53 protein-coding genes and 1 pseudogene (2 of these 54 running past the window's edge) are annotated in these 56,064 nt (G+C 63.7%); 12 read left to right on the top strand and 42 right to left on the bottom strand.

Annotated features, from left to right (window positions below; genetic code table 11):
* Both ACDI39_RS26720 and ACDI39_RS26715 read right to left on the bottom strand, forming a co-directional pair.
* On the bottom strand, positions 1-341 hold the 5' portion of the coding sequence (locus tag ACDI39_RS26720) for a DUF4389 domain-containing protein (protein ID WP_225790402.1). Its footprint begins 7 nt before the window's first position; the window shows 341 of its 348 coding nt (coding positions 1-341); it begins with the start codon at positions 339-341; its stop codon lies off the left edge, out of view.
* A 13-nt stretch (positions 342-354) separates the two neighbouring features.
* Positions 355-1,380 (bottom strand): NAD(P)H-dependent glycerol-3-phosphate dehydrogenase, encoded by a 1,026-nt coding sequence (locus ACDI39_RS26715; RefSeq protein ID WP_225790401.1) that lies wholly within the window; start codon positions 1,378-1,380, stop codon positions 355-357.
* Positions 1,381-1,560: 180 nt separating this feature from the next.
* Between ACDI39_RS26715 and ACDI39_RS26710 the strand changes: the two genes are divergently transcribed.
* From ACDI39_RS26710 to fabB, 5 genes are all read left to right on the top strand, one after another.
* A complete protein-coding gene (locus ACDI39_RS26710; RefSeq protein WP_253091000.1) occupies positions 1,561-3,708 on the top strand; it encodes a TonB-dependent receptor plug domain-containing protein in 2,148 nt (715 codons plus the stop codon).
* Positions 3,708-4,598 carry an ABC transporter substrate-binding protein gene (locus tag ACDI39_RS26705; RefSeq protein WP_253091001.1) on the top strand — a complete coding sequence of 297 codons (891 nt, stop codon included), beginning with the start codon at positions 3,708-3,710 and terminating at the stop codon, positions 4,596-4,598. The genes ACDI39_RS26710 and ACDI39_RS26705 overlap by 1 nt, the downstream gene beginning before the upstream one ends.
* Positions 4,595-6,526, top strand: a complete 1,932-nt coding sequence (locus tag ACDI39_RS26700) for a response regulator (protein ID WP_253168393.1) — start codon at positions 4,595-4,597, stop codon at positions 6,524-6,526. Before ACDI39_RS26705 ends, ACDI39_RS26700 begins: the two co-directional genes overlap by 4 nt.
* A 207-nt stretch (positions 6,527-6,733) precedes the next feature.
* Positions 6,734-7,249: a 3-hydroxyacyl-[acyl-carrier-protein] dehydratase FabA gene (fabA, locus tag ACDI39_RS26695; protein ID WP_028690473.1), complete on the top strand. Its 516-nt coding sequence runs from the start codon at positions 6,734-6,736 to the stop codon at positions 7,247-7,249.
* Between the two features lie 11 nt (positions 7,250-7,260).
* Entirely contained in the window at positions 7,261-8,481 is a 1,221-nt protein-coding gene (gene fabB / locus ACDI39_RS26690) for a beta-ketoacyl-ACP synthase I (RefSeq protein WP_225790397.1), read from the top strand.
* A gap of 121 nt (positions 8,482-8,602) precedes the next feature.
* Here fabB and ACDI39_RS26685 read toward each other — a convergent pair whose 3' ends face one another.
* Positions 8,603-9,607: an amidohydrolase family protein gene (locus ACDI39_RS26685; RefSeq protein ID WP_253168394.1), complete on the bottom strand. Its 1,005-nt coding sequence runs from the start codon at positions 9,605-9,607 to the stop codon at positions 8,603-8,605.
* A 117-nt stretch (positions 9,608-9,724) separates the two neighbouring features.
* On the opposite strand from ACDI39_RS26685, the gene ACDI39_RS26680 reads away from it, so the two are divergent.
* On the top strand, positions 9,725-10,588 hold the full coding sequence (locus tag ACDI39_RS26680; RefSeq protein ID WP_253081564.1) for a pirin family protein: 864 nt from the start codon (positions 9,725-9,727) through the stop codon (positions 10,586-10,588).
* A gap of 33 nt (positions 10,589-10,621) precedes the next feature.
* Here ACDI39_RS26680 and ACDI39_RS26675 read toward each other — a convergent pair whose 3' ends face one another.
* The 4 genes from ACDI39_RS26675 to ACDI39_RS26660 all read right to left on the bottom strand — a co-directional run bounded on the left by ACDI39_RS26675 (position 10,622) and on the right by ACDI39_RS26660 (position 14,546).
* Entirely contained in the window at positions 10,622-11,347 is a 726-nt protein-coding gene (locus ACDI39_RS26675; protein ID WP_225790394.1) for a dienelactone hydrolase family protein, read from the bottom strand.
* A 264-nt stretch (positions 11,348-11,611) separates the two neighbouring features.
* Positions 11,612-13,519, bottom strand: coding sequence for a molecular chaperone HtpG (gene htpG / locus ACDI39_RS26670; protein ID WP_225790393.1), 1,908 nt, complete (start codon positions 13,517-13,519; stop codon positions 11,612-11,614).
* Between the two features lie 95 nt (positions 13,520-13,614).
* Positions 13,615-14,073, bottom strand: a complete 459-nt coding sequence (locus ACDI39_RS26665; protein ID WP_225790392.1) for a PaaI family thioesterase — start codon at positions 14,071-14,073, stop codon at positions 13,615-13,617.
* Positions 14,070-14,546 carry a PaaI family thioesterase gene (locus tag ACDI39_RS26660; RefSeq protein WP_225790391.1) on the bottom strand — a complete coding sequence of 159 codons (477 nt, stop codon included), beginning with the start codon at positions 14,544-14,546 and terminating at the stop codon, positions 14,070-14,072. Before ACDI39_RS26660 ends, ACDI39_RS26665 begins: the two co-directional genes overlap by 4 nt.
* 157 nt (positions 14,547-14,703) lie before the next feature.
* Between ACDI39_RS26660 and ACDI39_RS26655 the strand changes: the two genes are divergently transcribed.
* Entirely contained in the window at positions 14,704-15,006 is a 303-nt protein-coding gene (locus ACDI39_RS26655; RefSeq protein WP_225790390.1) for a hypothetical protein, read from the top strand.
* A gap of 66 nt (positions 15,007-15,072) precedes the next feature.
* Here the strand turns inward: ACDI39_RS26655 and ACDI39_RS26650 are convergent, their stop codons facing one another.
* The 11 genes from ACDI39_RS26650 to sdhC all read right to left on the bottom strand — a co-directional run bounded on the left by ACDI39_RS26650 (position 15,073) and on the right by sdhC (position 29,144).
* Positions 15,073-15,822 (bottom strand): DUF599 domain-containing protein, encoded by a 750-nt coding sequence (locus ACDI39_RS26650; RefSeq protein WP_253091003.1) that lies wholly within the window; start codon positions 15,820-15,822, stop codon positions 15,073-15,075.
* Positions 15,823-16,104: 282 nt separating this feature from the next.
* Positions 16,105-17,418 carry a branched-chain amino acid transport system II carrier protein gene (brnQ, locus tag ACDI39_RS26645; RefSeq protein WP_225790388.1) on the bottom strand — a complete coding sequence of 438 codons (1,314 nt, stop codon included), beginning with the start codon at positions 17,416-17,418 and terminating at the stop codon, positions 16,105-16,107.
* A 389-nt stretch (positions 17,419-17,807) separates the two neighbouring features.
* Complete coding sequence (sucD, locus tag ACDI39_RS26640) at positions 17,808-18,692, bottom strand: succinate--CoA ligase subunit alpha (protein WP_225790387.1); 885 nt, start codon at positions 18,690-18,692, stop codon at positions 17,808-17,810.
* On the bottom strand, positions 18,692-19,858 hold the full coding sequence (gene sucC / locus ACDI39_RS26635; protein WP_225790386.1) for an ADP-forming succinate--CoA ligase subunit beta: 1,167 nt from the start codon (positions 19,856-19,858) through the stop codon (positions 18,692-18,694). Before sucC ends, sucD begins: the two co-directional genes overlap by 1 nt.
* Before the next feature lie 172 nt (positions 19,859-20,030).
* The gene (gene lpdA, locus ACDI39_RS26630; protein WP_225790385.1) at positions 20,031-21,467 is read right to left on the bottom strand and encodes a dihydrolipoyl dehydrogenase; all 1,437 of its coding nucleotides are present in this window, start codon (positions 21,465-21,467) and stop codon (positions 20,031-20,033) included.
* 94 nt (positions 21,468-21,561) lie between these two features.
* On the bottom strand, positions 21,562-22,782 hold the full coding sequence (odhB, locus tag ACDI39_RS26625; protein ID WP_253167903.1) for a 2-oxoglutarate dehydrogenase complex dihydrolipoyllysine-residue succinyltransferase: 1,221 nt from the start codon (positions 22,780-22,782) through the stop codon (positions 21,562-21,564).
* A 42-nt stretch (positions 22,783-22,824) separates the two neighbouring features.
* A complete protein-coding gene (locus tag ACDI39_RS26620) occupies positions 22,825-25,656 on the bottom strand; it encodes a 2-oxoglutarate dehydrogenase E1 component (RefSeq protein WP_253080416.1) in 2,832 nt (943 codons plus the stop codon).
* Positions 25,657-25,903: 247 nt separating this feature from the next.
* Positions 25,904-26,608, bottom strand: coding sequence for a succinate dehydrogenase iron-sulfur subunit (locus ACDI39_RS26615; RefSeq protein ID WP_225790382.1), 705 nt, complete (start codon positions 26,606-26,608; stop codon positions 25,904-25,906).
* A gap of 11 nt (positions 26,609-26,619) precedes the next feature.
* Positions 26,620-28,392: a succinate dehydrogenase flavoprotein subunit gene (gene sdhA / locus ACDI39_RS26610; protein ID WP_225790381.1), complete on the bottom strand. Its 1,773-nt coding sequence runs from the start codon at positions 28,390-28,392 to the stop codon at positions 26,620-26,622.
* Between the two features lie 3 nt (positions 28,393-28,395).
* The gene (gene sdhD, locus ACDI39_RS26605) at positions 28,396-28,764 is read right to left on the bottom strand and encodes a succinate dehydrogenase, hydrophobic membrane anchor protein (RefSeq protein ID WP_225790380.1); all 369 of its coding nucleotides are present in this window, start codon (positions 28,762-28,764) and stop codon (positions 28,396-28,398) included.
* Complete coding sequence (gene sdhC, locus ACDI39_RS26600) at positions 28,758-29,144, bottom strand: succinate dehydrogenase, cytochrome b556 subunit (protein ID WP_225790379.1); 387 nt, start codon at positions 29,142-29,144, stop codon at positions 28,758-28,760. Before sdhC ends, sdhD begins: the two co-directional genes overlap by 7 nt.
* Before the next feature lie 351 nt (positions 29,145-29,495).
* On the opposite strand from sdhC, the gene gltA reads away from it, so the two are divergent.
* Positions 29,496-30,782 carry a citrate synthase gene (gene gltA, locus ACDI39_RS26595; protein WP_225790378.1) on the top strand — a complete coding sequence of 429 codons (1,287 nt, stop codon included), beginning with the start codon at positions 29,496-29,498 and terminating at the stop codon, positions 30,780-30,782.
* 392 nt (positions 30,783-31,174) lie between these two features.
* Here gltA and ACDI39_RS26590 read toward each other — a convergent pair whose 3' ends face one another.
* The 20 genes from ACDI39_RS26590 to ACDI39_RS26495 all read right to left on the bottom strand — a co-directional run bounded on the left by ACDI39_RS26590 (position 31,175) and on the right by ACDI39_RS26495 (position 49,109).
* Positions 31,175-31,780 carry an START domain-containing protein gene (locus ACDI39_RS26590; protein WP_486537173.1) on the bottom strand — a complete coding sequence of 202 codons (606 nt, stop codon included), beginning with the start codon at positions 31,778-31,780 and terminating at the stop codon, positions 31,175-31,177.
* Positions 31,781-31,813: 33 nt separating this feature from the next.
* Positions 31,814-32,068: a YkgJ family cysteine cluster protein gene (locus tag ACDI39_RS26585; protein WP_486537172.1), complete on the bottom strand. Its 255-nt coding sequence runs from the start codon at positions 32,066-32,068 to the stop codon at positions 31,814-31,816.
* 120 nt (positions 32,069-32,188) lie between these two features.
* Complete coding sequence (locus tag ACDI39_RS26580; RefSeq protein ID WP_253091005.1) at positions 32,189-32,611, bottom strand: hypothetical protein; 423 nt, start codon at positions 32,609-32,611, stop codon at positions 32,189-32,191.
* A 61-nt stretch (positions 32,612-32,672) separates the two neighbouring features.
* Complete coding sequence (locus ACDI39_RS26575; protein ID WP_225790375.1) at positions 32,673-34,115, bottom strand: aminotransferase-like domain-containing protein; 1,443 nt, start codon at positions 34,113-34,115, stop codon at positions 32,673-32,675.
* Between the two features lie 333 nt (positions 34,116-34,448).
* A complete protein-coding gene (locus ACDI39_RS26570; protein ID WP_486537171.1) occupies positions 34,449-35,258 on the bottom strand; it encodes an OmpA family protein in 810 nt (269 codons plus the stop codon).
* On the bottom strand, positions 35,255-35,608 hold the full coding sequence (locus ACDI39_RS26565) for a DUF4398 domain-containing protein (protein WP_225790373.1): 354 nt from the start codon (positions 35,606-35,608) through the stop codon (positions 35,255-35,257). The genes ACDI39_RS26570 and ACDI39_RS26565 overlap by 4 nt, the downstream gene beginning before the upstream one ends.
* Before the next feature lie 9 nt (positions 35,609-35,617).
* Positions 35,618-36,439, bottom strand: a complete 822-nt coding sequence (locus ACDI39_RS26560; RefSeq protein WP_253101230.1) for a substrate-binding periplasmic protein — start codon at positions 36,437-36,439, stop codon at positions 35,618-35,620.
* Positions 36,440-36,779: 340 nt separating this feature from the next.
* Positions 36,780-37,025 carry a DUF2274 domain-containing protein gene (locus ACDI39_RS26555; protein ID WP_000108283.1) on the bottom strand — a complete coding sequence of 82 codons (246 nt, stop codon included), beginning with the start codon at positions 37,023-37,025 and terminating at the stop codon, positions 36,780-36,782.
* Entirely contained in the window at positions 37,022-38,302 is a 1,281-nt protein-coding gene (locus tag ACDI39_RS26550; RefSeq protein WP_003092274.1) for a TraB/TrbI/VirB10 family type IV secretion system protein, read from the bottom strand. The genes ACDI39_RS26555 and ACDI39_RS26550 overlap by 4 nt, the downstream gene beginning before the upstream one ends.
* 2 nt (positions 38,303-38,304) lie before the next feature.
* Positions 38,305-39,297: a P-type conjugative transfer protein TrbG gene (gene trbG, locus ACDI39_RS26545; protein WP_000776560.1), complete on the bottom strand. Its 993-nt coding sequence runs from the start codon at positions 39,295-39,297 to the stop codon at positions 38,305-38,307.
* On the bottom strand, positions 39,294-39,998 hold the full coding sequence (gene trbF, locus ACDI39_RS26540; protein WP_001211312.1) for a conjugal transfer protein TrbF: 705 nt from the start codon (positions 39,996-39,998) through the stop codon (positions 39,294-39,296). The genes trbG and trbF overlap by 4 nt, the downstream gene beginning before the upstream one ends.
* An 18-nt stretch (positions 39,999-40,016) precedes the next feature.
* Positions 40,017-41,384, bottom strand: coding sequence for a P-type conjugative transfer protein TrbL (gene trbL, locus ACDI39_RS26535; protein WP_023093366.1), 1,368 nt, complete (start codon positions 41,382-41,384; stop codon positions 40,017-40,019).
* Positions 41,381-41,707 carry a hypothetical protein gene (locus tag ACDI39_RS26530; protein WP_014603538.1) on the bottom strand — a complete coding sequence of 109 codons (327 nt, stop codon included), beginning with the start codon at positions 41,705-41,707 and terminating at the stop codon, positions 41,381-41,383. Before ACDI39_RS26530 ends, trbL begins: the two co-directional genes overlap by 4 nt.
* A 12-nt stretch (positions 41,708-41,719) precedes the next feature.
* Positions 41,720-42,463 carry a P-type conjugative transfer protein TrbJ gene (gene trbJ / locus ACDI39_RS26525; protein WP_003092277.1) on the bottom strand — a complete coding sequence of 248 codons (744 nt, stop codon included), beginning with the start codon at positions 42,461-42,463 and terminating at the stop codon, positions 41,720-41,722.
* Positions 42,460-44,910 (bottom strand): conjugal transfer protein TrbE, encoded by a 2,451-nt coding sequence (trbE, locus tag ACDI39_RS26520; protein ID WP_000933135.1) that lies wholly within the window; start codon positions 44,908-44,910, stop codon positions 42,460-42,462. The genes trbJ and trbE overlap by 4 nt, the downstream gene beginning before the upstream one ends.
* 12 nt (positions 44,911-44,922) lie before the next feature.
* Entirely contained in the window at positions 44,923-45,192 is a 270-nt protein-coding gene (locus tag ACDI39_RS26515) for a VirB3 family type IV secretion system protein (protein WP_003092280.1), read from the bottom strand.
* Positions 45,189-45,575, bottom strand: a complete 387-nt coding sequence (locus tag ACDI39_RS26510) for a TrbC/VirB2 family type IV secretion system protein (RefSeq protein ID WP_000150010.1) — start codon at positions 45,573-45,575, stop codon at positions 45,189-45,191. Before ACDI39_RS26510 ends, ACDI39_RS26515 begins: the two co-directional genes overlap by 4 nt.
* Positions 45,572-46,642, bottom strand: a complete 1,071-nt coding sequence (trbB, locus tag ACDI39_RS26505; protein ID WP_023093367.1) for a P-type conjugative transfer ATPase TrbB — start codon at positions 46,640-46,642, stop codon at positions 45,572-45,574. The genes ACDI39_RS26510 and trbB overlap by 4 nt, the downstream gene beginning before the upstream one ends.
* Positions 46,639-47,115 (bottom strand): ribbon-helix-helix protein, CopG family, encoded by a 477-nt coding sequence (locus ACDI39_RS26500; RefSeq protein ID WP_000085131.1) that lies wholly within the window; start codon positions 47,113-47,115, stop codon positions 46,639-46,641. Before ACDI39_RS26500 ends, trbB begins: the two co-directional genes overlap by 4 nt.
* A complete protein-coding gene (locus tag ACDI39_RS26495; RefSeq protein ID WP_001163195.1) occupies positions 47,112-49,109 on the bottom strand; it encodes a conjugal transfer protein TraG in 1,998 nt (665 codons plus the stop codon). The genes ACDI39_RS26500 and ACDI39_RS26495 overlap by 4 nt, the downstream gene beginning before the upstream one ends.
* A gap of 184 nt (positions 49,110-49,293) precedes the next feature.
* Between ACDI39_RS26495 and ACDI39_RS26490 the strand changes: the two genes are divergently transcribed.
* From ACDI39_RS26490 to ACDI39_RS26475, 4 genes and pseudogenes are all read left to right on the top strand, one after another.
* Positions 49,294-50,598 (top strand): IS1380-like element ISPa33 family transposase, encoded by a 1,305-nt coding sequence (locus ACDI39_RS26490; protein WP_010793081.1) that lies wholly within the window; start codon positions 49,294-49,296, stop codon positions 50,596-50,598.
* Positions 50,599-50,979: 381 nt separating this feature from the next.
* Positions 50,980-51,885: a LysR family transcriptional regulator gene (locus tag ACDI39_RS26485; RefSeq protein ID WP_023093368.1), complete on the top strand. Its 906-nt coding sequence runs from the start codon at positions 50,980-50,982 to the stop codon at positions 51,883-51,885.
* Between the two features lie 281 nt (positions 51,886-52,166).
* Complete coding sequence (locus ACDI39_RS26480; RefSeq protein ID WP_000043569.1) at positions 52,167-52,697, top strand: SRPBCC family protein; 531 nt, start codon at positions 52,167-52,169, stop codon at positions 52,695-52,697.
* A 101-nt stretch (positions 52,698-52,798) separates the two neighbouring features.
* A pseudogene (locus ACDI39_RS26475) lies at positions 52,799-52,978 on the top strand (integrase core domain-containing protein); the annotation flags it as partial.
* A 228-nt stretch (positions 52,979-53,206) separates the two neighbouring features.
* Here the strand turns inward: ACDI39_RS26475 and ACDI39_RS26470 are convergent.
* From ACDI39_RS26470 to ACDI39_RS26455, 4 genes are all read right to left on the bottom strand, one after another.
* Positions 53,207-53,524: a DMT family transporter gene (locus tag ACDI39_RS26470; protein WP_000539741.1), complete on the bottom strand. Its 318-nt coding sequence runs from the start codon at positions 53,522-53,524 to the stop codon at positions 53,207-53,209.
* A 58-nt stretch (positions 53,525-53,582) separates the two neighbouring features.
* The gene (locus tag ACDI39_RS26465; RefSeq protein WP_000717310.1) at positions 53,583-53,846 is read right to left on the bottom strand and encodes an EexN family lipoprotein; all 264 of its coding nucleotides are present in this window, start codon (positions 53,844-53,846) and stop codon (positions 53,583-53,585) included.
* Positions 53,847-53,878: 32 nt separating this feature from the next.
* The gene (locus ACDI39_RS26460; protein ID WP_000405670.1) at positions 53,879-54,784 is read right to left on the bottom strand and encodes a LysR family transcriptional regulator; all 906 of its coding nucleotides are present in this window, start codon (positions 54,782-54,784) and stop codon (positions 53,879-53,881) included.
* 93 nt (positions 54,785-54,877) lie between these two features.
* Positions 54,878-56,064 carry the 3' portion of an efflux transporter outer membrane subunit gene (locus tag ACDI39_RS26455; RefSeq protein ID WP_000078291.1) on the bottom strand. Its footprint extends 217 nt past the window's final position, so only the last 1,187 of its 1,404 coding nucleotides appear in the window; its start codon lies off the right edge, out of view — the gene reads right to left on this strand; its stop codon occupies positions 54,878-54,880.

Genomic DNA, 56,064 nt, shown 5'->3' with positions numbered 1-56,064 from the left:
TTCGGCTCCTCGTCGCGTACCGGATGCGCCGCCGGCGCCACCGCATGCGGCGTCTCGCCCTCAGGGGCGCGTGGCGCCGGCCAGTCGGCGAACGGCCAGGGTTTCTGGTCGCTGTGGAAGGTGCCGAAGCGGCCAATCTGCGCCAGGTACTGGCTCAGGCTGTCGCCGAAGTTCATCAGGCTGGCGCTGGGTGCGCCATAGATCAGGCGATAGATCAGCTGGACCAGCACCAGGCCACCGAGCAACAGTTCGGCCAGTTGCCAGATCACCAGGAAAACCAGCATCCACAGCACCCGCAGGATGATCGATTCGCGCTGGGCGCGGTTGGCAGTGTCGTTCATGTCGTGCTCCGGATCAGTTGAAACCGCTGGTGGAAATGAAATCGACATCGGTCTTGGGCTCGGCACGCATCAGGTGCTCGATCACCTGGTTCAGCGTGCGCCCCTCGAACAGGATGGCGTGCAGCCCCGCCACCAGCGGCATGTAGACCTGCATCTGCTGGGCCTTGGCCTTGAGCACCTTGAGGGTGTTGACGCCCTCGGCCACCTCGCCCAGGCGGCTGACCGCCTGCTCCAGGGTCAGGCCCTGGCCCAGGGCATGGCCGACCTGGTAGTTGCGGCTCTTGGGTGAGGAGCAGGTGACGATCAGGTCGCCCACGCCGGCGAGGCCGAGGAAGGTCATGGGGTTGGCGCCCAGGCTCACGGCGAAGCGGGTCATTTCCGCCAGGGCGCGGGTAATCAGCATGCTCTTGGTGTTTTCGCCCATGCCCAGGGCCACGGCCATGCCGGCGATGATCGCATAGACGTTCTTCAGCGCACCGCCGAGCTCGACGCCGAAGCGGTCGGCACTGGCGTAGACGCGGAAGGTGCGCCCATGCAGGACGGCCTGCACGCGCTGGCAGAGCGCCTCGTCCTCGCTGGCGACCACGGTGGCGGTCAGGGCATGCTCGGCGATCTCGCGGGCCAGGTTCGGCCCTGAGAGCACACCGATGCGGGCCTGGGGTGCGATCTCTTCGAGGATCTGGCTCATCAGCTTGAAGCTCTGCGCCTCGATGCCCTTGGTCAGGCTGACCAGGCATTTGCCACGCAACAGCTCGGCATGGGGCGCCAGCACGACGCGCAAGGCGCTGGATGGCAGGGCGACGAAGACCAGTTCACAGGCCTGCAGGGTGGCCAGCAGGTCATTGACCGGCTCGACGCCCTCCAGCAGGCGGATGCCCTTGAGGTAGCGCGGGTTCTCGCGGTTCAGGCGCATGGCCTCGGCCTGTTCCGGGTCGCGCATCCACTGCCGCACCGGGACACCGTTCTCCGCCAGCAGGTTCGCCACGGCGGTACCGAAGCTACCGCCTCCCAGAACTGCAACAGGTTGCTGTTCAGTCATATTCAATCCATTAAACCAATATATAAATGTAAGTGGCGACCGGAGCATTATACGGCGCGCTTACGCCAGAACCAGCGTCTCGCTCTCCCAACCCGAAGCCACCCCCGCTTTTCCTTGCAGCTTGCAGCTTGTGGCTTGTGTCTCACCGCCCGACTGGAAAAACCCCCACGGTCGGTTAACATGCCTGACTCATCCCTGAAACAAGGCCGTACCGTGTTCCCTGGCACGCCACCCTTCCCTCGCCTGCTATTGCTGACTGCCCTGGTGGGCGGGCCGGCCGTGGCCGACGACCTGTTCCTCGACAACCAGGACCTGCCACAGATTCTGACCGCCACCCGCCTGAAACAGTCCCCCGCGGCGGTGCCCGGCAGCATGACCGTGCTCGACCGCGAGCTGATCCGTGCCAGCGGCGCCCGAGACATTCCCGAGCTCATGCGCCTGGTGCCGGGGATGATGATCGGCTATGGCGCCGGCAACCAGCCGACGGTCAATTACCACGGCAGCAACGTCAACGACGCCCGGCGCATGCAGGTACTGATCGATGGCCGCTCGGTGTACCGCGCTGGCTTGGCCACGGTGGACTGGAGCGACATCCCGCTGGCAATGGAAGACATCGAGCGGATCGAAGTGTTCCGTGGCCCCAATACCGTCAGCTATGGCGCCAACGCCCTGATGGCGGTGGTCAACATCCTCACCCGCAACCCCGCCGACAGCCATGGCACGCGGCTGAAGGTCACCCGCGGCCAGGACGGCATCAACGACTACTACGTCAGCCATGGTTTCGGCTGGGACGGTGGCGACCTGCGCCTGTCACTGTCCGGCATGCAGGACGACGGCTTCGACAGCGACCAGTTCGGCCAGGACTACCGCGACAGCCGACGCCTGAACCGCTTCAACCTCAGCGTCAGCCACAACCTGGCGCCCAACCAGACCCTGGAATGGCAACTGGCGGCCAAGGAAGGCAGCAACCAGCGGCCCTACACCTACGAGCCGGTGTTTCCCTTCGTCACCGCCCGTGGCGACAACGCCGACGTCAACGCCAAGGACTACGCAGGCTCGGTGCGCTGGAACATCGATTTCAACCCCGAGCACAGCCTGTACGTCCAGGGTTCGGCCCAGCACTTCGACCGCCAGCAGGTGTGGCGTGCCTGTGACGCGGCCCTGGCGTTCAGCCCCGAACTGACCCGGCTGTGGCAACTGAACCCCGACTACGCCGAGCAGGTGGCCCGCCGGGCTTTCGACCCGCCCAACAGCAGCGACCCGGTGCAGCAGGCCCTGCGCGACCAGATCAAGAACCAGTGGGACAACCTCGGCGGCAAGCAGGTGGTGTGCGGCGACGTCGACCAGAGCACCCGCGAGACCCGCTACGACCTGGAGATCCAGGACACCCTCAGCCTGACCGACAACCTGCGCCTGCTCAGCGGCATGAACTACCGCTACGACCGGGCCGATTCGCAGACCTATTTCAACGGCGCCCTGGACGACCAGACCTGGCGCCTGTTCGGCCAGTTGGAATGGCGCGCCGATGAGCACTGGATCCTCCAGGGTGGGGCGATGTTCGAGGACACCCGCCTCTCTGGCAGCTCACTGACCCCGCGCCTGGCGGTCAACTACCTGATCACCCCGCGCCACGGCCTGCGCGCGGTGTACTCCGAAGCGGTGCGCTCGCCCGACATGTTCGAGAACAACGTCAACTGGAGCTACCGGGTCAACAACCTCAGCCCCACCGCGTTCGGCCAGCAGCACGCCGAGTATTTCGTCAAGACCCGTGGCCCGGGCAACCTCGACCAGGAGCGCATGCGCTCGCGGGAGCTGGGCTACAACGGCCACTTCAGCGACATCGACCTGAGCATGGACGTGAAGCTGTTCTATGACGAGATCACCGGCATGATCAGCGAGCCGCTGCGCAACAACCAATACATCGCCAGCAATGCCAACAAGGCCCGCTTCAGCGGCAGCGAGGCGCAACTGGACTGGCGCCCCACCCAGCACGACCGCTTGCGCCTGACCTATGCCTATGTCGACGCCTGGGCCAGCAACCCCGCCGACCGCCGTCTCAGTGCCCGCAACAGTGGCTCGGCCGGGTGGATGCGCGACTGGGGCGACGGCTGGTCCAGCGCGCTGTTCTACTATGGCGACGACGCCCTCAACCAATACCGCTACGAGCGCCTCGACCTGCGCCTGGCCAAGCGCATTCGCCTGCAGGGCACCAGCCTGGAACTGGCCGCGCTCTGGCAGCAGCGCCTGGACGACGAGCCGATCACCGCCCCGCAGAACCGCTATGACAGCCGCCACCGCCTGAGCGTCAGCGCGGAGCTTGAGTTCTGATGCGCCGCCTGCTGGGCCTGCTGCTGTTATGCCTGTGGCCGCTGGGGTCGCTGTCGGCCGGCGAAGTCCTGCTGGTCGGCGCCGAAGACCAGCCCGGTATCCGCAGCTTCGTCGCGGCCCTGGACGCACGTCGCAGCCACGACCAGGTACGTTTCCAGACAGTGACCGAGCTGCCACGCCCGGGCCAGTTGAAAGCCGACATCCGCCTGGTGCTGCTCGACGGCGTCGCCCTCGACTGGCGCATGACCGAGGCAGCCGGGCCACCCGCCCTGGCCTTGCGGGTCAGCCGGGTGCAGGCCGAACAGCGCCTGGGCAAGGCCCGTCCGGCCTTCCTCAGCCTGCTGTGGAGCGACCCGCCCCCGGCCCGGCAACTACGCCTGACCCGCTACCTGCTGCCCCAGGCACGACGGGTCGGGGTGCTGTACGGCGAGCACAGCCGCTTCCTGCTCGACGAACTGCGCCTGGCCGCCAGCCCGCTGGGCCTGGAGATCGTCGCCCAGGACTGGCCCGACCCGCGCGACAGTCGTCCGTTGCAGCACCTGCTGGGTAGCAGCGACGTGCTGCTGGGCATCGACGACCCCCACCTGTACAACTCCACGACCGCCAAGAACGTGCTGCTCAGCAGCTATGGCCGGCAAATGGCCTTGATCGGGCCAAGCGCCGGCTTCGTCCGCGCCGGCGCCCTGGCGAGCACCTACAGCGACCAGGACGACTGGCTGGCGGTGCTCGACCGGCTGCTCGACCAGGCGCCGGCCCGCTGGCCGCGCAGCCTCTACCCCGAGCACTTCGGAGTCAGTGGCAACCAGCAGGTGGCACGGGCCCTGGGCCTGGAGCCGATCGATCCGAAGGCCGCCGCCCTGGCCCTGGCCGAAGGAGAACCCACCCCATGAGCAGACGCCTGAGCTGGGACATCCACACCCGTACCCAGATCATCAGCCTGGGCCCAGCGCTCCTGTTGACCCTGCTGCTGATCAGTTTCTTCACCTTCGTGCGTATCCAGGACCTGCGCCAGGAGCTCAACCACACCGGCCAACTGATCGCCAACCAACTGGCCCCGGCCTCCGAATACGGGGTGATCTCGGGCAACAACGAGGTGCTGGAGAGCCTGATGCGGGCCACCTTGAGCATTCCCCACGTGCGCTTCCTGGAGGTGCAGGACAGCCGCAACCACATCCTGGTGTACGTGGAACAGGGCAGCGAGAACAGCAGCCGGTCCCAGCGCGTGGAAGTGTTCCAGGCCCCCATCCGCCTGCAGCAGATCCGCCTGGACGACGACTTCCTGCAACAGGGCGACATGCCCACCCCGAGCGTCGGCGACGATTACCTCGGGCGGGTGATCGTCGGCATGTCCGACGATGCCTTCAGCCAGCGCCAGCAGGAAATCGTCATCAAGGCCGGCATCCTCGCCCTGTTCGCCCTGCTGTTCACCTTCCTGCTGGCGCGACGCCTGGCCAGGAGCCTGGCCAAGCCGATCAGCGACATGGGCCACGCGGTCAAGGCGATCCAGCAGGGCGAGTTCAATGCGCCGGTCCCGGTGGTCGACGACAGCGAGCTGGGCCACCTGGCCCGTCACATCAACAACCTGGCCAGCGCCCTGGAGCAAGCCAGCCACGAGCAGAAACAGGCCATCGCGCAATTGATCCAGGCCCGCGAGGAGGCCGAGCAGGCCAACCGGGCCAAGTCGGACTTCCTGGCGATGATGAGCCATGAGCTGCGCACCCCCATGAATGGCGTGCTCGGCATGCTGCAGTTGCTGGAAACCACCCAGCTGACCAGCGAACAGGCCGAATACACCGCGGTGGCCAGCGAATCCACCGGCCACCTGCTCAAGGTGATCAACGACATCCTCGACTTCTCGCGGATCGAGCGCACCGCCCTGGAGCTGGAACACATCGGCTTCAACCTGGGCGAACTGATCGCCAGCAGCGTCCAATCGTTCCAGCACAGCGCTCAGCAGCGTGGCCTGGACCTGCGCCTGCAACAGCAGCCGGGGATCGAGCGGCTGGAGGTGACGGGCGACCCGACCCGGATCCGTCAGATCCTGCTGAACCTGATCGGCAACGCCCTGAAGTTCACCGAACAAGGCGAAGTGCACGTGCAGACCCACTGGCAGGTGCTCGATCAGCAACAGGTCTGGTTCACCTGTGCGGTGCGCGACACCGGTATCGGCATCGACAACGAACGGCTGGAGATGATGTTCGTCGCCTTCCAGCAGGCCGACAGCTCGATTTCCCGGCGCTACGGCGGCACCGGCCTGGGCCTGGCGATCGCCCGCACCCTGGCCGAGCGCATGGGGGGCCGCTTGCGGGGCGAGAGCCGTGAAGGCCTGGGCTCGACCTTTACCCTGGAGATCCCCCTGACCTTGGCCAGCGCCCCTGCGGCCCTGCTCCCAGGCAACGTAGAGCAGGGCCAGCCTGCCGCCCTGGGCGGCCGGATCCTGTTGGTGGAGGACAATCCGGTCAACCAGAGCGTCATCGAGGCCATGCTGCGTAGCCTGGGCTTCGATGTCAGCGTGGCGCTCGATGGCCTGCAGGCCATCGAGCAGGTGCAGCAGCAGTCGTTCGCGGCCGTGCTGATGGACTGCCGCCTGCCCCGGATGGACGGCTACGAAGCCACCCGGCGCATCCGCCTGCTACCCCGCGGCGCCCAAGTACCGATCATCGCCCTGACCGCCAATGCCCTGCAGGGCGACCGCGAGCGCTGCCTGGCCATCGGGATGAACGATTACCTGAGCAAACCCTTCAAGCGCACCGACCTGCAGCAGGTCCTGCAACGTTGGCTGCCCGGGCAGACAGCTGCGACTGGCGATAAAAGCTAAATTGCGGCAGTCTAGAGGCTGGACAGAACCCATCACTGGGCCTGAAAATACCGGTTTCAGTGCACACCTGTACTTCTTTTGCCAGGTGCGCTGTGACTTTCACCACAACGCAATAGTCTACCTGTAGGCTGCCGCCCCGGACTCAGAGGGTTCCGGGCCGGCCGGGAAGATTCATCCCCTGCCGCAGGGGGTTATTGAGGAGCTCGCATGACCAAACAACACGCCTTTACTCGGGAAGACCTGCTGCGCTGCAGTCGCGGTGAGCTGTTCGGCCCCGGTAATGCGCAACTGCCCGCCCCGAACATGCTGATGGTCGATCGCATTACCCATATCAGCGAGGAAGGCGGCAAGTTCGGCAAAGGTGAATTGGTCGCCGAGCTGGATATCAATCCGGACCTGTGGTTCTTCGCCTGCCACTTCGAAGGCGATCCGGTCATGCCGGGCTGCCTGGGCCTGGACGCCATGTGGCAGTTGGTCGGTTTCTTCCTCGGCTGGCAGGGCCTGCCGGGCCGTGGCCGTGCGCTGGGCTCGGGTGAAGTGAAGTTCTTCGGCCAGGTCCTGCCGGAAGCGAAGAAGGTCACCTACAACATTCACATCAAGCGCGTCCTGAAGGGCAAGCTGAACATGGCCATCGCCGATGGCTCGGTCAGCGTCGATGGCCGCGAGATCTACACCGCCGAAGGCCTGCGGGTCGGCGTGTTCACCTCCACTGACAATTTCTAAGGGTTATTCGCATGCGCCGCGTCGTTATCACTGGTCTGGGCATCGTATCGTGCCTGGGCAATGACAAAGCTACCGTCACCGAAAACCTGCGCAAGAGCCGTCCGGGCATTCGTTTCAACCCGGAATACAAGGAAATGGGGCTGCGTAGCCAGGTTTCCGGCTCCATCGACCTCAACCTCGAAGAACTGATCGACCGCAAGGTCTTCCGCTTCGTCGGCCACGCCGCCGCCTATGCCTACCTGGCCATGGAGCAGGCGATCAAGGACTCGGGCCTGACCGAAGAACAGGTGTCCAACCCGCGCACCGGCCTGATCGCCGGCAGCGGCGGCGCCTCGACCCTGAACCAGATGGAAGCGCTGGACATCCTGCGCGAGAAGGGCGTCAAGCGTGTCGGCCCGTACCGCGTCACCCGTACCATGAGCAGCACCGTCTCGGCGTGCCTGGCCACGCCGTTCAAGATCAAGGGCCTGAACTACTCCATCGCCTCGGCCTGCGCCACCAGCGCACACTGCATCGGCACCGCCATGGAGCAGATCCAGATGGGCAAGCAGGACATCGTCTTCGCCGGCGGCGGTGAAGAAGAGCACTGGAGCCAGTCGTTCCTGTTCGACGCCATGGGCGCCCTGTCCACCAAGCGCAACGAGACGCCGGAGCTGGCCTCGCGCGCCTACGACGCCGACCGTGATGGCTTCGTCATCGCGGGCGGTGGTGGCATGGTGGTGGTCGAGGAGCTGGAACACGCCCTGGCCCGTGGCGCCAAGATCTATGCCGAGATCGTCGGCTACGGCGCCACCTCCGACGGCTACGACATGGTCGCCCCGAGCGGCGAAGGCGCGATCCGCTGCATGCAGCAGGCGCTGTCCACCGTCGACGCCCCGATCGACTACCTGAACACCCACGGCACCTCGACCCCGGTCGGCGATGTCGCCGAGATCAAGGGCGTTCGCGAAGTGTTCGGCGACAAGGCACCGAAGATCAGCTCGACCAAGAGCCTGTCCGGCCACTCCCTGGGCGCCGCCGGTGTCCACGAAGCGATCTACTGCCTGCTGATGATGGAAAACAACTTCATCGCCGGCTCCGCCAACATCGACGAGCTGGACCCGGAAGTCGCCGACATGCCGATCCTGTGCAAGACCGAGGAAAACGCCAAGGTCGACACCGTCATGAGCAACAGCTTCGGCTTCGGTGGCACCAACGCCACCCTGGTGCTCAAGCGCTGGCAGGGCAAGTGATGCCTTGAAGGCCTGTTGAAAACGCCCCGACCGGTTCGGGGCGTTTTCTTTTGTACCGCCTCCCAGGCCGCCCTCACAGCCTGTGCGGGACCGCTTCGCGCCCCAATACCATCCAGACCGCTCAATGCCCTTTGGGCAGTACCGCCAGGAAATTGCCCCGCGCCACCTTGTCCGCCACCTCTGGCGGCAAGGCATCCAGGAACGGGTCGAAGGCGTGCATCTGCTCCCCCAGGCTGGAGAACCGCCCGACCACATCGGACCCTAGCATGAAACGATCGGGAAACCGTTTCACGAGCTCGACCCAAGCCTGCCTGGGCTTGCCCTGCCCATCCAGCAGGTAGGGCTCCAGCACGCTCCAGGACAGGTCGACATACAGGTTCGGATAGTCCTCCAGCAGCCGGCTCAGCAGCGGCAGGAGGAAGTTCATGCGCGTCTGGTGGCGGTGGATCTCCATGCTGGTCCCGGCATGGGCCCAGATGAAGCGGGTATGCGGATGGTTGCGCAGCGGCTCCTCGATTTCCGCCAGGTACAGCGGATTACGCTCGCGCTTGGAAGTGACGTTGGAGTGGATCAACACCGGCAGGTCACGCTCGGCCGCCAGGTGGTAGATACGGGTCATGGCCTCGTTGTTGGCCCTGGGGGTGTCGCCGGTGGTCAGGGCGGTGAGGTCGTCGTGGCGGGTGAAGACCTCGCCGATCCCCTGCCAGAGCCCGGGATACAGGTCGAGCATGCGCTCGATATGGCTGACGGCGTTCTTGTCCACCGGGTTGAAGCCACTGAGAAACGGATGGAAGCGACGCCGTTGCTCCGGCGGCAGGCGCTCCAGGGCGGCCGCCACATAAACATCGGTAGCGCTGTACCAGTAGGCATCGGCATCATCCCCGGCGTAATAGCGTGGGCGCTTGGGCTCATCCTCGTGCCATTTCTTGGCCACCGGGATGCCCGAGATCATCGATTGCTCGATCCCCGCCTCGTCCATGGCCTTGAGCAAGGCCGGCATGCCCTCGCTCTCCTGGAAGAAATCGACGTAATGCAAGTGGGCGTCACTGTAGCGGTAGTCACGTGCCTGCGCGGCCAGGCACAGCCCTCCAGACAACAGCAAGCAGGCCAGTGCTCTGGCGATCATGGGCAGCTTCCTTCTCCAAGTACGAACAGAGTAGACCGGCAAGCACAGCGGACGGTTCAGCGACGGCCGCCAACCCGCTATGCTTGGGGCATCCACCGCCTTGCCTGGAGCCCTGTCATGAGCAGCCCACTGGTCATCCACCCACGCGCCGAATCGGTCGAGGGCCAGCCCATCCTGCGTCCGCTGCCTTCGGCCCAGTGCCGCAGCGTCGGCCCCTTCGTGTTCTTCGACCACATGCTGGAGACCGACTACGCACCGGGCAGCGGCATGGACATCCGCCAGCACCCGCACATCGGCCTGTCGACCCTGACCTACCTGTTCGAGGGCGAGATCCTGCACAAGGACAGCCTGGGCTCCGAGCAGCGCGTGCTGCCCGGCGAGGTCAGCTGGATGACCGCCGGCCGCGGCGTCGCCCATGTCGAACGCACTCCCGTGGACAGCGTGGCCGCAGGGTCGCGCCTGCATGGCCTGCAGGTCTGGCTGGCATCGCCACGCGAGGCCGAGCAGGGGCCGGCCAGCTACAGCCACCACCCAGCGGACAGCCTGCCGGTCAGCGACAGCCTCGGCGTGCGCATCTGCATGATCGCCGGCGAAGGTTTCTGCCTGCGATCCCCAGTGCCGGTGCTCTCCCCTACCCTCTACGCCCATGTGCGGATGCAGCCGGCCACGACCCTGAACGTGCCGACGGAGCATGCGCAGCGTGCCCTGTACCTGCTCGATGGTGAACTGTTGCTCGGAGAGGACGAGGTCGACCCGTGCAGCCTGGTCGTGCTGCCGGAGGGCGAAGAGGTGACGCTGTACGCGCAAAGCGAATGCCAGCTGGTGCTTATCGGCGGCGCGCCACTGGATGGGCCACGGCGGATGAACTGGAACTTCGTGGCCAGCGATCCGGAGCTGATCGAACAGGCCCGTGCGCGCTGGGCGGCGGGTGACTGGCCCAGGGTGCCGGGGGAGACTTCGCGGATCGAACTGCCTCGCTGACGTGGGGCCGCTTCGCGGCCCCACCCAGGCACCTCAGCCCTGGAAGACCTCCGCCAGCAGGTTGTGCATGGCACGGAAGGCCCGCTCCGAGGTACGCCGGTCATACTGCATCTTGCCCGGCACGTTCGCCCCAGGATCGGTGAACGAATGCACCGCCCCACCATAGCTGACCAGTTGCCAGTCGACCTTGGCGGCGTTCATCTCATCCTCGAAGGCCGGCAACTGCTCCTTGGCCACCAATGGGTCGGACGCCCCGTGCAGCACCAGCACCGAACCCTGGATACGCTTGGCATCGGCCGGGTTCGGCGTGTCCAGGGTGCCGTGGAAGGAGACCGTGGCCTTGAGATCGGCCCCGGCACGGGCCAGTTCCAGGGCGCAACAGCCACCGAAGCAGAAACCGAAAGCCGCCACCTTGCCCGGCTCCAGCAGCGCCTTCGATTGCCCCAGCAATTGCGCCAGGGCTTCTTCCATGCGCTTGCGCAGCTCGCCGCGATCGTTCTTCAGCGGCATCATCGCCGCCCCCGCCTCATCGGCGTTGGATGGCCGCACCGATTGCCCATACAGGTCGGCGATCAGCACCACATAGCCTTTCTCGGCCACTTCCTTGGCGATCCGCTCGGCACCCTCGCCAATCCCCATCCAGTTCGGCGCCATCACCAAGCCCGGCTGAGGCAACGCGCCCGGCGTGTAGACCAGGCGGCTCTCATAAGCCTTGCCCGACAGGTGATAGACCAGCGACTCGACGATTACCTTGCTCATCAAACCCTCCTTGCACCATGAAAAAAGCCCGCCGAAGCGCAATGTCAGTCAGTTAAGCGGCGCTTTGTCATTTTTGGGGCTACCTTGCAGCCCATCGCCGGCAAAGCCGGCTCCCACAGGGACCGCGGCGACCACACATGATGCGGTTTGCACGGACAATGTGGGAGCCGGCTTGCCGGCGATGGGGCGCGAAGCGGCCCCAAATGGCAACTGAAAGTCTTAACTGACCGGCATTGCGCCGAAGCGGGCTTTCCTTGCATCAACTCAAGCAGACAGCTCGACCAGCAGCTTGTTCAGGCGACGAACGTAGGCCGCCGGATCCTTCAGGCTGTCACCGGCCGCCAGGGCCGCCTGGTCGAACAGGATGTGCGACAGCTCGGCGAAGCGATCCTCGCTCTGCTCGTTGTCCAGCTTCTCGATCAGCGGGTGGCCCGGGTTGAACTCGAAGATCGGCTTGGCTTCCGGTACCTTCTGCCCGCTGGCTTCGAGGATCTGGCGCATCTGCAGGCCCAGGTCCTGTTCGCCGATGGCCAGGATCGCCGGCGAGTCGGTCAGGCGGTGAGAGACCCGCACCTCGGCGACGCTGTCGCCCAGCGCGGTCTTCAGGCGCTCGACCAGGCCTTCCTTCTCCTTGGCAATCTCTTCCTGGGCTTTCTTGTCTTCTTCGGAATCCAACTGGCCCAGGTCCAGGTCGCCGCGGGCGACATCGACGAAGCCCTTGCCGTCGAACTCGTTGAGGTAGCTCATCAGCCACTCGTCGATGCGGTCGGTCAGCAGCAGGACCTCGATGCCCTTCTTGCGGAAGACTTCCAGGTGCGGGCTGTTCTTGACCTGCGCGTAGGTTTCGCCGGTCAGGTAGTAGATCTTGTCCTGGCCTTCCTTGGCGCGGGCCAGGTAGTCGGCCAGGGCGACGCTCTGCTCGCCACTGTCGTCATGAGTGGAGGCAAAGCGCAGCAGGCCGGCGATCTTCTCCTTGTTGGCGAAGTCCTCGGCCGGGCCCTCTTTCATCACCTGACCGAAGTTCTTCCAGAAGCCCTTGTACTGCTCGGGCTCGTTCTTCGCCAGCTTCTCCAGCATGTCCAGCACGCGCTTGGTCAGGGCCGTCTTCATCGAATCGATGATCGGGTCCTTCTGCAGGATCTCGCGGGAGACGTTCAGCGACAGGTCGTTGGAGTCGACCACACCCTTGATGAAACGCAGGTACAGCGGCAGGAACGACTCGGCCTGGTCCATGATGAACACGCGCTGCACGTACAGTTTCAGGCCGCGTGGCGCTTCGCGCTGGTACAGGTCGAACGGCGCACGGGCCGGCACGTACAGCAGCGAGTTGTATTCCAGCTTGCCTTCGACCTTGTTGTGGCTCCAGGCCAGCGGGTTCTCGAAGTCGTGGGCGATGTGCTTGTAGAACTCCTGGTACTCCTCGTCCTTGACCTCGGTGCGCGGACGGGTCCACAGGGCGCTGGCGCGGTTGACGGTTTCCCATTCCTGGGCCGGCTGCTCCTCGCCCTCGGCGGCCGCAGGCTGCTGCTTGGGCAGCTCGATCGGCAGGGCGATGTGGTCGGAGTATTTCTTGACGATGTTGCGCAGGCGCCAGCCGTCGGCGAACTCTTCCTCGCCCTTCTTCAGGTGCAGGACGATACGGGTGCCGCGCTGGGGCTTGTCGACGGTGGCGACTTCGAACTCGCCCTCGCCCTTGGACGACCAGTGCACACCCTCGGCGGCTGGCAAGCCGGCGCGACGGCTGAAGACGTCGACCTTGTCGGCGACGATGAACGCCGAATAGAAGCCGACGCCGAACTGGCCGATCAGGTGCGAGTCCTTCTTCTGGTCACCGGTCAGGCTCTTCATGAAGTCGGCGGTGCCGGACTTGGCGATGGTGCCCAGGTGGGTGATGACGTCCTCGCGGCTCATGCCGATACCGTTGTCCTCGAGGGTCACGGTGCCGGCATCCTTGTCGAAGCTCACGCGGATCTTCAGATCGGCATCGCCCTCGAGCAGTTCAGGCTTGGCCAGGGCCTCGAAACGCAGCTTGTCGGCGGCGTCGGAGGCGTTGGAGATCAGTTCGCGCAGGAAGATCTCCTTGTTCGAGTACAGCGAATGGATCATGAGGTGCAGCAGTTGCTTCACCTCGGTCTGGAAGCCCAGGGTTTCTTTTTGAGTCTCCACACTCATGGTCTTCAAAACTCCGATCTGATTGCAGTTGTCGCCTGGCGGCCGCGGTGGCCTGCGTTGAATGGCGGATGTCCTGCAGATGGGGGCTCGCTTGGCTATTTCAAGGGCTTTTCCGGTTCGATCTTGAAATGGGCCCGGGCAGTGGCGATCGGCGAGTCGCGATCGCCCTGCCAGGCGGTGATGGCGACGTTGGTCACCCGGCGGCCCTGGCGCCACAGCTGGCACTGGGCGAAAGTGTCGCGGTAGTGCCCGGCCCGCAGGTAATCGATGGAGAAGTCGATGATCTTCGGGATACTGGCGCTTTCGCTGTAGATCAGCAGGTACAGCGCCGCCGACAGCTCCATGAAGCCTGCGATCACGCCGCCATGGATCGCTGGCAGCAATGGGTTGCCGATGTTGTCCTGGCTGGCAGGCAGGCGGAACAGCAGGTCGTCGCCCTGGCGCTCGCATTCGATGCCGATCAGCCCGGCATAGGGGATCAACGCCAGCAAGGGCCGGTAGTCACCGACGGCATGGGCCTGGTTGAGACGTTCGCGGACATCCCGTGGAATCATGCCCTGCTCTCCTTGAGGCTGTTGCCGAAATGGATTCCGCCCTTGACCTGCGAGCCCAAGCGCATGAAGGTGCCGACCACCTGGCAGATCGGCTGCGCGGAGTCGTCCTGGTAGGCCGTGCCACGGGTGAAGATCACGTCGCGGGTCACCCGGTAGCATTGGGCATGGCCGAAGATGTCCTTGCCCGCCTGGGCCGGATGCATGTAGTCGATGCGCAGGTCGAGGGTCGGGCAGACTTCGAAGCGCGGCAGCGCGCACAAGGTCGCCATGCCGCAGGTGGTGTCCATCAGCGTGGTCAGGGCGCCGCCATGGACGGCGCCAGTCTGCGGGTTGCCGACGATCGCCGGCGACCAGGGCAGAACCAGGGTCATGCCGTCGGCATCGGCATGATGCACACGCATCTGCAACAGCTGGCAATGTTTCAAGGCCGACAAGAAACGTTCGGCCATGGCCATCAAGGTCGTATCGGTCATCTGCGGCTATTTCCGTGATCGATTTCACAGCGGCATGAAAACGGTGAAAAGTCCATATAGATCCGCGTGTTATATATCTGACATGTTTGCGGAACTTATTCCGCTTACTTGAACTCGAAGGAACAAGTCAGTTATTCCACCAAGGAGAGACACCCCCATGCGTAAACCTTTTGCTTTTGCTCTGATGCTGGCCGCTGCCATGGGTCTGGCCGCTTGCGACAAAGCGAGCGAGGACAAAGCCCAGGACGCACAGCAACACGCCGAGCAAGCCCAGGAGAAGATGGGCGAAGCTCAGGATAAGATGAACGAGGCCGCCAAGGAAAACGCCGAAGCCGCCAAAGATCAGGCCGAAGCGCAGCAGAAGGCCGCCGAGGAAGCCGCCCCGGCTACGCCGGCTCCGGAAACCGCACCTGCCACCCCTGCTCCGGACACCGCGCCGACCGAGCCAGCCAAGCAGTAAGCGGCACATACAAAAAAACCCGACATTGTCGGGTTTTTTTGTGCCTGGCGCTTTAGATGAAACGCTTCAGTTAATGCTACCGGTACTTTCCTTGCCCGCGTCCTGCGGTACATGTTCCGTCGGCGTGAAGACCATGACGTCCAGTACATCGGAGTGGAATTCCCGGCGATAGAGGATAAATACCACACCAACGCTCATGGCCATGAACAGCCATGGGCTGATGAACCAGCTCAACATGGCCATGCCGAAATAATACGAACGCAGGCCGAAGTTGAACTGGTTGGCTGCCAGCGACAATACCCGGGCCGCCCGCGATGCGAATGCCTTGCGCTCCAGTTCGTTGACCTGGCGCTCACCGACCATGGGCGCCGAGCCGACCAGCACGGCGGCGAAGTTGTACTGGCGCATGCACCAACTGAAAGTGAAGAAGGCATAGACGAACACCATCGCCAGGCACAGCAGCTTGATTTCCGACATCCCCTGGGAGGCCTGCTGTACCAGCGGCAGGTCCGCCAGCAGCGACAACGCCCGGTCCGAGGCGCCCAGCACGGTGAGGATGCCGGCCAGGATGATCAGCGTACTGGAGGCGAAGAACGAGGCATTGCGCTCCAGGTTGCCGATCACGCTGGCGTCGGCGATGCGGTTGTCGCGCAGCAGCATGCGGCGCATCCAGTCTTCCCGGTAGAGGTGCAGCACACTGGCCAGGCAGGCGGTGTCACGGCCTTTCCAGATGGCATAGCGGGTGTAGCCGCCCCAGCAAAGGGCGAACCAGCAAACCGCCAGCAGGTTGCTCAGATTGCTTTGTATGAAGCTCATGCAGGCTCCTGATCGTTCCGGTGCACAGAATGATATAGACCGGCTTTCGACGCTCGGTCGACGGAAAAGGCACGCCTTGGTCGTAAAAAATCCAGGAGGAGATGGGGTTAAGACTGTCAGGCACCCTACCGGGGCCGCTCCGCGCGCCAATGTTGCTAACCGACCGGTATTGGGACCTGCGATGAAAAAACCCCGTGCCCTTGCGGACACGGGGTTTCGGTCTCGACCATCGACGGGCGCCCTTCGGCTTGTGGCCGGCGCCCACCTGACGGTGTCAACGCATCACGCCAGCGCCTCGCGCGGCTTGCCGAGCATACGGTCGCAGGCCACGGCAGCGGCCAGGGTGATCACCGACGGCACCAACCAGGCCAGGCCCTGCTCGCTCAGCGGCAGGTGCGCCATGGCATCCGGCAGGAGGTGCGCCAGGCTGCTGCCCTTGATCGCATCGACCATGCCGAACAGCAGGGATACCAGCATCACCGGCGCCAGGATGCGCACCGGCGAGTTCCACAGCTCCTTGCAGAAGCTCAGGCCCACCACCACGATGCAGGGCGGGTAGATGGCGGTCAGCACCGGGATCGAGAACAGGATCAGCTTGGTCAGGCCCAGGTTGGAGATCAGCAGCGAGAAACCAGCGAGAATCACCACCAGCGCACGGTACGACAGCGGCAGGATCTGGCTGAAGTACTCCGCGCAAGCGCAGGTCAGGCCGACCGCGGTGACCAGGCAGGCCAGGGCGATCAGCACGGCCAGGAAGCCGCTGCCCAGCGAGCCGAAGGTGTGCTGCACGTAGGCATGCAGAACCGCCGCGCCGTTGGTGGCGCCCATGGCGATGTCATGGCTGCCGGCACCCAGGCGGAACAGGCTGATGTACACCAGGGCCAGGCCCACACCGGCGATCAGGCCCGCGATGATGGCGTAGCGGGTGATCAGCTTCGGCGACTCGACGCCCCGGGAACGGATGGCGTTGACGATGACGATGCCGAAGACCAGCGCACCCAGGGTGTCCATGGTCAGGTAGCCGTTGATGAAGCCCTGGGAGAACGGTGAGGCCACGTAGGCCGGTTGCGCCTCGCCGATGGTCCCGGCCGGCAACGCGAAGGCAGCGATGCCCAGCACGGCCAGGGCGATGATCTTCAGCGGCGCGAGGAAGCGGCCGACGGTGTCGAGCAGCTTGCCCGGGTACATGGACACCGCCAGCACCACCAGGAAATACACCAGGCTGTAGATGAACAACGCCAGCGGGCTTTCACCGGTCAGCGGCGCCACGCCCACCTCGAAGGACACGGTGGCGGTGCGTGGGGTGGCGAACAGCGGGCCGACCGACAGGTAGCACACGGCAGCCAGCAGGCCGCCGAAGAACTTGCCGATCGGGCTGCTCAGGGCGTCCATGCCGCCACCGACCTTGGCCAGGGCGACCACGGTGATGACCGGCAGGCCAACGGCCGTGACCAAAAAGCCCAGTGCCGCCATCCACACGTGCGGACCGGCTTGCAGACCGACGATGGGCGGGAAGATGATATTGCCAGCGCCGACGAACAGCGCGAACGTCATAAAGCCAAGCGCCAGGATGTCCTGGCCTTTCAACACTTTCATTTAAGGAAGTACCACACTGCTGAAATCGGGATTCGTGAGGGGATTTCCCCATGGGTCGGGGGAAATGCTGCCCGGCTTGATGAGCCAGACCCGTTTAGCGTGTCGTTCCCTTTTGGGGTACGGGCACAGAGTGAGCGCGTAGGGTAACCGTTTTACCCAGCAAACGCACTGGTACAGTCGTGCTTGTCCGATGTGCGTATGTTCTTGTCGTCTGGGTGACTCTGAGCTGCGAGAATTCTCTCAGGCACCTGATGAGATGTCTGTCTGAAAATTCCTATCAAACCGATCGAATTCATCGTGCATGACGCAGGGGGCGTTGAATCCCTGCTCGCAAGAAACACAAAGGCCACCCGAAGGTGGCCTTTGTGTTGCGTGGGGGGTAAAGCGTATTACTTCTTGATTTCCCAACCGGTCAGCTCGGCCAGGGCCTTGCCGATGTCAGCCAGGGAACGCACGGTCTTCACACCGGCGTCCTGCAGGGCGGCGAACTTCTCGTCCGCGGTGCCCTTGCCACCGGAGATGATGGCGCCAGCGTGGCCCATGCGCTTACCTGCAGGCGCGGTAACACCGGCGATGTAGGAAACGACAGGCTTGGTGACGTTGGCCTTGATGTAGGCCGCGGCCTCTTCCTCGGCGGAACCACCGATCTCACCGATCATGACGATCGCTTCGGTCTGCGGGTCTTCCTGGAACAGCTTGAGGATATCGATGAAGTTGGAGCCCGGGATCGGGTCGCCACCGATACCAACGCAGGTCGACTGGCCGAAGCCGGCGTCGGTGGTCTGCTTGACCGCTTCATAGGTCAGGGTGCCGGAACGGGAAACGATACCGACCTTGCCTGGCTGGTGGATGTGGCCCGGCATGATGCCGATCTTGCACTCGCCCGGCGTGATGACGCCTGGGCAGTTCGGGCCGATCAGGCGTACGCCCAGCTCGTCGCACTTGACCTTGGCGTCCAGCATGTCGAGGGTAGGAATACCCTCGGTGATGCAGACGATCAGCTTGATGCCGGCGTTGGCCGCTTCCAGGATCGAGTCCTTGCAGAAAGGAGCCGGAACGTAGATCACCGAGGCTTCGGCGCCGGTGGTCTCAACGGCTTCCTTGACGGTGTTGAACACCGGCAGGCCCAGGTGGGTGGTGCCACCCTTGCCCGGGGTGACGCCGCCAACCATCTTGGTGCCGTAGGCGATGGCCTGTTCGGAGTGGAAAGTGCCCTGCGAGCCGGTGAAGCCCTGGCAGATGACTTTGGTGTCTTTATTGATCAGGACGCTCATTACTTGCCCTCCGCAGCTTTGACAACTTGTTGAGCAGCGTCGGTCAGGCTGGTAGCCGCAATGATGTTCAAACCGCTTTCTGCCAGAACTTTAGCGCCCAGTTCGGCGTTGTTGCCTTCGAGGCGAACCACGACCGGCACCTTGACGCCGACTTCCTTCACTGCACCGATGATGCCTTCGGCGATCATGTCGCAGCGAACGATGCCACCGAAGATGTTGACCAGCACGGCCGCGACATTGCTGTCGGACAGGATGATCTTGAACGCTTCGGTCACGCGTTCCTTGGTAGCGCCACCGCCAACGTCGAGGAAGTTGGCCGGCTTGCCGCCGTGCAGGTTGACGATGTCCATGGTACCCATGGCCAGGCCTGCGCCGTTGACCATGCAGCCGATGTTGCCTTCCAGGGCCACGTAGTTCAGCTCGAAGCTGGCGGCGTGGGCTTCACGCGGGTCGTCCTGGGACGGGTCGTGCATGGCCTTGAGCTTCGGCTGGCGATAGATCGCGTTGCCGTCGATGTTGATCTTGGCGTCCAGGCAGTGCAGGTCGCCGTCGGCCTTGATGACCAGCGGGTTGACTTCCAGCAGGGCCAGGTCGTAGTCCTGGAACAGCTTGGCCAGGCCGGTGAAGATCTTGACGAACTGGGCGACTTGCTTGCCTTCCAGGCCCAGCTTGAACGCCAGCTCACGGCCCTGGAACGGCTGGGCGCCGACCAGCGGGTCGATGGTGGCCTTGAGAATCTTCTCGGGAGTGTCGTGCGCGACCTTCTCGATGTCCACGCCACCTTCGGTGGAGGCCATGAACACGATGCGGCGGCTGGAACGATCGACGACCGCGCCCAGGTAGAGTTCCTTGGCGATGTCAGTGCAGGATTCGACCAGGATCTTGCTGACTGGCTGGCCGTTGGCGTCGGTCTGGTAGGTCACCAGGCGCTTGCCCAGCCACTGCGCGGCGAACGCCTTGGCGTCCTCCTTGCTCTTGACCAGCTTGACGCCGCCCGCCTTGCCGCGACCGCCGGCGTGGACCTGGGCCTTTACGACCCACTCGGAACCGCCGATCTTTTCGCAGGCTTCTGCGGCAGCTTCAGGGGTATCGACAGCGAAACCCTTGGAAACTGGCAGGCCGTATTCAGCGAACAGCTGCTTACCCTGATACTCGTGAAGATTCATGCTTTTTACCGTCTTCGTTAGGTACTGCGCTTCGGCGCTGCACCGTTACCGGTGCCGCGCCACCTGTGACCGTTGACCCGCGGGTTGTCCCGAGGGCCCGGTCCGGCGGACGTTCCGCGGTGAGTCTTGCACGCAAGACCCACGACGGGCAGCCCGCCGTGGTTTCTTATAATTAACGCTTCTTACGGTTGGCCACGTGAATGGCACCGCCATTCACTGCCAGCGCGGCTTCGTGCAGCGCTTCGGACAGGGTCGGATGGCTGAAGACCATCATGCCCAGGTCTTCGGCGCTGGTGCCGAATTCCATCGCGATCGCACCCTGCTGGACCAGCTCGGCAGCGGATGGGCCGATCACGTGAACGCCCAGGACGCGGTCGGTCTTGGCATCGGCGATGACCTTGACGAAACCACCGGTATCGTTGGCCGCCATCGCACGGCCGCTGGCCGCGAACGGGAAGGTGCCCACGTTAACCTCAACGCCCTCGGCCTTCAAGGCCTGTTCGGTCTTGCCGACCCAAGCGATTTCCGGGTGGGTGTAGATGACCGACGGGATCAGGTCGTAGTTCATCTGGGCCTTGTGGCCCTTGATGCGCTCGACCACCATGATGCCCTCTTCCGAGGCCTTGTGCGCCAGCATCAGGCCACGTACCACGTCGCCGATGGCGTAGACGCCCGGCACGCTGGTGGCGCAGTAGTCATCGACGTAGATGTAGCCACGCTCGTCGATGGTCACGCCGCTGTCGGCGGCCAGCAGGTCGGTGGTCACCGGGCGGCGGCCGACCGCGACGATCAGCTTGTCGAAGACGATCTTCTGTTCGCCGTTGGCGTCGGTGTAGGTGACTTCGACTTCGTCGCCGTTGACCTTCGAGCCGGTCACGCGGGCGCCCAGCTTGATGTCCAGGCCCTGCTTGGTCAGGGTCTTCAGCGCTTCCTTGGAAACCGCGGTGTCGGCGGCCATCAGGAAGGTGTCCAGGGCTTCCAGGACGGTGACTTCGGCACCCAGGCGGGCCCATACCGAACCCAGCTCCAGGCCGATGACGCCAGCGCCGATCACGCCCAGGCGCTTCGGCACGGCCTGGAATTCCAGGGCGCCGGTGGAGTCGACGATGACTTTCTGGTCGACCGGAGCCGGCGGAATGTCGATCGGACGCGAACCGGAGGCCAGGATCACGTTCTCGGCCTCGATGACTTCGACCGAACCGTCAGGCTTGGTGACTTCGACCTTCTTGCCAGCCAGCAGCTTGCCGTGCCCTTGGATCGAGGTCACGCCATTGGCCTTGAACAGGGTGGCGACGCCACCGGTCAGGTTCTTGACGATGCCGGCCTTGCGACCGACCATCGCGGCGACGTCCATTTTCACTTCGCCAGTGGAGATACCGTGGACGTTGAAGCTCTCTTTGGCTTCCTTGTACTTCCAGGAGCTGTCCAGCAGGGCCTTGGAAGGAATGCAACCCACGTTCAGGCAGGTACCGCCCAGGGCCAGCTTGCCCTCGGCGTCGGTGTATTTCTCGATGCAGGCGGTCGAAAGGCCGAGCTGAGCAGCCTTGATCGCGGCAACGTAGCCGCCAGGACCAGCACCAATCACCACCACGTCGAATTTCTGGGTCATAAAAGATTCCTTATCAGCTTCAAGCTACAAGCCGCGAGCTGCAAGACGCCCCGCTTCCCAGGAAGCGGGTCGCTTGCAGCTCGTAGCTGCGTGATTAGATGTCCAGCAGCAGACGCGCTGGATCTTCCAGCAGGTTCTTGATGGTCACCAGGAAGGTCACGGCTTCCTTACCGTCGATCAGGCGGTGGTCGTAGGACAGCGCCAGGTACATCATCGGGCGAATGACCACCTGGCCATTGATCGCCATCGGACGCTGGATGATGTTGTGCATGCCCAGGATCGCTGCCTGCGGCGGGTTGACGATCGGGGTCGACATCATCGAACCGAAGGTACCACCGTTGGTGATGGTGAAGGTACCGCCAGTCATCTCTTCGATGGCCAGCTTGCCTTCACGGGCCTTCTTGCCGAAGGTGGCGATGCCGTTCTCGATCTCGGCCAGGCTCATCGACTCGGCGTTGCGCAGGACCGGCACCACCAGGCCACGGTCGCTGGAAACCGCGACACCGACGTCGGCGTAGCCATGGTAGACGATGTCGTTGCCGTCGATCGAGGCGTTGACCGCCGGGAAGCGCTTCAGCGCTTCGGTGGCAGCCTTGACGAAGAACGACATGAAGCCCAGGCGCACGCCGTTGTGGGTCTTCTCGAACAGATCCTTGTACTTCGAACGCAGGGCCATGACTTCGGTCATGTCCACTTCGTTGAAGGTGGTCAGCATGGCCATGTTCGACTGGGCTTCGACCAGGCGCTCGGCGATCTTGGCGCGCAGGCGGGTCATCGGCACGCGCTTCTCGGTGCGGTCACCAGCAGCGGTGACCACTGCAGCGGCAGCGGCGGCGGCAGGCTTGGCAGCCGGAGCAGCGGCAGGCGCGGCCTTCTTGTTGGCGATGGCGGCGACCACGTCTTCCTTGGTCACGCGGCCACCCTTGCCGGTGCCGGCAACGGCAGCCAGGTCGATGCCGTTTTCTTCAGCCAGTTTGCGTGCGGCCGGGGCAGCGACCGGGTCGTCCTCGCCAGCGTCGGCGGCAGCCGGAGCGGCGGCGGCAGCGGCAGGTGCAGCAGCCGGGGCAGCGGCGGCGGCGCCTTCAACGATCGAGCCCAGGACTTCGTCGGACAGGACGGTGTCGCCCTCGCCCTTGACGATGTCACCCAGCACGCCGTCGGCGGTGGCCAGGACTTCCAGGACGACCTTGTCGGTCTCGATGTCGACGATCAGCTCGTCACGCTTGACGGCTTCGCCCGGCTTCTTGTGCCAGGTGGCAACGGTGCCGTCGGCGACCGATTCCGGGAAGGTTGGGGCTTTGATCTCGATAGCCATTATCAGTGATTCCTTAAATTCGGTTTCAGGTGCGCGAAGGCATTAGACAGTGAAGGCATCCTGCAGCAGTTTTTCCTGCTGCTCGGCGTGCATCGATGCGTAACCACAAGCGGGCGCGGCGGACGCTTCGCGACCGGCGTACTCCAGGACCAGCGCCTTGTTGTGGCGGGTCAGGATACGGCGCATGTGGTGCTGGCTGCTGTACCAGGCGCCCTGGTTCATCGGTTCTTCCTGGCACCACACCGCATGCTTGAGGTTGGTGTACGGAGCAAGGATCTCGACCAGGTCGTCCTCAGGGAACGGATACAGCTGCTCGATACGCACGATGGCGATGTCTTCGCGGCCTTCGGCACGGCGTTTTTCCAGCAGGTCGTAGTAGACCTTGCCGCTGCACAGCACGATGCGCTCGACCTTGGCCGGGTCGTGGGCATCGACTTCCGGGATCACGGTCTGGAACGAGCCTTCGGCCAGTTCTTCCAGGGTCGAGATGGCCAGCTTGTGGCGCAGCAGCGACTTCGGCGTCAGGACGATCAGCGGCTTGCGCAGCGGACGGATGACCTGGCGACGCAGCAGGTGGTAGATCTGTGCCGGCGTGGTCGGTACGCAAACCTGGATGTTGTGCTCGGCGCACAGCTGCAGGTAGCGCTCCAGGCGTGCCGAGGAGTGCTCGGGGCCCTGGCCTTCGTAGCCGTGCGGCAGCAGCATGGTCAGGCCGCACAGGCGCCCCCACTTGTGCTCGCCGCTGGTGATGAACTGGTCGATCACCACCTGGGCGCCGTTGGCGAAGTCACCGAACTGGGCTTCCCAGATCACCAGCGCGTTCGGCGTGGTGGTCGAGTAGCCGTATTCGAAGGCCAGTACCGCTTCTTCCGACAGGAAGGAGTCGTACAGCTCGAAGCTCGGCTGGCCGGCGAACAGGTTCTGCAGCGGCAGGTAGGTGCTGGCGTCCTTCTGGTTGTGCAACGCCGCATGGCGGTGCGAGAAGGTGCCGCGGCCTACGTCCTGGCCGGTGATGCGCACCGGGTGGCCTTCGAACAGCAGGGTCGCGTAGGCCATGGTCTCGGCGTAGCCCCAGTTGATCGGCAGGCCGCCGGCCTGCATCTTCTGGCGGTCTTCGTAGATTTTCGAGACCTGGCGCTGGACCACGAAGCCGTCCGGCAGGTCGAGCAGCTTGGCCGACAGGTCCTGCAGGGTCTTGAGGTCGAAGCGGGTGTCGTGACGGGCGGTCCAGGCATGGCCCAGGTATGGGCGCCAATCGACGAACAGCTCGCGGTTCGGCTCCTTGACCAGGCTCTTGACCACGTGCAGGCCGTTGTCCAGCGCATTGCGGTACTCGTCGATCTTGGCCTGGGCGCGCTCGGCGTCGATACGCCCGGCCTGGATCAGGGACTCGGCGTACAGCTCGCGGGTGGTGCGCTGCTTGGCGATCTGCTGGTACATCAGCGGCTGGGTGCCGCTCGGCTCGTCGGCCTCGTTGTGGCCGCGACGGCGGTAGCAGACCAGGTCGATGACCACGTCACGCTTGAACTGCATGCGATAGTCGATGGCCAGCTGGGTGACGAACAGCACCGCTTCCGGGTCATCGCCGTTCACGTGCAGGATCGGCGCCTGGATCATCTTGGCGACGTCGGTGCAGTACTCGGTGGAACGCGAGTCCAGCGGGTTGCTGATGGTGAAACCGACCTGGTTGTTGATCACGATGTGCACGGTACCGCCGGTCTTGAAACCGCGGGTCTGCGACATCTGGAAGGTTTCCATGACCACGCCCTGGCCGGCGAACGCCGCGTCGCCGTGGATCGAGATCGGCAGGACCTTGTCACCGACACGGTCGTTGCGACGGTCCTGGCGGGCACGCACCGAACCCTCCACCACCGGCGAGACGATTTCCAGGTGGGAAGGGTTGAACGCCATGGCCAGGTGGACTTCGCCGCCGGTGGTCATCACGTTGGAGGAGAAGCCCTGGTGATACTTCACGTCACCGGAGCCCAGCTCGTTCATCTTCTTGCCTTCGAACTCGTCGAACAGCTCGCGCGGGTTCTTGCCGAAGGTGTTGACCAGCACGTTGAGACGGCCACGGTGGGCCATGCCGATCACGACTTCCTTGGTGCCGTAGGAGCCGGAGCGCTGGATCATTTCGTCCAGCATCGGGATCAGGCTCTCGCCACCTTCCAGGCCGAAGCGCTTGGTGCCTGGGTACTTGGTGCCCAGGTACTTCTCCAGGCCCTCGGCCGCGGTGACGCGCTCGAGCAGGTGGGTCTGCGCGTCGACGGAGAACTCGGGACGGCCACGGACGCTTTCCAGGCGCTGCTGGAACCAGCTGCGCTGCTCGGAATCGACGATGTGGGTGAACTCGGCGCCGATGGTGCGACAATATGTCTTCTGCAACGCGTCGAAGATTTCGCGTAGGCTCGCCTCCTCCTTGCCGATGTACAGGTCGCCGGCACGGAAGGTCGTATCAAGGTCGGCATTGGTCAAGCCGTAGTGATTGATCGACAGGTCTACGGGCGCAGGGCGCTGCCACAACCCCAGCGGGTCGAGCTTGGCAGCCTGATGACCGCGCATACGATAGGCCTGGATCAGTCGCAGTACTTCAACCTGCTTCTTCTCGTGTTCGCTGCTCACGCTCCCGGCGGAAACCGGCTGGGCGCGGCGCTGGTTCTTCGCCAGCAGTACGAAATGGTCGCGGATTGTAGAGTGCGATACATCGGTAGCGGTGCTGCCGTCGGCGGGCAACTTCTGGAAGTAAGTGCGCCACTCTTCTGGCACAGCGTTAGGGTCGTGCAGGTAGAGCTCATAAAGCTCTTCCACATATGCAGCGTTACCACCTGAAAGGTGGGCGCTTTCCCACATGCGCTGCATCACGCTTTCTTGCATGCTTGGTCACCCTCGGTTAGGGGACTGATCGGCAAGAGCCACAGCAAACCTGGAAAAGTCCGAGTACAGCGACTGAACCACGCCACCGAGGATCCTGCAGATTTTCCGGGTACCAGCCCGGAAGCCCCTGCTGGTCTCATATCTTCATAGGTAATGAGCGCGGGCTTTGTGGGCCCTTGCTCGGGTTTTACCTCGGTGCGGGCTCACCACCCGCACCTCGGCTTGCAACGGTTACAGCGGTCTTACATCAAGTGCCGCTTTGCAGCAGCATGTTACGTACGTGACCGATCGCCTTGGTCGGGTTCAGACCTTTCGGGCAAACGTTTACGCAGTTCATGATCCCGCGGCAGCGGAATACGCTGAACGGGTCATCCAGGGACGCCAGGCGCTCCTGGGTCTTGGTGTCACGGCTGTCGGCCAGGAAGCGATAGGCCTGCAGCAGCGCGGCGGGACCGAGGAACTTGTCCGGGTTCCACCAGAACGACGGGCAGGAGGTCGAGCAGCAAGCGCACAGGATGCACTCGTACAGGCCGTCCAGCTTGTCACGGTCTTCCGGCGACTGCAGACGCTCGATGGCCGGGGCCGGCGTGTCGTTCTGCAGGAACGGCTTCACCTTCTCGTACTGCTTGTAGAAGATGCTCATATCGACGACCAGGTCACGAATGACCGGCAGGCCCGGCAGCGGACGCAGGACCAGCTTGTTGCCCTTGACCACCGACGACAGCGGGGTGATGCAGGCCAGGCCGTTCTTGCCGTTGATGTTCATGCCATCGGAACCGCAGACACCTTCACGGCAGGAGCGACGGTAGGAGAAACCTTCGTCCTGCTCCTTGATCAAGGCCAGCACGTCCAGCACCATCAGGTCCTTGCCACCGGTGTCGACCTGGAAGGCCTGCATCTTCGGGGCCGAATCGGTGTCCGGGTTGTAACGATAAACTTCGACTTGCAACATAGCGGCCACCCTTAGTAAGTCCGGACTTTTGGTTCGAAGGCCGGTACGGTCTTCGGCGCGAAGTTGACTGCACGCTTGGCCACGCGCTTCTCACCCGGGTAGTACAGGGTGTGGCACAGCCAGTTTTCGTCGTCACGGTCTTCGAAGTCTTCACGGGCGTGGGCGCCACGGGACTCTTTACGGGCTTCGGCCGCGATGGCAGTAGCTTCGGCGACTTCCAGCAGGTTCTGCAGCTCCAGCGCTTCGATACGCGCGGTGTTGAAGGCCTGGGACTTGTCGTTGATCTTGACGTTGGCGATACGGTCGCGCAGGCCGGCCAGCTGCTCGATACCCTTCTGCATGTATTCGCCGGTACGGAATACACCGAAGTAGTTCTGCATGCAGCTCTGCAGCTCGCGCTTGAGGCTGGCGACGTCTTCGCCAGCGGTACGCTCGTTGAGCTTGTTCAGGCGGTTCAGGGCCACGTCGACGTCGGTGTCGCTGGCGTCGCGGTACTCGATGCCTTCGCTCAGCGCCTTCTCCAGGTGCAGGCCGGCGGCGCGACCGAACACCACCAGGTCGAGCAGCGAGTTGCCGCCCAGACGGTTGGCGCCGTGGACCGATACGCACGCCACTTCACCTACGGCGAACAGGCCTTCGATGATGTGATCCTGGCCGTTGGCGTCCATGGTGATGGCCTGGCCATGGATGTTGGTGGCGATGCCGCCCATCATGTAGTGGCAGGTCGGGATGACCGGCACCGGCGCGACGACCGGGTCGACGTGGGCGAAGGTCTTGGACAGTTCGCAGATACCTGGCAGGCGGCTGTGCAGCACTTCCTCGCCCAGGTGGTCCAGCTTCAGCAGCACGTGGTCCTTGTTCGGGCCCACGCCGTTGCCGGCGATGATTTCCTTGACCATGGAACGGGCGACCACGTCGCGGCCGGCCAGGTCCTTCGCGTTCGGAGCGTAACGCTCCATGAAGCGCTCGCCGTGGGCGTTGATCAGGTAGCCACCCTCGCCGCGGCAACCCTCGGTGACCAGCACACCGGCGCCGGCGATGCCGGTCGGGTGGAACTGCCACATCTCGATGTCCTGCACCGGCACGCCGGCACGCAGGGCCATGCCGACACCGTCACCGGTATTGATCAGGGCGTTGGTGGTGGAGGCATAGATACGGCCAGCACCGCCGGTGGCCAGTACGGTGGCCTTGGAACGCACGTAGACGGTCTCGCCGGTCTCGATGCAGATGGCGATCACACCGACGATGGCACCGTCCTGGTTCTTCACCAGGTCGACGGCGTACCACTCGTTGAGGAACACGGTGCCGTGCTTGACGTTGTTCTGGTACAGGGTGTGCAGCAGCGCGTGACCGGTACGGTCGGAGGCCGCGCAGGTACGGGCAGCCTGGCCACCCTTGCCGTAGTCTTTCGACTGGCCGCCGAACGGACGCTGGTAGATGCGGCCGGTTTCGGTACGGGAGAACGGCAGGCCCATGTGGTCCAGTTCGAAGACCGCGGCCGGGCCTTCCTGACACATGTATTCGATCGCGTCCTGGTCACCGATGTAGTCGGAACCCTTGACGGTATCGTACATGTGCCAGCGCCAGTCGTCGTTCGGGTCGGCCGAAGCGATGGCGCAGGTGATGCCGCCCTGGGCGGACACGGTGTGGGAACGGGTCGGGAAGACCTTGGTGATGACCGCGGTCTTGTGACCGCCCTGGGCCAGTTGCAGCGCTGCGCGCATGCCGGCGCCGCCGCCACCGATGATGATGGCGTCGAAGGAAATCGTTGGAAGGCTAGCCATGAATCAGATACCCCAGAGAATCTGTACACCCCAGACGAAGTACGCGAACATCGCGACGCCGCAAACCGCCTGGAACAGGAAACGTACCGCAGTCGCCGACTTGCCGAAGGACATCGGCGTCAGGTAGTCGGTGGCGATGGTCCACATGCCGACCCAGGCGTGAGCGCCCAGGGCCACCAGGGCCAACAGACTGAAGATACGCATCGCGTTGTTGGAGAACAGGCTGTGCCACTGGGCATAGTCGATGCCCGGGTGGGCCACGAGGTAGCCGATCAGGAAGATGAAATAAGCCGCGAGAACGACCGCAGAGACGCGCTGCGCCATCCAGTCATAGAGGCCCGAACGCGACAGGTTCGTGACATTGGTTACCATACCCAAACTCCCGCCAGAACGATCACCACCACGGAGATGACAATCACGATTTTCGAGCCCAGCTTGCCGCCTTCCAGCGTCTCACCGATGCCCATGTCCATGATCAGGTGGCGTACGCCAGCCACCAGGTGATACAGCAGGGCGGACAGCAGCCCCCAGGTCACCAGCTTGGCCAGCGGGCTGGTCAGACACGCCTTCACTTCCGCGAAACCTTCCTCGGAACCCAGGGACTTGCTCAATGCATAGAGCATGATGGCCAGGCCGAGAAACAGGATGACGCCGGAGATACGGTGAAGAATGGACGTGTAAGCGGTGATCGGGAGTTTGATGGTCCTTAGGTCTAGGTTTACAGGTCGTTGGCTTTTCACGGCTTTTTTCACACTGAAGAGCCCCTAGCTAACAGGGCAAAGTTGTTGGTAAGTGTACTGGTCAGGTACCCACCACCCAGGGAGCGACGACCCCCAGCGGAACGGGCTTGCAAGCCCCTGGCGGTCGGTTGCGGAGTATAGACAGTTAGGCTGCTTATGACAACGTGAGGGGCTAGCCCAAATAGCGCATTGCCTTTGGCGAACAAAAGGCGTAAACGGGCGACAATTTCGCGAAAAAACAAGGCTGCGAGGGCGTTTCAACCAGCCTTTAGGCAAATTGACATTCGAATTTATCCCTCTATAGTGGTGCGGGCCCTGCGTGGGGGGTCTGTCTGATGATTTCAAGCATTAATAGGAGGCCACATGGCTGACAAAAAAGCGCAGTTGGTCATCGAGGGCGCAGCCCCCGTCGAGCTGCCCATTTTAACCGGCACCGTTGGTCCCGATGTTATCGACGTCCGCGGGTTGGGGGCTACCGGTCACTTCACCTTCGACCCTGGCTTCATGGCGACCGCATCCTGCGAGTCGAAGATCACCTATATCGATGGCGACAAGGGTGTCCTGCTGCACCGCGGCTACCCGATCGAACAGCTCGCCGAAAAATCGGACTACCTCGAAACCTGCTACCTGCTGCTCAACGGCGAACTGCCGAACGCCGAGCAGAAGGCCCAGTTCGTCAGCACCGTGAAGAACCACACCATGGTCCACGAGCAGCTGAAATCCTTCTTCAACGGTTTCCGTCGCGATGCCCACCCGATGGCGGTGATGTGCGGCGTGGTCGGCGCCCTGTCGGCGTTCTACCACGACTCCCTGGACATCAACAATCCGCAGCATCGCGAGATCTCTGCGGTACGCCTGGTCGCCAAGATGCCGACTCTGGCGGCGATGGTCTACAAGTACTCCATGGGCCAGCCGATGATGTATCCGCGCAACGACCTGTCGTACGCGGAGAACTTCCTGCACATGATGTTCAACACCCCGTGCGAGATCAAACCGATCAGCCCGGTACTGGCCAAGGCGATGGACCGGATCTTCATCCTCCACGCCGACCACGAGCAGAACGCCTCCACCTCCACCGTGCGCCTGGCCGGTTCCTCGGGCGCCAACCCGTTCGCCTGTATCGCCGCCGGCATCGCCGCGCTGTGGGGCCCGGCCCACGGCGGCGCCAACGAGGCGGTGCTGAACATGCTGGACGAGATCGGTGACGTGTCGAACATCGACAAGTTCATCGCCAAGGCCAAGGACAAGAACGATCCGTTCAAGCTCATGGGCTTCGGCCACCGCGTGTACAAGAACCGCGACCCGCGCGCCACCGTGATGAAGCAGACCTGCGACGAAGTGCTCAGCGAGCTGGGCATCAACGATCCGCAGCTGGAGCTGGCCATGCGCCTGGAAGAGATCGCCCTGACCGATCCGTACTTCAAGGAGCGCTCGCTGTACCCGAACGTCGACTTCTACTCGGGCATCATCCTCAAGGCGATCGGCATTCCAACCAGCATGTTCACCGTGATCTTCGCCCTGGCGCGTACCGTGGGCTGGATCTCGCACTGGAAGGAAATGCTCTCCGGCCCGTACAAGATCGGCCGCCCGCGCCAGCTGTACACCGGTCACGAGCAGCGTGACATCGTTGACCTGAAGGATCGCGCCTAAGGGTTGCCTGGCAACGCCGGATGCGTGACATGAAAAAGACCACTCTTGGGTCAATGCCGGTCAGTTAGGCTTTCAGTTGTCATTTGGGGCCGCTTCGCGCCCCATCGCCGGCAAGCCGGCTCCCACATTGTCCGTGCAAACCGCATCGTGTGTGGTCGCCGCGGCCCCTGTGGGGGCCGGCTTGCCGGCGATGGGCTGCAAGGTAGCCCCAAAAATGACAAAGCGCCGCTTAACTGACTGACATTAACCCTTGGGTGGCCTTTTTCTTTGGGCTTTCTGGCGTACGAATATCCGTTTGAGCAGTGGCACCACCGCCGGGGCCGCTTCGCCCCCCTAGGACCGAAAGCTCCGTAAACACACCAACCCAGCCTCCACCGAGATGGCGCACAACCTCAAGGCTTCTCGGCCAACTGCCGCAACCCCTTGAGCGTATTGAACGGCGCATCCACCACGAACGTGTTGGCCAGCCACGAAGGCACGCTCCCCCCAGGCTCGGTATGCACCTGGTAGGTCACTTCGGTACTATCCCCCTTGGGCACCAGCTTCCAGTACCCCTTCACCTGCGCCACCCGCACATAGCCCTTCTCCTCGGGAATGTATTTGGGATCCTCCTCGATCCTGCGGGTCACGCTGCCGTCGGCCTCGGCGGTGGTGGTCACGTGCAGGACCGAATCACGCGGCGTCACCGGCCAGGGCGTATTGAACTGGGTATAGGTCCAGCTCTGGTCACCTTCATGCTTGAGCAACTTCTGCGACTTGCACTCATGGATCCAGGCACAGGCGCCTGCCACATCCTCCTGCAGCGCCTTGACCTTGGCCAGCGGCGCCTTGATCACCGTCACCCCACGGTAGGCCTTGTACTTGGAGCCAGGCACCTTGCTCAGGGACACCCTGATCCCCTCCTCGTCCTTGGCTACCTGCCAGTTCTCGGCCCAGGCGGCCGGCGCCAGCAGGACACCCATGCCACACAGCAGTGCAATACGCTTGAACGATCTCATCATCTTTGTCCTTGTTGTCGAAGTTCCAGCCTGTCACGCCGCCGTCATCTGCTCCAGCCAACCGAGAATCCTGATCGCTTCGTCGCGGTCGTCGCCGCATACCTCGACGTCCGCCTTGAAACCACCACACACCTTCGGTCGCTCGGGCTTGCCGAACAGGTCGCAGAGGTTTTCCACGGTCAGGTGCAGGCAACGCTCACCCGCCGGCTTGCCTTGGGGCATGCGCGGCATCGGCGAACTGATGGAAGGTGCGATGCAGCAGGCGCCACAGCCCTCTCGGCATTTCATGAAAACAGGACTCCCTGGAACAGAATGGGACGAGCGTCCCTGGATGGTAACCGCTCAAACATACGTTTGAAATTGCTGGCCGGATGAAATCTGCCCTGACCGGGCAGTCAGTTGGACCGACTACTGGCGGAATTCGAAATCGATGGCTGCCCCGTCCACATCACGCCGGCTGTCGTTGCGCAACTGCAGCTGCATCTCGTTGCTGATCAGGCGGCCATTGAGCTGGAACGGACTGTCGTCGGACATCGGCTTTACCGGGAACATGGACGGCAACAACGGCGCGCGACCTGGCGTCGAGGTGCCGACGTCGGGCTTGAGGTCCTTGACCATCTCCACAGGCAGGCTCAAGTCCAGCTTGGGCTTTGGCAGCGGTTTCGCCACGGCCTTACGCAGTGGTTTGCGCGCCACGGGCTTGGGCTTGGCCACGACCGCGCCGGGTTTCGATTGCGCCTGGACCGCCGGTTGTGCAGCCTGCAGCGCCCCACTGGACAGGCACAGAGGCGCCAGGCAGAAGAACAGGGCAAGAGAGCGAAGCGCTTTCATCGACATCGAAGGCCAGCTGCAAAGATGCGTATGCTCTCTGTTCCTTTCGCGCCTGGCAAGCCTACAGCAGCGAACCTGCCGGCGCCTTGCACAGCTGGTGGGCCAGCAACCCGAGGGTGATCACCGCGCGCTCCGCCTCCTTGTTCCACGGAATACCGCAATTGAGCCGGATGCAGTGGTTGAACTGCTCGGTGTTGCTGAAGATCAGCCCCGGCGCGATGCTGATCCCCTGCTCCAGCGCCCGCACGTGCAACTCCTGGGTATTGACCCGCCCCGGCAGGCTGACCCAGAGGATGAAGCCCCCCGTGGGCCGGGTCATCTGCGTACCTTCCGGAAAGTGCTGCTGCACTGCCAACTGATAGGCACTGAGGTTCTTGCGGTACTCCTGGCGGATGTAGCGCAGGTGTCGATCATAGCCTCCGTTCTCCAGGTAGGCCGCCACGCCCATCTGCGTCACGCTGCAGGCCGAATGGGTGGTGAAGGTCTGCAGGCGCTGGATCTCGTCCTGGTAGCGCCCGGCGATCATCCAGCCGACACGCACCCCTGGCGACAAGGTCTTGGAGAAACTCGAGCAGTAGATCACCCGGTCCAGGCGATCGAAAGCCTTGAGCGCCTTGGTGCGCCCCTGCTCGAACATCAGCTCGCCGTAGATATCGTCCTCGACGATCTGGATGTCGAAGTCCGAGGCCAGGCGCAACAGCTGCTTCTGGCGCTCCTCGGGAATGGTGCCGCCGAGCGGGTTGCTCAGCCGCGGGGTCAGCACCAGGGCCTTGATCGACCACTGGTTGGCCGCCAGTTGCAGGGCCTCGAGGCTGATGCCAGTGGACGGATCGCTGGGAATCTCGATGACCTTCAGGCCCAGCAGGTCGGCCAGTTGCAGCAAGCCGTAGTAGGTCGGCGATTCGGCGGCGATCAGGTCGCCCGGCCGGGTCAGCACCCGCAGCGACATCTGCAGGGCATCGACGCAGCCGTGGGTGACCACGACCTCGCGCGGATCGACCAGCACCCCGGCATCGCGCATGCGGATAGCGATCTGCCGGCGCAACGGCTCGAAGCCGGGGCTGAACATATAGCTGAACGCCCGTGGGCTATGGAAGCGCGTGACCTTGGCCAGTTGCTGGTGCAGCGCCCGCACCGGCAGGTAGTCCACGTGGGGCACCGCCGCACCGAACGGGAACACGCCATCGCGCCGCGCCTCGGTCAGCACCTGCTGGATGATACTGGCGCGGGTGACCAGGCCAGGCCGCTCGACCCGGGCGATATCCGGTGTCTGGGCGGTCAGCGCTGGGGTCTGGTGCACGTAGTACCCCGACTGCGGACGCGCGCGGATCAGCCCCTGGTCCTCCAGGTTGGCGTAGGCCTGCAGCACCGTGGCGTGGCTGACGTTGAGCTGGGCGCTCATCTTGCGTACGGACGGTACGCGCTCGCCGGGCTGGTAGACACCCCGGCGGATGTCGTCGGCCAGTTGCTGGGCGATGCGCTGGTACAGCAGCAGGTTGGTCATGGCGGTTTCTCGAAGCGCAAACGGGTTCGTTGTTCTTGTGCGGCTCACTGACGAGACAGAATACCGTAACAGTTGCAAAGTGTACTGGGACAGATCGCAGAATAGTCAACAATACAGTTGCGTGACAGCCATGCGATGGATGCTGGCGCTTCGTTCCGACGAATGAAGAACTGGCCTCGTTCGCGCCCGATATGATCTGCGCCGGCCCTTTTGGGGGCGCTTCGCGACACAAGGCCGCTCTCACAGGTACGGCGCTGGATTACAGCGCAGCGTCGTACCTGTGAGAGCGGCCTTGTGTCGCGAAAGGGCTGCGCAGCAGCCCTGGCTCGAATATCAGCGCACCGGCGCCAGCTTGCCCTTGTCGTCGGAGAAGACGATCTCCACCCGCCGGTTCTGCGCCCTGCCCCGCTCCGAGGCATTGGCCTCGACCGGGTACTGGTCGCCATAACCCTCGACCTGGATGCGCTTCTCGTCGACACCGAGGTCGACCAGCATGTCGGCCACGGCCTGGGCCCGGTCGCGAGACAGCTTGAGGTTGTCCTCGGGAGCGCCGGTGCTGTCGGTATAGCCCTCGATGCGCACCACCCGACGCGGGTTGAGCTGAAGGAACTGGACCAGCTTGAGGACTGTGCGGCTGGCCGAGTTCTTCAGGTCGGCGCGCCCGGTATCGAACAACACGTCGCCCAAGGTCATCACCAGCCCTCGGTCGCTCTGCTCGGAAGCCAAGGCGGCGATCTGCGCCTCGACCCACTTGCCCTGCTGCTGCACACTGGCCAGCTTGGCCTCGCGCAAGGCCAACTGCAGGCGCTGGCGCTCCAGATCGAGCTTGGCCAGCCGCTCCTGGTTCAGCGCCAATTTGGCGTGCTCGCCGGCAATCTCGCTGTAGCGCCGGCTCAGGTAGGCATAGTGGCGAACATCGGCCCCGGTACCGATGTAGCTGGACAGACGCTCGGCCTTGGCCAGCGACTCGCCTGCGCGGATCACATCGCGGGGAGCGCTGCGCAGCACATCGGAATCGTCCTTGACCCGCTGGAATGCGGTGCTGGCCTCATCCAGCGCCGAGGCGCTGCGCTGGCTGGCGCAGCCCTGCAAACCGACCAGCGCCAGCAGCGCCAGGGCGGCCATCGATGGCTTGCCCATCATGGCTGCACCTCCAGCTGCTTGCGCAGGCGCGTGACCCGCGATTGCAGCAGCTCGAGCTGCTCCTCGCTCTTGCTGGTCAGCACCTGGGCCTCGGCCAGACGCGCATCCAGCTCGGCCTGCTCGGCACGCATGCGCGCTTCACGGTAGCTTGCACGGGTCATGTTGGCCTTGGCCCGCGCCAGTTTGTCTTCAGCCAGCTTGAGCGCCTCCACCTGGTCGGTGGCGCCGACGGCCTTGGCCTGCTCCAACGCCTGTTCGGACAAGCGCAGTTGCTCGTTGGGCGCCGGATCGTTGGCGCAGCCCGACAGGCCAAGCACGACCAGGGCCAGGATCAATGGTTGGGTTCTCACGCAATCTTCCTACTGTTTGGGAGCATCCTGCGGCCCCTGCATCTGTGCCTTCCAGCGCTCGACATTGCGCTGCAGCACCGCCTCGGATGCCCCGGAAATCGGCAATTCTGTCAGTTTTTTCGCCAGTTGTCCGCGCAACCAGGCGTCATTGCAGGCCGAGTTGTGCGACACGGCCAGGTACAGGCCCGGGCGGTCCACCGGCAGGCCACGGGCGATCAGGTCGTTGCCCATGCCCAGGCTCTGCATCATGCCCATGCCCGCATAACGGCCAGCCAGCACGTAGTCGACCTGACCCAGCACCAGCTTCTGGAACGCCTGGGTCAGGTTCTGCGCCGGCTCCAGATTGAGCTGGGCCTTGGCAAAGGCTTCGAAGGCCGGCGTCAGGCGTGCCCTTTCCGAGAGGCTACCCCGATAGCGGGCCAGGTCCGCCGGGCCATCGAACACCACCGAGGCGTCATGACGAGTCCAGACCAGATACTCGTTGAGCTGCAGGGGCGGATGGATATAGTCCAGCGCGGTCAACTGGCCTACCTGCATGGGGGTATCGACCAGCAGGTCCATGCGCCCGCTGCGTACCTCCTCCAGCGCCTGCTCGCGCTTACCGGCGTGCAATACCTCGAGCGACACGCCAAGCTCCCTGGCCACCTGGCGCAGCAAGTCGACATTGGCACCGATCAGGTGCCGGGGGTCGTTCGGGTCCTGCCAGGAATACGGTGGCGCATCCGGGCTGCCGGTCGCCACCAGGCGCTCGCACTTGCCCGCCGCCATCGCCAGCGGCGACAGCAGCGCTGCCACGCAGGCCAGCGCCCTGCCCGTTCCGCGAAACTCCATGCCTCACTCCTCACGCTATCAACCCTGCAGGCTCGGCCTCGCACACAAAAAAGTGCCGGTGTCAATTCTTTCGCGCAAATCAAGAAGGACTTGAAACCGTATATGGGACAGTAGGTTAGCTCCTTTCGGGGCCGCTTAGAAGAAGAGCGGCGTTGTCGGCTAGGAGCGACATAGGAGCGTTGGGAGAGAAAGCCGCATCGCACTGTGTAGTGCTGGATTGCCGAGGAACGGCGGGCCTGTCGCATCATCATAGCCCAACAGGCTCGGCGGCATCCAGAATGAAGAACGCGCAGCCTGGGCTGCGCGTTCGATGGATGCCGTTGAATAGCATGCGGTGCAATCATGGCGGCTTCGGTGGTGTGCTGCGGGTCGCCGTGCCCTTCCTGAATCCTCGATCCCCCGCCATGAACGCTTCCAGCATATGCGGGATCAGCGTCGCCGCATCAACGGCCTCGCCATACGCCTGCGCGTGTAGCGCGGCGTAGCGGTCGAGGTCGACTTTCAAGCTGGTCGGGCAAACGAAAGTCAGCTTGGTGCTCTCGGTCTTCGGCAGCGGGCCGAGCCGCAGCTTCTTGGTCGTGCTCATCGTGAAGTCCCCCGGTTGAAGAACAGCGGCTGGTACGGCCGCAGCACCAGATCCCGGTTGACGATGATGCGAACCGGCAGGCCCGGCCGTTGCGTTAAGGTCGGCTGGATGTTGAGGTTGCGCCGGGTCATCTCCTGGCCGACCTGATTGATGCTGTCCTGCGCGCTGTCGCGCCCAGCGATGATGACGCGATCACCATCCTGCCGGTTCTCCGGCGCGGCCAGCTCGGCACCGACGCCCAGCAGCGTGGTGAGTGCCGCACCGGCAAAGATGCGGCCCCAGTGGTAGTCCACATCGTCCTCCAGCCCGGCATAGCCGGCTGGGTCGGTGCCGGCCAGGTTGTCGAGCGTGAGCGAAGACGTGTCCGGCAGGATGATCCGGTTCCAGACGACTTGAACGCGGCTCTGCCCGTAGCTGACCTGGCTGTTGTATTTGCCCAGGATGCGCGAACCCTGCGGAATCAGCAGGAAGCGCCCGGTGGCTGTGTCATAGACCGGCTCCGTCACCGTGGCGATCACGTCGCCGGGCAAGTCCGACTTGATGCCCGTCACCAAGGCACCTGCGACCACTGTTCCGGCCATAACCTGATACGGCGAAATTGGCAGAGTCAGATTGCCGGAATTACGGGTTTCAGTGGGGCCAGCTTTCATGAAAGCCTCTTTCTGGTCTTGCCGGTTTTGCACCGCTGTCGGGTCAGCAGGTTGGGCCGCCGTGGAGGCCGGCCCGGCCGCCAGCGGGTCAAACGCCGCATTGGCGGCGAAGCCCGGCGCAGCGGCCACCTGTGTCTGCGCTACCGGCGCCGCATTCTGCCCACCCGAGCGGAAGAACACGGACGAGGCCGCGGCCGCCTCGGCTTCTTTTCGCAGGGCATCGTTCGGGTCGTGACCGGGGGCCGCGTAGGCAGCCGTCGCCGGTTGCTGCGACTTCACGATAGCCGGGCCAAGATCGCCCGGCAGCGGTGGCCCTAGTTCGGGAACGGCAGGCAGCAACGCCGGCGGCAGCTTGGAATAGTCCGTCGGCAGCGCATCCAGTCCTTCCGACTTTGACACGCGATCGACGTTGTAAAGCTCGGTCTGCTCGCCTGTGCTGCGTCGATGAGGTTGCAGCGACCACATCAGCGCGCCGAGCACGGCGACCGCTAGGACGCCGGCAAGGATGGCCAGCGAGCGCCGGTTCAGGCGTGTGACTGGACGCGGCTGGGCGCGCAGCGCCACTGCCTCCGGCGCCACCTTGTCCGCCTGCGGCGCGGCAAGGTCGGGAGTGTCATCCTGGCTCATGGTCAGTTCCTCCGTGCAACACCATCGGTGCGCTCGATCCGCACCACGTCGCCGCCATCGCCGCCCAGCCGCAGTTCGGCCGCGCCGAACAGGCGATCCACGACGTAGTACGGCGAGCGAAAACGGTAGTTCACCAGTTGCCCGTCGCCCTGCGCGCCGATGACAAACAGCGGCGGCAGCTCGCCCTGGGCGATGCCCGGCGGGAACTGGATATAGACCTTCTCTCCATCATCGAAGGCGCGCAGAGGCTTCCACGGCGGGTTGCTGCCCGATACCGCGTAGCGGAAGCGGATCTTGTCCAGCGACAGGCCCGTATCGACAGGCGTTGTTGCCTGCGCTGCCTGCGCCTGGCGCTGCAACGCGAGCATTCGGTCTTTCGGATAGTCCCAGGACACCGACGCCATCCATGCCCTCTCGGTCGAGGTCAGCTCCAGCAGGTAGGTGCGCCGACTGGTGGTGATGACGAGATTGGTTTTCAGACCGGAGCGGATAGGCTTGACCAGCACATTGACGCGCAGATCGGCCCCGCCGCCGCTGGACGTGTCGCCCACGATCCAGCGCACGGTATCGCCGGCGGCGACCGTTACCAGTTCCTCGCCCGGTTGAAGCGAAACCACCGTCACGCGCCCCGGCGACGCATAGACCTGATAAAGCGCGCCATCGGTGAACGGCCACACCTGAATCGCGTTGACGTAGCCCTCACGGGTAGGCGCGATACGCGCTTCTGCATTGGCACGGGAAACGCGCACCTTTTCGTCGGCCGGCTCCGGCGCAACGGGGGCCTCATCGAGTTCCGGCAGGGGCTTCAACTGCGCCGGCAGCGCCAGCGGTTCAGGGACGGCGACGACTTCGACGGGCTTGGGCGGTTCGGGCAACGGCTGGGCCAGCACCGTCTCGTCGAGCGAGATGGATGGCGGCGGCTTCCCCTGCGAGGCGCAGCCCGCGAGGGCCAGCAGCGTCAAAGGAACAACGTAAAGGCGGAAACGAAGTTTCATGGTTTGGCTCCTTCGGAAGAATCCAGTTCGCGGCTCCATGACAGGCCGTTGACGTAGATACCCAATGGGTTCTTGAGCAGGCGCTGTTCAGTACGCGGGGTTTGCAGGACGGTCGAAAGCACGGCGTTCCAGCGTTCGGTGCCGGCGGGCGCACCGTTGACATAGCGCTGCTCTGTCCAGCGCACGTTGAAAGACGTGTCGCTCGCGCGAACCACGCTGGTGATTTGCACCGTTACCGATTCCTTGCCGATGCGGGCGAATGGGTCATTGGTGCGGGCGTAGTCGTTGAGCACCGCCGCGCCCTTGTCGGTGGTGTAGTCGTAGGCATCGAGCCAGTTCTGCCGCACCACGATGGGGTCGATGGACAGCGAGCGAACCAGCGTCACGAAGCGCGCCAGGTGGTGCGCGATCTGCGCGTCGCCGGGCCGGTACGGCGTGGCGGCCTCTCCCACGGCGCGCACCTGCCCGGCTTGATCGACCTCGATGACATAGGGCGTCACGATGGACTGCGCCGAGCGCCACACCAGGCCGCCGGCCATCAACAGCGCGAGCACTAGGCAGCCGAAGGCCATCAGGCGCCAATTCTTCGCCTGCACGCGGGCGGAGCCGATACGGTCGTCCCACACCTGGGCGGCGGCTTGATACGGGGTGGCAGGCTGCGGCGTATCGGCGTAGCGCACCTGCGGTCGTTTGAATCGCATGGGTGTTCTCCTTGAAGGTTAGGTATCGGAATCCCGCAGGCTCGGGCCTTGCCCGGAGCCGCCGCCGTCGCCGCCGCGCAGCGTGTGGGCGGCAGTGGTCGCGGCATGGGTAGCCTGCTGGCGGCGGTGCATCCGCTTGGCCCAGGCCGGTTGCTGTTGCTTCTGCGAGCCTGCGGTGCCGTCTGCGGTCTGGCCGGGGCCAGCACCGTCGCTGCCGGCTTCTGTGCCGTTCCAGCCAGCGCGGAAGGAGTCGGCCACCTTCTGCCCAACAGCGGAAGCACCAGAGGTGACGCTGCGGCCTGCGGCTTGTGCGCCAGTCTTGGCGACATTGCCGAGGCCAGCCGCCGCGCCCTTGGCACCGCCGCCGGCCGCAGCGGAACCGGCCTGGAACGCCGATCGGGCACTGCCGGCCGCCGAAGTCGCGGCACGCGCACCGGCACCGGCCAGCTTTGCGGCCGCCGGGGCCATTCGTGCCCCGGCCATGACGGCGCCGCCCACGCCCGTTACGGCGGCGCCGATGGCAACGCCGGTGCCGACAGCCCCGACCGCAGCACCAGCCATCGCGCCCGCACCAAGCTGTGGCGCACCGGACACCAGGCCGGTGGCGATACCGGGGCCGAAAATGCCCAGCGCCAGCAGCGCGAGCGAGGCCAGCATCACGACCAGCGCGTGGTCGATGGATGGTTCGTCGGGATGCACCTGGAACTCGGCGAACAGGCCTGAACCGATGCCGACGATGACGGCCAGCACCAAGACCTTGATGCCTGACGACACCACGTTGCCTAGCACCTTTTCCGCGAGGAACGAGGTCTTGTTCCAGAGTGCAAACGGGATCAAGACGAAGCCGGCGAGCGTAGTCAGTTTGAACTCGATCAGCGTGATGAAAAGCTGTACGGCCAGCACGAAGAAGCAGAGGATCACCACCAGCCAGGCGATGAACAGAACCACGATAGGGTCGATGTTCACGAACACCTCGGGGAACCCAGCCATGTCCCCGATCTGTTCCAGAATCGGCGCGGCTGCGTCGATGCCGGTCTTCGCCAGCCGGCCCGGCTGAAGGAAGTTCTCCATCGTGATGGCCGAGCCGGTAGCGGTAATTCCCAAGCCGGCGAACGAGCGGAACACGATGCTCGCCAGCCAGTTGAAGTTGCCGATGATGTAGGCGAACGCGCCGACACAGAGCACCTTGCGCAGCAGCTTGGCGATCACGTCGTCGCCCTGGCCGGTGGCGTGGCTCATGGCCCAATACAGGCCAGCGATCGTCATGTCGATGACGATGAGCGTGGCGGTGAGAAATGCCACTTCGCCCTGCAATAAGCCGAAGCCCGAGTCGATGTAGCGCGAGAACGTATCGAGGAAACGGTCGATGATGGTCACGTCGTTCATGGCGAATCCTCGGGCGGAGTGAGCGGAACGGCGCCCTCTGGCAATTCATCTGCGGGCGTATCGAAGCTCGGCGGAATCGGCGGGAGTTCAGCCAGCGAGTTGTATTCATCCGGCCCGGTATGGCCGGCGAAGAAGCGCCGCCGGAAGGCTTCAGCGGCGGCGCGGCAGGCATCCTCGCCCACGGCCTGCCGGTCGGCCGCGCATTGCCCGCGCAACGCCTTGAGCCGCACCGGATCTGCGGCCAGGGCGTCGGCCAGGTTCTCGGCCGGCTGCTGGCCGCACGCGGTCAGCAGCACGGCCATCAGGACGGAAGCGCATCGCATGGCCGCCTCCGGTCAGTTGTTATAGAAGTTGACGGACTGCGGCGTGTACGGCGTGCCGGTGCCCAGAAAGCGCCGCCGCACTTCGCGGGCGCGCTCCATAGCCGCCGCTTGCCGCGCCAGTTCCAGTGAAGCGGCCCGGTCTTGCGTGATCTGGAGCTGCTGCGCCTGGATCGACTGCTTGGCCTGCAAAGCCAGGAGCTGGTTCGTCGCCTGCATCGCTTGCAGCGCGCCGGTGGCCGACTGGCTCTGGCTCACGAGATCGGCCAGCGCGCTTTCGTCTTGGGCGAGGTTCTGCGACACCTGCGCCTGCATCCGCATCGCGGTGTGCAAGCCGTTCAAGGTGTTCTGCCAGCGTTCGCGGGCGTCCTGTGCCATGCGGTCGCCGCTGATGGTGGCGGCGTACTGTTCCGGGTACAGGCGGGCGAACGTGGCATCCATGCTCTGCACGTCGTAGGCCAAGCCGCGCGCCTCGGCGATCAGGCGCTCGGTGGTGGCGAGCGTCGAGCGCAGGCGGTTGACGATGTTGAAGTCGAGATTTGCCAGGTTCCTGGCCTGGTTCATCAACATCTGCGCCTCGTTCTGAAGCTGGTTGATCTGGTTGTTGATCTGTTCCAGCGTGCGCACGGCGGTCAGCGTGTTCTGCACGAAGTTGGACGGGTCGAACACCGTCAGCGCGGATGCGGGCTGCACGGCCAGCAGCGATACCGACAGCACGGCAGCGAGTGAGACAGAGAGCAAACGGGGCTTGGTCTTCATGGTGAAACCTCCAGCGGTTGAGAAGCGAGAAAGGAAGCTGCCGCCGGAGCGGACGGCAGCAGGTCGGCGGCCCAGCCGAGGCCGCGATGGCGCAGCCACGCGCCGGCGAAGCCGGGAGCGCCGGCCTGCGTCAGCACGCGGTCAATATCGCGTTGGTCTTGAGGGGTGGATGCGCCCGCGAATGCGAGCGCGACAGGCCCCAGGTCGAGGTCGAACAGGCGATTGCCGAGGCGCGACTGGTAGTAGTAATCGCGCTTGGGCTGTGCGGTCGCCACGATCTCAATCTGGCGGCTGTTCAAGCCGAAGCCTTCGTAGATCGTGCGAATCTGCGGCTCGGTGGCCTGCGGGTTAGGTAAGAAGATCCTGCTCGCGCAGCTTTCGATGATGGCTGGCGCGATGGTCGAGTCCTTGATGTCGGCCAGCGACTGCGTGGCAAAGATGACGCTGACGTTCTTTTTTCTGAGCGTCTTGAGCCATTGCCGGATGCGGGCCGCGAAGGACGGCTCATCGAGGAACAGCCACGCTTCATCGAGGATCAGCAGCGTGGGCGCGCCGTCAAAACGTTCGTCGAAGCGGGCGAACAGGTAGCGCAGCACTGCTTGCACGGCGGCGGGGCTGTGCATCAGTTCTTCCATCTCAAAGCCCTGCACGTCGGCCATGCCCAGCCGGTCGTGGTCAGCGTCCAGCAGCTTGCCGTGGGCGCCGCCCAACACATAGGGCGCGAGCGCTTGGCGCAGCGCGTTGGACTGCAATAACACCGACAAGCCGGTCATGGTGCGCTGCTCCACTGGCGCACCGGCAAGGCTTCGCAGCGCCGACCAAATGGCAGCCTTCTCGTCCGGGCCGACCGTCACGCCTTCGTGCAGCAGCCGGCCCTCCACCCATTCGGCGGCCCAGGTGCGGTAGCCCTCGTGGGCTATTCGCGCGAGTGGCTGGAAGGCGATGCCGCCATCGGCACCGAGGTCGTAGTGCTCACCGCCAAGGCCGAGGATGGTGGCGCGCATCGAGCGCCCCATGTCGAAGGCGAAGATCCGCGAGCCGAAGTAGCGCCGGAACTGCATGGCCAATATGGCGAGCAGCACCGACTTGCCCATGCCGGTCGGCCCGGCGACAAGGGTGTGCCCCACGTCGCCGATGTGCGTCACCAGCCGGAACGGCGTCGCGCCATCGGTGCGGGTGACGATCAGCGGCGGGCCATCGAGGTGTTCGTTCTTCTCCGGCCCAGCCCATACCGCTGACATCGGCATCATGTGCGCCAGGTTCAGCGTCGAAACGATGGGCTGACGCACGTTCGCGTATGCGTTGCCGGGGACGGACGACAGCCAGGCATCGACTGCGTTGAGGGTTTCGGGGATGGTCACGAAACCCCGGCCCTGGATGACGCGCTCCACCATGCGCAGCTTCTCGTCGGCCACGGCCGGGTCGGCGTCGAGCACCGTCACCGTGGCGGTGAGGTAGCCGAAGGCGACTTGATCGCTGCCCAGCTCCTGCAAGGCGGCATCGGCGTCGGCGGCCTTGTTGCTGGCATCGGTATCGACCAGCGGGCTTTCCTGCTGAAAGATCGTTTCGCGCAGCAGCGCGATGACGTTCTTGCGCTTGGCGAACCATTGGCGCCGCAAGCGCCCCAATTCCCGTTCCGCCTCGGCTTTGTCCAGGCACAGGAAGCGCGTACTCCAGCGATACGCAAAGCCCAGGCGGTTGAGGTCGTCCAAGATCCCCGGCCAGGTCGAGGTCGGGAAGCCTCGTACCGACACCACGCGCAGGTGCTGATCGCCCAGCATGGGCGCCAGGCCGCCGACCAGCGCGGCATCGGCCAGCAGTGCGTCGATATGGAACGGCACGTCGGGCACGCCGACGCGATAGCGCCGCGTGGAGACTGTGGCATGCAGGTAGGTCAGCGTCTGGCTATCGTCCAGCCAGGCAATCTCCGGCATCACACCATCGAGCAGGTCGAACACGCGATCGGTCTCTGCCACGAAGGAATCAAGCCGACCACGCCAGTCCACACCCTCAGTGGGCCGGTTCTCGTACAGCATCCCAGCCGCACGGGCGCGAGACTCTTGCGGCGGTAGGTGTTGCAACGTGAAGTGATAGACGCTCTCGAAATGGCCATCCGACTCCTCGAACGCCGCGCGTCGCTCCTCATCCACCAGCCAGGACAGTGGTTCGGGAAAGGAGGATTGCGGATAGCTCGATGCCCGCATCCGCTCGGCCTCGATATAGAAGGCCCAGCCAGACCCGGTACGGCGAAGCGCGTTGTTCTGCCGCGCCGACGTGGCAATCAGCTCGCCCTGTGTCGCACTGTCCAAGTCGGGGCCGCGAAACTGGAACGTGCGTTGAAACGAACCATCTTTGTTCAGCACAACGCCCGGCGCGACCAGCCCGGCCCAGGGCAGCCAGTCGGCAAGCAAGGCCGGGCGCTGACGATATTCGGCAAGGTTCAGCATGGCGTCCTCCCCTCACACGTCCAGAAGCGGGCGGTGTTTGATATGCCGCGCGAAGACCTGCATGAACTGCGGATCGACGCGCGCACCCCATACGGCCAGCGAGTGGCCGACGATCCAGAGCACCACGCCGGGAATCCACAGTTGCAGGCCCAGCCCGACGGCGGCGGCTAGCGTGCCGTTGGCAATCGCCACGGTGCGCGGCGCACCGCCCAGCAGGATCGGCTCGGTCAGCGAGCGATGCAGCGGCACTTCAAAGCCCGGAAGATCGGTGGCCTTACTCATACGACGGCCCCTCCGGAGAAGCTGAAGAACGACAGGAAGAACGAGGACGCGGCGAACGCGATGGACAGGCCGAACACGATCTGGATCAGCTTGCGAAAGCCGCCGCTGGTATCACCGAACGCCAGCGCAAGCCCCGTCGAGATGATGATGATCACCGCCACGATCCGGGCGACTGGCCCTTGGATGGATTCGAGGATGGAGGTCAGCGGCCCTTCCCACGGCATCGAGGAACCGGCGGCCTGCGCCGTGCCCGCCAGCAACAGCATCAGCGCGGCCAGCAGCAGCCCTTGCCCTGCGGGACGGGCCAGGTGGCGCAGCCGCGCCATGCTGGACAGGCGAGAAATAGGATTTACGGAAAGACGGAAAGCATCAACGTGCGTCATGGCAGTTCTCCAGGTTGGTCAGGGGTCGAGGAAGGCGCAGCGGCAGCGGCTGCAAGAGGAACCGGCGGCAGCTCGGGAAACGGCGTTTCCAGCGCATCTGTCAGGCGATAGCCCGCACCGTCGAAGCCGACGACACGGGAGATGGTTTCGACGTGACGTTTGCGGCCACGGCCTGCGATGTGAATCACCACGTTGACCGCCTCGGCGATCAGGGCGCGGGGCGGATTCACTGCCACTTCGAGGATCAGTTGCTCCAGACGCAGCAGTGCGCCCAAGGCGGAGCCGGCATGGATGGTGGCAATGCCGCCGGGGTGGCCGGTGCCCCAGACCTTCACCAAGTCCAGGGCTTCGCCGCCACGCACTTCGCCGACGATCACGCGGTCAGGCCGCAGGCGCATCGTGGCCCGCACCAGCTCGGTCATTGTGACGACGCCGGCGCGGGTGCGCAGCGGCACATGGTCGCGGGCCGCGCATTGCAGCTCGATGGTGTCTTCGAGCACCAGCACGCGGTCGCCTGTGGCGGCGATCTCGGCCAGCAGCGCGTTCGCCAGCGTGGTCTTGCCGGTGCTGGTGCCGCCGGCGATCAGGATGTTCTGCCGCTCGCGCACGGCGCGGCGCAGGAACTCGGCCTGCCCGGCGGTCAGGATGCCGTCGGCCACGTAGCGATCCAGGCCGATGATGCTCACGGCCCGCTTGCGTAGCGCGAAGGCTGGCCCCGGGGCGGCCGGAGGCAGGATGCCCTCGAAACGCTCGCCGGTTTCCGGCAACTCGGCGGTCAAGAGCGGCTGGCCGCGATGCACCTCCGCGCCGACATGCGCGGCGACCAGGCGGATGATGCGTTCACCATCGGCCTCGGGCATCTCCACGCCCAGCGGCGAGCGACCCGACGACAGCCGATCCACCCACAGGGTGCGATCGGGGTTGAGCATGATTTCCACAACATCCGGATCTTCGAGCGCAGCGGCGATCAGCGGCCCCATCGCCGTGCGCAGCATCTGGATGCGGCGATCCTGGGACGCCGCGGCGGATGAGCGAGATTCAGGCGGAATCTGCGGAACGGCACTCATGACGCACGCTCTGCAGCTCGCTCATCGGCGGACGCCATCGCTGCTGCGTCATCCATCCGCATCGGATCGGGGTGCAGTTCCTCCACCACGTCGCGCACCAGACTGCGGCCACGCAGCAGGTGGCGACCCAACTGCTCGACGAACTGCTCGAAGCGCGCTTTGCCCTGGGCGCGGGCCGCGTCCTTGTGGGCTTCTGGCACCGGCGTGCTGATGGTCAAGAAATAGCGGATGAACAGCGCCAGCGTTTCGATCTGGATGTTCTGGTCGCGCTCCATGCGTTCGGTCTGCCGCGACAGTCGATCCAGCCGCTTGGCAATGGCGGCCTCACGCTGGTCGCCCGCATCGGGTGACAGCCAGGACGCCAAGGCCGCTGCGACGATGGAGGACTTGGACACGCCTTTCTTGGCGGCAAGTTCATCCAGGCGCTTGGCGTGCTCGGGCTGGATGAAAAGATTGAGGCGGTATTGGCTCATAGGTCGATTCCGTCGTTGGGGTCGAGAGAAGCCAGCCGGGCCGTGCGCTGCATGGCCGGGTCGAGCTGGCCGGGAAGCGGGAGCGCCAGGTCGTCGTCATCGAGCAGCTCCAGGTCGTTCGCACACGCGTCCAACTCGGGCTCGTAGGCGACGGTTTCGGAGAGTTCGAGCTGGCGGCGCGGGCCGCCGTCATCGGTGCCGCCCGGACCATCGGCGGATACCGAGGTCGGCGCCGTAGGTACGGCCGGGATCGCCAAGCCGCTCCAGTCGTCGGGGCGGGCTGGCGGCGCGTCGGCGTACCTCCCGACTGCGAGCACGGGCGGTGGCAGGACGCGATCCTTGAAATTGGCGTCGACGTAGTAACGCAGCTTCTTCGCGCGGATCGGGGCAACGCTGGACACCATGACTACGGCGTCCTCAGGTGGAAGCTGCATCACCTCGCCGGGCGTCAGCAGCGGACGTGCAGTTTCCTGACGCGACACCATCAGGTGCCCCAGCCACGGAGCGAGGCGGTGGCCCGCGTAGTTGCGCTGCGCGCGAAGCTCGGTGGCGGTGCCGAGGGTTTCGGAAATCCTTTTCGCCGTCCTTTCGTCGTTGGTGGCGAAAGTCACCCGGACATGGCAGTTGTCGAGGATGGAATGGTTCTGCCCATACGCCTTGTCGATCTGGTTCAGGCTTTGAGCGATGAGAAAGCTGCGGATGCCGTAGCCGGCCATGAAGGCAAGCGCGGACTCGAAAAAATCGAGGCGACCCAGCGCCGGAAACTCGTCCAGCATCAGCAGCAGCTTGTGCCGGCGCGCGATGCCATCGCTGCCGTCGAGCGATTCGGTCAGCCGCCGCCCGATCTGGTTCAAGATGAGCCGGATCAGCGGCTTGGTGCGGCTTATGTCGGAGGGCGGCACCACCAGATAGAGCGATACCGGGTGCTCGGCGGAAATCAGGTCGGCGATGCGCCAATCGCAGCGCGATGTGACTTCGGCCACGGTCGGGTCGCGGTACAGGCCGAGAAACGACATGGCGGTGGAGAGCACGCCCGATCGCTCGTTGTCCGACTTGTTGAGCACTTCGCGGGCAGCGGATGCGACAACCGGGTGAGGCGCATCGCCCAGGTGCTTCGTCGTCATCATCCGGTGCAGCGTCAGCTCGAACGGACACGCCGGGTCGCTGAGGAAGTTGGCGACGCCGCGCAGCGTCTTGTCCTCGCCTGCGTACAGAACATGCAAGATTGCACCGACCAGTAGCGCGTGGCTGGTCTTCTCCCAATGATTGCGCTTCTCTAACGCACCTTCAGGGTCAACCAGAATGTCGGCGATGTTCTGCACGTCGCGCACTTCATGTGCGCCGCGCCGGACTTCAAGCAGCGGGTTGTAGGCGGCCGACTGCCTATCGGTGGGGTTGAAAAGCAGGCAGTGCGAAAAGCGCGAACGCCAGCCCGCCGTGATCTTCCAGTTCTCTCCCTTAATGTCGTGAATGACGGCGGACGCCGGCCACGAAAGCAACGTAGGCACCACCAAGCCCACGCCCTTGCCCGAGCGCGTGGGTGCGAAGCTCAGGACATGTTCCGGCCCCTCATGTCGGAGGTATTGGTCGTCGTGTTGGCCGAGGAAGACGCCCGCCGGGAGGGTCAGTCCAGCTTTGCGGATGTCGACGGCATCGGCCCAGCGTGCCGAACCATAAGTCGTAACCAGCCGCGACTGCCGAGAACGCCATACCGACATGGCGATGGCGACGAGTAAAGCGAACAAACCGCTACCACCCGCAATCGCACCGCCTGTGTCGAAGACGTGCGGCGCGTAGGCATCAAAGAAGAACCACCATTCGAACAAGCGCCACGGGTGATAAACCGGTACACCTAGAAGATCGAACCAGGGCGATCCGAGGCGTACTTGATAGCCAAGGGTCGCTGCTGTCCATTGTGTGGCGCCCCAGACGCCGGCGATCACGATGCCGATTACCACAGCGATCTGGCCGAACAGAACGTTCGTCCCTTGCATGACCTGTCCTCCGATTTCTCCTGCGCTGGTGTCTCATTGAAAGCGTTGCACAGGGGGTGTCGCAGGCGTCAGGATCGGTTCTGGGCTAGCCCGGATTTCTCATGACCGCATAAACAAAAACGGCTGAAAGCCTTATGATTCTTGTCGCCAAACAAAGCCCCATAAGTCTTCAGCCGCGCACAAAATGCTACCAGAAAAACTCCACTTTTCACCCCTCTCTCGCCGCCTCGTCGAGGCCTCTTTCACCGGTGGTCACATCACCTCGGATGCGGGCTTGTTGCTGCTGCGCGAGGTCGACCGGCAACATGGCTTGACCCGCCGCCTGGCCAAAATCGTTCCCGATCGGCGTGATCCTGGGCGTGTCCAGCATGGACTGCAGACACTGCTCGCCCAGCGTATCTATGCACTGGCCGCCGGCTACGAGGATCTCAACGATCATGACGGCCTGCGCCATGACTACGCGCTGCAGACTGCGGTCAACCGCCTGCAACCGCTGGCCGGCAAATCCACTCTGGGGCGCCTGGAACAGCAAGCCGATCGCGAAACGGTGGTGCAAGCCCATCGCCTGCTGTGGGAGCACTTCATCGCCCAGCATGACCAGGCGCCGGCTGAGATCGTGCTCGACTTCGATGCGACCGATGTGCCGGTGCATGGAGATCAGGAAGGGCGCTTCTTCCATGGCTATTACGACCATTACTGCTTCCTGCCGCTCTATGTGTTCTGTGGTCGCCATCTGCTGGTGAGCTATTTGCGCCCGAGCAACATCGATGGCGCCCGACACAGTTGGGCCATCCTGGCACTGCTGGTCAAGTTCATTCGCCGCTTCTGGCCAGAGACCCGCATCGTGTTCCGCGGTGACGGCGGTTTTTGCCGACATCGCATGCTCGACTGGTGTGACCGCAAGCAGGTGGATTATGTGGTGGGTCTGGCCCGCAACACCCGCCTGCAGCGGATGGCGGCGCCGGCCATGCAAGCGGTCGCCGAGGCCTACCAAGAAACCGGGCAGAAGATGTCCGGCGTGTATCGCTTCCTCTATCAGGCCGGTAGTTGGCGTAGGCGCCGCCTGGTCGTGTCGCGCCTGGAACATGGCGAGCAGGGTGCCAATCCACGCTTCATCGTCGTGTCCCGCTTTGCCGAGGATGCTGCCCAGCAGTACTACGAAGACTACTGCGGCCGTGGCGACATGGAGAATCGGATCAAGGACCAACAGTTGGATCTGTTCGCCGACCGCACCTCCAGCCCACGCTGGTGGACCAACCAGTGGCGGCTGATGCTGTCGGCCTTTGCCTATGTGCTGTTCGAACGGCTACGCGATCATCTCCAGGGCACCGCATTGGCGCGCATGAGCATCCATAACCTGCGCTTGAAACTGCTCAAGATCGGTGCGGTGATCATTCGCAACAGCCGGCGCATCCGCGTGCTGATCAGCGAGGCCTATCCGCATCAGGAACTCTTTGCGGGGCTGGTTGCCCGCCTCAAGCCGACCTGAACAGGCGGGCGCCCCCGGCCCGGCTCAATGGGGGAAAGGGGGCAGTGCGCCCCATACGCGGGAATTGAATAAAAAACGATCAATTTTTAGCGGTGGAAGGCAGGTTGTTGATACGCCGAGGCTTCACCGGCCACGCCTGCCGGCCTCATGAGAAATCCGGGCTAGTGCCGGTCAAAGACCGTTCGCAGCACAATGGTCGAGGGAAAAGAAAGAATGAGCGCGGTGGCGAGTCAAAGAAAAGCGCCGCAAGCGAAAGCGCACTGCGGCGCATACAGAGTTCCAAGCAAGTTACCCAAAAAAAGCCGTCAATGGGCCTTGCTTCCACTCATAGGCAATATTTAGATATCATGAAAAACGATGATATTTAAGATTGGAATAAAAATGAAAAATATCAAGAGTATGGATCTCAACTTGCTCAAGGCGCTGGACGCATTGTTAGACGAACGCAATGTGACACGGGCGGCGGCCCGTCTGGGACTAACCCAGCCGGCCTTGAGTGGCATGCTGACGCGGTTGCGCGAGAGCTTCGGTGACCCGCTTTTCGCGCGCTCGCAGCGGGGTATCGTTCCAACGCAGCGGGCGCTGGATCTAGGGATGCCTGTCAAGCAGGTGCTCGCCGAAATCGACGCGCTGCTCCAGCCACCTTCCTTCAATCCGGCCACCGCACAACTGACCTTCTCCATCGCCGCGACGGACTATGCGCTGCGTGCCGTTGCTGTCCCATTTCTATCGGCACTTAAACGGCACGCACCGCGTGTACGAGTCTCATTAGTGCCAGTCGAGAGCGGGCAGCTACAGAACCAGCTTGAGCGCGGTCAGATCGATTTAGCCCTCCTGACGCCAGAGATCACTCCGCCAAATCTGCATGCCCGAGAGCTGTTCAAGGAACACTATGTGTGTGTCCTGCGGGAAGACCATCCTGCGGCTATGGGGCGCAAGCTGACCGTTAAACAGTTCTGTGCTCTCGACCATGCGCTTGTTTCCTACGATGGTGGAGGTTTCCGCGGCGTCACCGACGATGCGCTAGAACAGTTGGGCAAACGACGCAGCGTCACACTGTCGGTCAAGAGCTTTCTGATCTTGCCAGACATCCTGCGTGCCAGTGACATGGTTGCGATCTTGCCGAGCCGCTTGGTCGCCGGTATGGACAAGCTGGCTATCTCCCTGCCGCCGGTGAAGATACCGGGGTTCACCAAGACGGCTGCTTGGCACGAACGCACCCATCACGATCCAGCACATCGCTGGATACGAGCACTGCTGTTCACTTCCTGTGCTAACAACAAGTAGGCAAGATCGCTCCTATCGTCATGCTCAGCACAACTCTACCTCGCACTACAAATAAGCAATCAGTCGGCTCAATTGGAGACGCGCCCTTTCGTAGCGCCGCTGCGAGATAGCCTAGTCGGTGGATGGCAGAACCTAGGCCTTGATATCATATTTTATGATATCAAAAATAGAAACTTAGGATTTCACTTATTGCAGATGGAGGCTCATGATTTGCTCCATGACCACTTGAATGACGCAGCCACCCCTGTTGCGTCATCGACATTTTGTGAAGGAGCTTCGATATGAGCAAGCAACAGAACGCCATCCTCTGGCCCGAAGGCTACACGCCGGGCTTTACTGAGAATTTCGCCTCCAATGAGATCATCGCCGCCGGCTTGAGCGCGGCCGACGTATGGCCTCTACTCGTCACACCATCGCTGTGGCCAAGCTACTACGCCAACTCGGCTAACGTGTGCTTTCATGACGGCAAAGGCCCGGTACTGGCCGACGGCGATCGGTTTTACTTCGAGACCTTCGGCTTCCCGGTAGAGGGGCAGTGCAACGAATACGTGCCACCTGCGGATGGGCAACCCGGCCGCGTGGCCTGGCACGGCTGGTCCGGCGAGGAAGGCACAGATACGCGCCTGGATGTGCATCACGCCTGGCTGGTTGAGAACCTGGACGGCAGGCGCGTGCGCATCCTCACGCAGGAAACTCAGAAGGGCAAACCGGCCGAGGAGCTGCACAACGCCAAACCCAACCCGATGATCAACGGCCATCAGGACTGGCTCGACAGCTTGGTCGAGGCAGCGCGCAAAGCCAAGCAGGCGTAGTGGTCTCCGGCCGCTTGATCCCAAGCGTCTGAACGGAGAAAACCATGATGAGAACTCCCCTCAGGATTCTGCTGGTCCTGACTTCGCAGGCAACGATGGGCGACGAACTGCTCAACCGCGAATGGTTCCGCAGTCGGACCGAAGCGAAGGTGCTGATCGAACGTTGGCGACAGTTCTACAACGAGCAGCGGCCGCATAGCGCGCATGCTTACAAACCGCCGGCGACGATCCGGCGCAACTGGATCCAATCCGATAGCATCCCCTCCGAACTCACTGCCTGACTGGCTACAAAGTTCGTACTCAGGTCACCTTGGCGCAGGCACTGAAGGTGGAGCCACCCGGAATGGGTGCTCCCACCGCCTTACGCGCACTGGCTCGAACTCTCCCGAGGCGCCGGCAAGCTCGTCACATAGCGACTAGAGAGAGGAGGTGACCGTACGAGTTCCCAGCGCCCGATCCACTCTGGGAGCTGGGTCGCCTAGCGACTACGCTACCAATGGAGCTAGCGATCAACTCGATAACTTGAGCGTGATAACGCCCAGGATGATCAACGCCACGCCAAGGTATCGCATCAGGGAGGTTGGGTCGCCATAGAAATGAATTCCGACTAAGAAAGTTCCCGCCGCTCCGATACCCGTCCACACCGCATAAGCAGTCCCAATCGGTATCTGACGCTGAGCAAGCCATAGGAAGGCGCCGCTAATTGTCATGAAAGAGACGGCTACTGCGACCCCACTCCAACGCGATGTTGGCTCTTGCGCCATTTTCAGCCCGACCGGCCATCCGATTTCAAACAATCCAGCCAAAACAAGATAGATCCAACCCATTGCGATTCTCCTTCAAATTTTTCATATCCGGCATACATACTCCGGCATGACCACCAGCTTAGAACTTCGGCGGCTCTTTAGGCGTGGTGTGGGGCACATCGCCATCTTCGTAAAAGCGCTTTCGCGTAGCCTCGGCAACCCGGTTACATAGTTGGTCGCCCAGCATTGGTCGATCCAACTTGCATTGCTTGCGCAACTCTTTCAGACGCTCAGGATTGAGCGCTAATTCATCGACTGTCGGAAGGTTGGCTTTATCTGGTTTCCCAGATGGGCTGCAGGCTGCCAATGTCGAGGAAAGCAATATGAGAGCAATCTTCTTCATGGTTAATTTTCTTTGGGAGATTGTGTGATGGTTTACCGCCGACCTTTGGCATCTGGAGATTTGATCGAATGAACGCGTTCCATGAAGCGAGTCAGCATTTCTGACGGCTCGCTGGCCGGCCGTAGTAGATAGGTCGTGAGCATTGGCGAACGTCCAGTCAGCGGCCGTGCGACCACCCCCTGTTCCCTGCTGGCTGTGATATGCGCGCCTCCTGTGAGGCCTAGTGCAAGTCCCGCCGAAACCAGGACCATCATTAGATCGCTGGAAGTCACGCGTTCGGCAATCAGTGGCTCTATGTCCACGCGACGTAGCACCCGTTCAACTTGCCGAGCATGGCCCTCACACGCCACCGCGTCGCAGAGCACCAGCGGATACCGCAACAGCTCTTCTAGGGGAATCTGTTTGTGGGATAGCAAGGGGTGCCGTGCGGGCACAGCTACCATCAGAGGGTCACTCCACACCGGCACGGCGATGATGCCTTCGCCGACTTCATCCGATTGAGCGAAGCCGAGATCGTACAGTTCGCCACACAATCCCTTGATTTGCTGTGCCAAAGGCACCTCGAAGAAGCGAACTTCCACTTCCGGCTCTTCCTGCCGGCAGAGCGCCAACAACGCAGGCAGGCGCGATGGCGTGATTCCATCAGACAATGCAATACGGAGCTGGCAATGAAAGCCATTGGCTGCGGCGTTCACACTGTCGCGCGCCTGCTGCAAAGCTGCGAAGACACGCGGCACGCTCTCAAAGAAGAGCCTGCCCGCACGAGTCAAGCGGGTGCTCCGAGTGGTTCTCGCAAATAGCGCTACGCCCAACTCTTCCTCAAGTTCCTTGATGGCGCGCGACAGCGGCGATGTCTCTATGTGGAGGCGCTCTGCGGCTCGGGCAAAGTGCAGCTCCTCTGCCACCGCCAGAAAGTAGCGCAGGTGTCGAATTTCCATGTTCGCATTCCTCATCACTCAGGCCTCACCACCTTCGCCTTGCGTCACGCTATTTAGCTAGCCTTCGCAAGCTGCTCCAGCATGTTTCTGCGATCAAACAGGAGAGCCGGATAATGCTTTTGCCAGGACGCCCCATTGCATGGCTGTCTCGGCCCGCGTGCGGATCAGCGAAGCCTGCGCTGACAGCACCCCGGCCTCAGCCTCGGCCACCACCGTGGCGTCCACTTGTCCCGCCTCGAACAGACGTCGGCTGCGATCGAGCTGACGCTCCGCGACTGCGACACCCTCGGCCTGATGCTCCAGTGCTGCGTGCTGCGTATGCCAACCGAGATATGCGTTCTCTACGTCCTGCAAAGCACTCAACAAAGTGCGCTCGAACTCCGCACGGGCAGCTCGGCTGCGCGCCTCTCCGGTCTCGATGCCGGCACGGATCGCGCCACCATCGAAGATCGGCAACGACACCCCGGCCCCAAGTGAAAAAATGTTTCCAGTGATGCGGGTTCCCACACTCTCTACGCGCTGCCGTCCGCCGCTCAGGTCCAACACCAGCCTGGGGAAGCGTTCGCCTTCGGCTGCGTTCCAGCGCGCGGTTTCGGCGGCGAACTTCGCTTCGGCGGCGCGCACGTCGGGCCGCTCACTCAGCAGGTCCGCAGGTATGCGTGTCGGTGTCCAGTCCGGGACGGCGAGCGACGCAAGAGTTGGGGAAGCTGCAGGCGCTCCGGGCGTTTGTCCCACTAGTACATCGAGTGCATGCGTCGCCTCGCCGCGCGCACGCCGCAGTTGCTCTTGCTCCACGCGCAGTGCGACGACGCCGGCGCGGGTACGCTCGATGTCGAAGCCGGTAGCTTGTCCGGCCTCGAACTTCCGTTGCATCAGCAAGACGAGTCGTTCTGCGGATGCCAGCCGCGCCGCGGCTAGCGCTTCGAGCTCACTGGCTTGGCGCTGCTGCACAGCCGCCGACACTGTTTCAAACGCGACCTGCCACCGCGTGGCAACCCACGCTTGTTCGGCTGCCACCGCATCCAGGCGCGCACCTTCTGCTGCCTGCGAAAGCCGTCCCGACAGGTCTGCCTCCCACGATGCGGACAACGTGGCGCGGCCATCATTGCCGATTGCAACGTTCTCTGAATAGTCGCGTCCTCGAGTTGCCTGCGTGCCCGCGGACAACGAGGGGAGCAGGGAGGCCCGTGCTCGCCGCGTGGCGGCCGATGCCTCGTCCACGCGCGCTCGCGCAATCGTCAGTTCGGTATTGCGCTCCAGCGCCGCCCGGACCAAGGCAT

The sequence above is a fragment of the Pseudomonas sp. Tun-23181 genome, from assembly GCF_057415455.1.
This window is presented reverse-complemented; position numbering and strand designations above follow the sequence as displayed.

Bases quoted from the DNA above. Each gene is read 5' to 3' on its own strand.
- ACDI39_RS26715 (WP_225790401.1), bottom strand. From the start codon at position 1,380: ATGACTGAACAGCAACCTGTTGCAGTTCTGGGAGGCGGTAGCTTCGGT.
- ACDI39_RS26710 (WP_253091000.1), top strand. From the start codon at position 1,561: ATGCCTGACTCATCCCTGAAACAAGGCCGTACCGTGTTCCCTGGCACG.
- ACDI39_RS26705 (WP_253091001.1), top strand. From the start codon at position 3,708: ATGCGCCGCCTGCTGGGCCTGCTGCTGTTATGCCTGTGGCCGCTGGGG.
- ACDI39_RS26700 (WP_253168393.1), top strand. From the start codon at position 4,595: ATGAGCAGACGCCTGAGCTGGGACATCCACACCCGTACCCAGATCATC.
- fabA (WP_028690473.1), top strand. From the start codon at position 6,734: ATGACCAAACAACACGCCTTTACTCGGGAAGACCTGCTGCGCTGCAGT.
- fabB (WP_225790397.1), top strand. From the start codon at position 7,261: ATGCGCCGCGTCGTTATCACTGGTCTGGGCATCGTATCGTGCCTGGGC.
- ACDI39_RS26685 (WP_253168394.1), bottom strand. From the start codon at position 9,607: ATGATCGCCAGAGCACTGGCCTGCTTGCTGTTGTCTGGAGGGCTGTGC.
- ACDI39_RS26680 (WP_253081564.1), top strand. From the start codon at position 9,725: ATGAGCAGCCCACTGGTCATCCACCCACGCGCCGAATCGGTCGAGGGC.
- ACDI39_RS26675 (WP_225790394.1), bottom strand. From the start codon at position 11,347: ATGAGCAAGGTAATCGTCGAGTCGCTGGTCTATCACCTGTCGGGCAAG.
- htpG (WP_225790393.1), bottom strand. From the start codon at position 13,519: ATGAGTGTGGAGACTCAAAAAGAAACCCTGGGCTTCCAGACCGAGGTG.
- ACDI39_RS26665 (WP_225790392.1), bottom strand. From the start codon at position 14,073: ATGATTCCACGGGATGTCCGCGAACGTCTCAACCAGGCCCATGCCGTC.
- ACDI39_RS26660 (WP_225790391.1), bottom strand. From the start codon at position 14,546: ATGACCGATACGACCTTGATGGCCATGGCCGAACGTTTCTTGTCGGCC.
- ACDI39_RS26655 (WP_225790390.1), top strand. From the start codon at position 14,704: ATGCGTAAACCTTTTGCTTTTGCTCTGATGCTGGCCGCTGCCATGGGT.
- ACDI39_RS26650 (WP_253091003.1), bottom strand. From the start codon at position 15,822: ATGAGCTTCATACAAAGCAATCTGAGCAACCTGCTGGCGGTTTGCTGG.
- brnQ (WP_225790388.1), bottom strand. From the start codon at position 17,418: ATGAAAGTGTTGAAAGGCCAGGACATCCTGGCGCTTGGCTTTATGACG.
- sucD (WP_225790387.1), bottom strand. From the start codon at position 18,692: ATGAGCGTCCTGATCAATAAAGACACCAAAGTCATCTGCCAGGGCTTC.
- sucC (WP_225790386.1), bottom strand. From the start codon at position 19,858: ATGAATCTTCACGAGTATCAGGGTAAGCAGCTGTTCGCTGAATACGGC.
- lpdA (WP_225790385.1), bottom strand. From the start codon at position 21,467: ATGACCCAGAAATTCGACGTGGTGGTGATTGGTGCTGGTCCTGGCGGC.
- odhB (WP_253167903.1), bottom strand. From the start codon at position 22,782: ATGGCTATCGAGATCAAAGCCCCAACCTTCCCGGAATCGGTCGCCGAC.
- ACDI39_RS26620 (WP_253080416.1), bottom strand. From the start codon at position 25,656: ATGCAAGAAAGCGTGATGCAGCGCATGTGGGAAAGCGCCCACCTTTCA.
- ACDI39_RS26615 (WP_225790382.1), bottom strand. From the start codon at position 26,608: ATGTTGCAAGTCGAAGTTTATCGTTACAACCCGGACACCGATTCGGCC.
- sdhA (WP_225790381.1), bottom strand. From the start codon at position 28,392: ATGGCTAGCCTTCCAACGATTTCCTTCGACGCCATCATCATCGGTGGC.
- sdhD (WP_225790380.1), bottom strand. From the start codon at position 28,764: ATGGTAACCAATGTCACGAACCTGTCGCGTTCGGGCCTCTATGACTGG.
- gltA (WP_225790378.1), top strand. From the start codon at position 29,496: ATGGCTGACAAAAAAGCGCAGTTGGTCATCGAGGGCGCAGCCCCCGTC.
- ACDI39_RS26590 (WP_486537173.1), bottom strand. From the start codon at position 31,780: ATGAGATCGTTCAAGCGTATTGCACTGCTGTGTGGCATGGGTGTCCTG.
- ACDI39_RS26585 (WP_486537172.1), bottom strand. From the start codon at position 32,068: ATGAAATGCCGAGAGGGCTGTGGCGCCTGCTGCATCGCACCTTCCATC.
- ACDI39_RS26580 (WP_253091005.1), bottom strand. From the start codon at position 32,611: ATGAAAGCGCTTCGCTCTCTTGCCCTGTTCTTCTGCCTGGCGCCTCTG.
- ACDI39_RS26575 (WP_225790375.1), bottom strand. From the start codon at position 34,115: ATGACCAACCTGCTGCTGTACCAGCGCATCGCCCAGCAACTGGCCGAC.
- ACDI39_RS26570 (WP_486537171.1), bottom strand. From the start codon at position 35,258: ATGATGGGCAAGCCATCGATGGCCGCCCTGGCGCTGCTGGCGCTGGTC.
- ACDI39_RS26560 (WP_253101230.1), bottom strand. From the start codon at position 36,439: ATGGAGTTTCGCGGAACGGGCAGGGCGCTGGCCTGCGTGGCAGCGCTG.
- ACDI39_RS26555 (WP_000108283.1), bottom strand. From the start codon at position 37,025: ATGAGCACGACCAAGAAGCTGCGGCTCGGCCCGCTGCCGAAGACCGAG.
- ACDI39_RS26550 (WP_003092274.1), bottom strand. From the start codon at position 38,302: ATGAGCCAGGATGACACTCCCGACCTTGCCGCGCCGCAGGCGGACAAG.
- trbG (WP_000776560.1), bottom strand. From the start codon at position 39,297: ATGAAACTTCGTTTCCGCCTTTACGTTGTTCCTTTGACGCTGCTGGCC.
- trbF (WP_001211312.1), bottom strand. From the start codon at position 39,998: ATGCGATTCAAACGACCGCAGGTGCGCTACGCCGATACGCCGCAGCCT.
- trbL (WP_023093366.1), bottom strand. From the start codon at position 41,384: ATGAACGACGTGACCATCATCGACCGTTTCCTCGATACGTTCTCGCGC.
- ACDI39_RS26530 (WP_014603538.1), bottom strand. From the start codon at position 41,707: ATGCGATGCGCTTCCGTCCTGATGGCCGTGCTGCTGACCGCGTGCGGC.
- trbJ (WP_003092277.1), bottom strand. From the start codon at position 42,463: ATGAAGACCAAGCCCCGTTTGCTCTCTGTCTCACTCGCTGCCGTGCTG.
- trbE (WP_000933135.1), bottom strand. From the start codon at position 44,910: ATGCTGAACCTTGCCGAATATCGTCAGCGCCCGGCCTTGCTTGCCGAC.
- ACDI39_RS26515 (WP_003092280.1), bottom strand. From the start codon at position 45,192: ATGAGTAAGGCCACCGATCTTCCGGGCTTTGAAGTGCCGCTGCATCGC.
- ACDI39_RS26510 (WP_000150010.1), bottom strand. From the start codon at position 45,575: ATGACGCACGTTGATGCTTTCCGTCTTTCCGTAAATCCTATTTCTCGC.
- trbB (WP_023093367.1), bottom strand. From the start codon at position 46,642: ATGAGTGCCGTTCCGCAGATTCCGCCTGAATCTCGCTCATCCGCCGCG.
- ACDI39_RS26500 (WP_000085131.1), bottom strand. From the start codon at position 47,115: ATGAGCCAATACCGCCTCAATCTTTTCATCCAGCCCGAGCACGCCAAG.
- ACDI39_RS26495 (WP_001163195.1), bottom strand. From the start codon at position 49,109: ATGCAAGGGACGAACGTTCTGTTCGGCCAGATCGCTGTGGTAATCGGC.
- ACDI39_RS26490 (WP_010793081.1), top strand. From the start codon at position 49,294: ATGCTACCAGAAAAACTCCACTTTTCACCCCTCTCTCGCCGCCTCGTC.
- ACDI39_RS26485 (WP_023093368.1), top strand. From the start codon at position 50,980: ATGAAAAATATCAAGAGTATGGATCTCAACTTGCTCAAGGCGCTGGAC.
- ACDI39_RS26480 (WP_000043569.1), top strand. From the start codon at position 52,167: ATGAGCAAGCAACAGAACGCCATCCTCTGGCCCGAAGGCTACACGCCG.
- ACDI39_RS26470 (WP_000539741.1), bottom strand. From the start codon at position 53,524: ATGGGTTGGATCTATCTTGTTTTGGCTGGATTGTTTGAAATCGGATGG.
- ACDI39_RS26465 (WP_000717310.1), bottom strand. From the start codon at position 53,846: ATGAAGAAGATTGCTCTCATATTGCTTTCCTCGACATTGGCAGCCTGC.
- ACDI39_RS26460 (WP_000405670.1), bottom strand. From the start codon at position 54,784: ATGGAAATTCGACACCTGCGCTACTTTCTGGCGGTGGCAGAGGAGCTG.